This window comes from bacterium, assembly GCA_017744355.1.
Taxonomy (GTDB): domain Bacteria; phylum Cyanobacteriota; class Sericytochromatia; order S15B-MN24; family UBA4093; genus JAGIBK01.
In genome coordinates, this window is record JAGIBK010000004.1 from 346,029 (window position 1) to 401,661 (window position 55,633).

54 protein-coding genes and 1 tRNA gene (2 of these 55 only partly in view) are annotated in these 55,633 nt (G+C 68.1%); 34 read left to right on the forward strand and 21 right to left on the reverse strand.

Going from position 1 to position 55,633, the window contains the following annotated elements; translation table 11 throughout:
• On the forward strand, positions 1 to 514 hold the 3' portion of the coding sequence (locus J7643_12495; protein ID MBO9541400.1) for a carboxypeptidase regulatory-like domain-containing protein. It extends 1,748 nt beyond the left edge of the window; the window shows 514 of its 2,262 coding nt (coding positions 1,749-2,262); the start codon falls outside the window, past its left edge; it ends in the stop codon at positions 512 to 514.
• On the opposite strand, the gene J7643_12500 is transcribed toward J7643_12495, so the two are convergent.
• On the reverse strand, positions 504 to 695 hold the full coding sequence (locus tag J7643_12500; protein ID MBO9541401.1) for a ferredoxin: 192 nt from the start codon (positions 693 to 695) through the stop codon (positions 504 to 506). The genes J7643_12495 and J7643_12500 overlap by 11 nt on opposite strands.
• A 320-nt stretch (positions 696 to 1,015) precedes the next feature.
• On the opposite strand from J7643_12500, the gene J7643_12505 reads away from it, so the two are divergent.
• The 4 genes from J7643_12505 (at position 1,016) to J7643_12520 (ending at position 6,610) form a co-directional block, all read left to right on the forward strand.
• Entirely contained in the window at positions 1,016 to 2,377 is a 1,362-nt protein-coding gene (locus tag J7643_12505) for a hypothetical protein (GenBank protein ID MBO9541402.1), read from the forward strand.
• Positions 2,378 to 2,391: 14 nt separating this feature from the next.
• The gene (locus J7643_12510) at positions 2,392 to 2,799 is read left to right on the forward strand and encodes an Ig-like domain-containing protein (GenBank protein ID MBO9541403.1); all 408 of its coding nucleotides are present in this window, start codon (positions 2,392 to 2,394) and stop codon (positions 2,797 to 2,799) included.
• Positions 2,800 to 2,873: 74 nt separating this feature from the next.
• A complete protein-coding gene (locus J7643_12515; protein MBO9541404.1) occupies positions 2,874 to 5,093 on the forward strand; it encodes a carboxypeptidase regulatory-like domain-containing protein in 2,220 nt (739 codons plus the stop codon).
• Positions 5,090 to 6,610, forward strand: a complete 1,521-nt coding sequence (locus tag J7643_12520; protein MBO9541405.1) for a hypothetical protein — start codon at positions 5,090 to 5,092, stop codon at positions 6,608 to 6,610. Before J7643_12515 ends, J7643_12520 begins: the two co-directional genes overlap by 4 nt.
• Positions 6,611 to 6,653: 43 nt before the next feature.
• On the opposite strand, the gene J7643_12525 is transcribed toward J7643_12520, so the two are convergent.
• Both J7643_12525 and J7643_12530 read right to left on the reverse strand, forming a co-directional pair.
• Entirely contained in the window at positions 6,654 to 7,631 is a 978-nt protein-coding gene (locus tag J7643_12525; protein MBO9541406.1) for an acetyl-CoA carboxylase carboxyltransferase subunit alpha, read from the reverse strand.
• A gap of 5 nt (positions 7,632 to 7,636) precedes the next feature.
• Entirely contained in the window at positions 7,637 to 8,521 is an 885-nt protein-coding gene (locus tag J7643_12530; GenBank protein ID MBO9541407.1) for an acetyl-CoA carboxylase carboxyltransferase subunit beta, read from the reverse strand.
• Positions 8,522 to 8,749: 228 nt separating this feature from the next.
• On the opposite strand from J7643_12530, the gene J7643_12535 reads away from it, so the two are divergent.
• Complete coding sequence (locus J7643_12535; GenBank protein MBO9541408.1) at positions 8,750 to 10,441, forward strand: N-acetylmuramoyl-L-alanine amidase; 1,692 nt, start codon at positions 8,750 to 8,752, stop codon at positions 10,439 to 10,441.
• A 55-nt stretch (positions 10,442 to 10,496) separates the two neighbouring features.
• Here the strand turns inward: J7643_12535 and ugpC are convergent, their stop codons facing one another.
• Both ugpC and J7643_12545 read right to left on the reverse strand, forming a co-directional pair.
• Positions 10,497 to 11,570, reverse strand: a complete 1,074-nt coding sequence (gene ugpC, locus J7643_12540) for a sn-glycerol-3-phosphate ABC transporter ATP-binding protein UgpC (protein ID MBO9541409.1) — start codon at positions 11,568 to 11,570, stop codon at positions 10,497 to 10,499.
• A 142-nt stretch (positions 11,571 to 11,712) separates the two neighbouring features.
• The gene (locus tag J7643_12545) at positions 11,713 to 12,369 is read right to left on the reverse strand and encodes a hypothetical protein (GenBank protein ID MBO9541410.1); all 657 of its coding nucleotides are present in this window, start codon (positions 12,367 to 12,369) and stop codon (positions 11,713 to 11,715) included.
• A 217-nt stretch (positions 12,370 to 12,586) separates the two neighbouring features.
• On the opposite strand from J7643_12545, the gene J7643_12550 reads away from it, so the two are divergent.
• Positions 12,587 to 12,658, forward strand: a tRNA-Gln gene (locus J7643_12550).
• A 62-nt stretch (positions 12,659 to 12,720) separates the two neighbouring features.
• Here the strand turns inward: J7643_12550 and J7643_12555 are convergent.
• Together J7643_12555 and J7643_12560 are read right to left on the reverse strand one after the other, a co-directional pair.
• Positions 12,721 to 13,101 carry a cytidine deaminase gene (locus J7643_12555; GenBank protein MBO9541411.1) on the reverse strand — a complete coding sequence of 127 codons (381 nt, stop codon included), beginning with the start codon at positions 13,099 to 13,101 and terminating at the stop codon, positions 12,721 to 12,723.
• A 172-nt stretch (positions 13,102 to 13,273) separates the two neighbouring features.
• A complete protein-coding gene (locus J7643_12560; GenBank protein ID MBO9541412.1) occupies positions 13,274 to 13,825 on the reverse strand; it encodes a bacterioferritin in 552 nt (183 codons plus the stop codon).
• A gap of 218 nt (positions 13,826 to 14,043) precedes the next feature.
• Between J7643_12560 and J7643_12565 the strand changes: the two genes are divergently transcribed.
• The 3 genes from J7643_12565 to J7643_12575 all read left to right on the forward strand — a co-directional run bounded on the left by J7643_12565 (position 14,044) and on the right by J7643_12575 (position 16,842).
• Complete coding sequence (locus tag J7643_12565) at positions 14,044 to 14,871, forward strand: MBL fold metallo-hydrolase (protein ID MBO9541413.1); 828 nt, start codon at positions 14,044 to 14,046, stop codon at positions 14,869 to 14,871.
• 46 nt (positions 14,872 to 14,917) lie between these two features.
• Positions 14,918 to 15,811, forward strand: coding sequence for an NAD(P)-dependent oxidoreductase (locus J7643_12570; GenBank protein ID MBO9541414.1), 894 nt, complete (start codon positions 14,918 to 14,920; stop codon positions 15,809 to 15,811).
• A gap of 140 nt (positions 15,812 to 15,951) precedes the next feature.
• Positions 15,952 to 16,842: a bile acid:sodium symporter gene (locus J7643_12575; GenBank protein MBO9541415.1), complete on the forward strand. Its 891-nt coding sequence runs from the start codon at positions 15,952 to 15,954 to the stop codon at positions 16,840 to 16,842.
• Between the two features lie 5 nt (positions 16,843 to 16,847).
• On the opposite strand, the gene J7643_12580 is transcribed toward J7643_12575, so the two are convergent.
• Complete coding sequence (locus J7643_12580; GenBank protein ID MBO9541416.1) at positions 16,848 to 17,831, reverse strand: formylglycine-generating enzyme family protein; 984 nt, start codon at positions 17,829 to 17,831, stop codon at positions 16,848 to 16,850.
• A 239-nt stretch (positions 17,832 to 18,070) separates the two neighbouring features.
• On the opposite strand from J7643_12580, the gene J7643_12585 reads away from it, so the two are divergent.
• The 18 genes from J7643_12585 (at position 18,071) to J7643_12670 (ending at position 37,506) form a co-directional block, all read left to right on the forward strand.
• On the forward strand, positions 18,071 to 20,053 hold the full coding sequence (locus tag J7643_12585; GenBank protein MBO9541417.1) for a TonB-dependent receptor: 1,983 nt from the start codon (positions 18,071 to 18,073) through the stop codon (positions 20,051 to 20,053).
• 29 nt (positions 20,054 to 20,082) lie between these two features.
• The gene (locus tag J7643_12590; GenBank protein ID MBO9541418.1) at positions 20,083 to 21,678 is read left to right on the forward strand and encodes a hypothetical protein; all 1,596 of its coding nucleotides are present in this window, start codon (positions 20,083 to 20,085) and stop codon (positions 21,676 to 21,678) included.
• A 30-nt stretch (positions 21,679 to 21,708) separates the two neighbouring features.
• A complete protein-coding gene (locus J7643_12595; GenBank protein MBO9541419.1) occupies positions 21,709 to 22,473 on the forward strand; it encodes a TonB family protein in 765 nt (254 codons plus the stop codon).
• Positions 22,470 to 23,387 carry a hemin ABC transporter substrate-binding protein gene (locus J7643_12600; protein ID MBO9541420.1) on the forward strand — a complete coding sequence of 306 codons (918 nt, stop codon included), beginning with the start codon at positions 22,470 to 22,472 and terminating at the stop codon, positions 23,385 to 23,387. Before J7643_12595 ends, J7643_12600 begins: the two co-directional genes overlap by 4 nt.
• Complete coding sequence (locus tag J7643_12605) at positions 23,384 to 24,484, forward strand: iron ABC transporter permease (GenBank protein MBO9541421.1); 1,101 nt, start codon at positions 23,384 to 23,386, stop codon at positions 24,482 to 24,484. The genes J7643_12600 and J7643_12605 overlap by 4 nt, the downstream gene beginning before the upstream one ends.
• Entirely contained in the window at positions 24,481 to 25,326 is an 846-nt protein-coding gene (locus tag J7643_12610; GenBank protein ID MBO9541422.1) for a heme ABC transporter ATP-binding protein, read from the forward strand. The genes J7643_12605 and J7643_12610 overlap by 4 nt, the downstream gene beginning before the upstream one ends.
• Positions 25,286 to 26,344 (forward strand): hemin-degrading factor, encoded by a 1,059-nt coding sequence (locus J7643_12615; protein ID MBO9541423.1) that lies wholly within the window; start codon positions 25,286 to 25,288, stop codon positions 26,342 to 26,344. The genes J7643_12610 and J7643_12615 overlap by 41 nt, the downstream gene beginning before the upstream one ends.
• A 136-nt stretch (positions 26,345 to 26,480) precedes the next feature.
• On the forward strand, positions 26,481 to 26,708 hold the full coding sequence (locus tag J7643_12620) for a heavy-metal-associated domain-containing protein (protein ID MBO9541424.1): 228 nt from the start codon (positions 26,481 to 26,483) through the stop codon (positions 26,706 to 26,708).
• Between the two features lie 124 nt (positions 26,709 to 26,832).
• The gene (locus J7643_12625) at positions 26,833 to 27,324 is read left to right on the forward strand and encodes a hypothetical protein (protein ID MBO9541425.1); all 492 of its coding nucleotides are present in this window, start codon (positions 26,833 to 26,835) and stop codon (positions 27,322 to 27,324) included.
• 28 nt (positions 27,325 to 27,352) lie between these two features.
• Positions 27,353 to 29,101: an efflux RND transporter periplasmic adaptor subunit gene (locus tag J7643_12630; protein ID MBO9541426.1), complete on the forward strand. Its 1,749-nt coding sequence runs from the start codon at positions 27,353 to 27,355 to the stop codon at positions 29,099 to 29,101.
• Positions 29,098 to 32,283: an efflux RND transporter permease subunit gene (locus J7643_12635; GenBank protein ID MBO9541427.1), complete on the forward strand. Its 3,186-nt coding sequence runs from the start codon at positions 29,098 to 29,100 to the stop codon at positions 32,281 to 32,283. Before J7643_12630 ends, J7643_12635 begins: the two co-directional genes overlap by 4 nt.
• On the forward strand, positions 32,210 to 32,629 hold the full coding sequence (locus J7643_12640) for a hypothetical protein (GenBank protein ID MBO9541428.1): 420 nt from the start codon (positions 32,210 to 32,212) through the stop codon (positions 32,627 to 32,629). Before J7643_12635 ends, J7643_12640 begins: the two co-directional genes overlap by 74 nt.
• Positions 32,630 to 32,668: 39 nt before the next feature.
• Positions 32,669 to 33,892 (forward strand): TolC family protein, encoded by a 1,224-nt coding sequence (locus tag J7643_12645; protein ID MBO9541429.1) that lies wholly within the window; start codon positions 32,669 to 32,671, stop codon positions 33,890 to 33,892.
• Between the two features lie 21 nt (positions 33,893 to 33,913).
• Entirely contained in the window at positions 33,914 to 34,297 is a 384-nt protein-coding gene (locus tag J7643_12650; GenBank protein MBO9541430.1) for a BlaI/MecI/CopY family transcriptional regulator, read from the forward strand.
• Positions 34,294 to 35,115 carry a M48 family metalloprotease gene (locus J7643_12655; protein ID MBO9541431.1) on the forward strand — a complete coding sequence of 274 codons (822 nt, stop codon included), beginning with the start codon at positions 34,294 to 34,296 and terminating at the stop codon, positions 35,113 to 35,115. The genes J7643_12650 and J7643_12655 overlap by 4 nt, the downstream gene beginning before the upstream one ends.
• Positions 35,116 to 35,265: 150 nt before the next feature.
• On the forward strand, positions 35,266 to 35,880 hold the full coding sequence (locus J7643_12660; GenBank protein ID MBO9541432.1) for a DUF2239 family protein: 615 nt from the start codon (positions 35,266 to 35,268) through the stop codon (positions 35,878 to 35,880).
• Positions 35,870 to 36,235 (forward strand): GIY-YIG nuclease family protein, encoded by a 366-nt coding sequence (locus J7643_12665; protein ID MBO9541433.1) that lies wholly within the window; start codon positions 35,870 to 35,872, stop codon positions 36,233 to 36,235. The genes J7643_12660 and J7643_12665 overlap by 11 nt, the downstream gene beginning before the upstream one ends.
• A 50-nt stretch (positions 36,236 to 36,285) precedes the next feature.
• Entirely contained in the window at positions 36,286 to 37,506 is a 1,221-nt protein-coding gene (locus J7643_12670; protein ID MBO9541434.1) for a TCR/Tet family MFS transporter, read from the forward strand.
• A 6-nt stretch (positions 37,507 to 37,512) separates the two neighbouring features.
• Here the strand turns inward: J7643_12670 and J7643_12675 are convergent, their stop codons facing one another.
• Positions 37,513 to 37,947: an EamA family transporter gene (locus J7643_12675; GenBank protein MBO9541435.1), complete on the reverse strand. Its 435-nt coding sequence runs from the start codon at positions 37,945 to 37,947 to the stop codon at positions 37,513 to 37,515.
• Between the two features lie 155 nt (positions 37,948 to 38,102).
• On the opposite strand from J7643_12675, the gene J7643_12680 reads away from it, so the two are divergent.
• Genes J7643_12680 through J7643_12695 form a run of 4 tightly spaced genes read left to right on the forward strand, consistent with a single transcriptional unit; the run spans position 38,103 to position 40,398 of the window.
• Positions 38,103 to 38,834 carry a hemerythrin domain-containing protein gene (locus J7643_12680; protein ID MBO9541436.1) on the forward strand — a complete coding sequence of 244 codons (732 nt, stop codon included), beginning with the start codon at positions 38,103 to 38,105 and terminating at the stop codon, positions 38,832 to 38,834.
• Entirely contained in the window at positions 38,831 to 39,559 is a 729-nt protein-coding gene (locus J7643_12685; protein ID MBO9541437.1) for a sulfite exporter TauE/SafE family protein, read from the forward strand. Before J7643_12680 ends, J7643_12685 begins: the two co-directional genes overlap by 4 nt.
• Before the next feature lie 49 nt (positions 39,560 to 39,608).
• On the forward strand, positions 39,609 to 40,043 hold the full coding sequence (gene crcB / locus J7643_12690) for a fluoride efflux transporter CrcB (protein ID MBO9541438.1): 435 nt from the start codon (positions 39,609 to 39,611) through the stop codon (positions 40,041 to 40,043).
• 16 nt (positions 40,044 to 40,059) lie between these two features.
• Positions 40,060 to 40,398 (forward strand): DUF190 domain-containing protein, encoded by a 339-nt coding sequence (locus J7643_12695; GenBank protein ID MBO9541439.1) that lies wholly within the window; start codon positions 40,060 to 40,062, stop codon positions 40,396 to 40,398.
• 2 nt (positions 40,399 to 40,400) lie between these two features.
• Here the strand turns inward: J7643_12695 and chrA are convergent, their stop codons facing one another.
• From chrA to J7643_12740, 9 genes are all read right to left on the reverse strand, one after another.
• Positions 40,401 to 41,558: a chromate efflux transporter gene (gene chrA / locus J7643_12700; protein MBO9541440.1), complete on the reverse strand. Its 1,158-nt coding sequence runs from the start codon at positions 41,556 to 41,558 to the stop codon at positions 40,401 to 40,403.
• Complete coding sequence (locus tag J7643_12705; protein ID MBO9541441.1) at positions 41,555 to 41,992, reverse strand: DoxX family protein; 438 nt, start codon at positions 41,990 to 41,992, stop codon at positions 41,555 to 41,557. The genes chrA and J7643_12705 overlap by 4 nt, the downstream gene beginning before the upstream one ends.
• Positions 41,993 to 42,067: 75 nt before the next feature.
• Positions 42,068 to 42,880 carry a hypothetical protein gene (locus tag J7643_12710; GenBank protein MBO9541442.1) on the reverse strand — a complete coding sequence of 271 codons (813 nt, stop codon included), beginning with the start codon at positions 42,878 to 42,880 and terminating at the stop codon, positions 42,068 to 42,070.
• Between the two features lie 176 nt (positions 42,881 to 43,056).
• A complete protein-coding gene (locus J7643_12715) occupies positions 43,057 to 43,992 on the reverse strand; it encodes an IPT/TIG domain-containing protein (protein MBO9541443.1) in 936 nt (311 codons plus the stop codon).
• A gap of 56 nt (positions 43,993 to 44,048) precedes the next feature.
• Complete coding sequence (locus tag J7643_12720; protein ID MBO9541444.1) at positions 44,049 to 44,876, reverse strand: hypothetical protein; 828 nt, start codon at positions 44,874 to 44,876, stop codon at positions 44,049 to 44,051.
• 139 nt (positions 44,877 to 45,015) lie between these two features.
• Entirely contained in the window at positions 45,016 to 47,754 is a 2,739-nt protein-coding gene (locus J7643_12725) for an IPT/TIG domain-containing protein (GenBank protein MBO9541445.1), read from the reverse strand.
• A gap of 3 nt (positions 47,755 to 47,757) precedes the next feature.
• Complete coding sequence (locus tag J7643_12730; protein ID MBO9541446.1) at positions 47,758 to 48,060, reverse strand: Ig-like domain-containing protein; 303 nt, start codon at positions 48,058 to 48,060, stop codon at positions 47,758 to 47,760.
• Positions 48,061 to 48,094: 34 nt separating this feature from the next.
• Positions 48,095 to 48,286 (reverse strand): hypothetical protein, encoded by a 192-nt coding sequence (locus J7643_12735; GenBank protein ID MBO9541447.1) that lies wholly within the window; start codon positions 48,284 to 48,286, stop codon positions 48,095 to 48,097.
• A 232-nt stretch (positions 48,287 to 48,518) separates the two neighbouring features.
• Positions 48,519 to 48,974 carry a heavy metal-responsive transcriptional regulator gene (locus J7643_12740; GenBank protein MBO9541448.1) on the reverse strand — a complete coding sequence of 152 codons (456 nt, stop codon included), beginning with the start codon at positions 48,972 to 48,974 and terminating at the stop codon, positions 48,519 to 48,521.
• A 122-nt stretch (positions 48,975 to 49,096) separates the two neighbouring features.
• Between J7643_12740 and J7643_12745 the strand changes: the two genes are divergently transcribed.
• Positions 49,097 to 51,544, forward strand: a complete 2,448-nt coding sequence (locus tag J7643_12745; GenBank protein MBO9541449.1) for a copper-translocating P-type ATPase — start codon at positions 49,097 to 49,099, stop codon at positions 51,542 to 51,544.
• Here the strand turns inward: J7643_12745 and J7643_12750 are convergent.
• A complete protein-coding gene (locus tag J7643_12750; protein MBO9541450.1) occupies positions 51,541 to 54,180 on the reverse strand; it encodes a cation-transporting P-type ATPase in 2,640 nt (879 codons plus the stop codon). The two genes, J7643_12745 and J7643_12750, sit on opposite strands and share 4 nt — an antisense overlap.
• A gap of 49 nt (positions 54,181 to 54,229) precedes the next feature.
• Positions 54,230 to 54,709, reverse strand: coding sequence for a hypothetical protein (locus tag J7643_12755; GenBank protein MBO9541451.1), 480 nt, complete (start codon positions 54,707 to 54,709; stop codon positions 54,230 to 54,232).
• 133 nt (positions 54,710 to 54,842) lie between these two features.
• Between J7643_12755 and J7643_12760 the strand changes: the two genes are divergently transcribed.
• Positions 54,843 to 55,337 carry an LEA type 2 family protein gene (locus J7643_12760; protein ID MBO9541452.1) on the forward strand — a complete coding sequence of 165 codons (495 nt, stop codon included), beginning with the start codon at positions 54,843 to 54,845 and terminating at the stop codon, positions 55,335 to 55,337.
• A 3-nt stretch (positions 55,338 to 55,340) separates the two neighbouring features.
• Here J7643_12760 and J7643_12765 read toward each other — a convergent pair whose 3' ends face one another.
• Positions 55,341 to 55,633 carry the 3' portion of a MarR family transcriptional regulator gene (locus J7643_12765; protein ID MBO9541453.1) on the reverse strand. It continues 145 nt past the right edge of the window, so the window shows 293 of its 438 coding nt (coding positions 146-438); its start codon lies beyond the right edge, outside the window — the gene reads right to left on this strand; its stop codon occupies positions 55,341 to 55,343.

Genomic DNA, 55,633 nt, shown 5'->3' on the forward strand with positions numbered 1-55,633 from the left:
CTTCACCCAGGCTCCGTCTACGAGCGCCCCCATCGGCAGCGTCTACACATTGGCGATCGATACACTCGGGAACCTCGTCATCGGGGGCTGGAGCCGGATCTACTTCGACTGCCGGGAGCCCGGCACCTACTTCGGGATCCCCATGGCGAGCGGCTCGCTCTACCCCCTGATCGGGGGCCTGAGCCCTGGGGACGGCCCGGACGGCAAGGATCTCGCCAACCTTCGCGTCTCTCAGGTCAGAGGTCTAGCCTTCGACGCGGAAAACCATCTGTGGTTCACCGACGACAACCATGTGATCCGGCGCCTGTCGCCTGATGGCACCTGCGTCACGGTCGCCGGAGCCCGCCGGGAACAAGGGATCGGCGGCGCGCCCGGCCATGGCGTCAACGCCGGAGCAGGCTTCCTAACACTTCCGGCCTCGGTTCTCCCGAGGCCGGACGGTCGCGTGCTGTTCGTGGACGGTTCGAACCAGCGAGTCGCTCTACTGATCCCGCGACACTCGCTTACGAAATAGTGATGGCACCGATACAGCAGTTCGCCTGCGCATTGTAGACATTGAAATCGGTCGTCGGGGTCTGGATGACGATCGCCTTGCCGTCGCCCCCTTGCGCAAAGACCGTCGGGCAGCCGTTCGAGCCGGTCCCATAGCAAACCCCTTTTCTGGTGCACTTGGCCGCATTCACGCTGACGTTCATGGCTGAAACTCCCTCTCTAACCCTTGCTTGGATGCCTGCACATCCTCTACCCCGCGATTTGACAAAATTAACACCCTACTAACACCCTGAAACGCGCTTAACGACCCAACTTTAGCACCATCTCAATATCGAAATCTAATCACAGCAACCAATCATTCAAATAACCCTTGATCGACCGATCGATTTTCGTTAATGTCAACAAGTGCTAAGCAGCTATTCAGCAAGGGCTGTCTTGTTTTCAGCGATGTGGTCGAGGTAATAAATTGAAGCGGGCGTCCTGCATCATTACAGTTCTTTGCGCACTGGCGTCAGCCGGCTGCATGACCGCCCCTCTCCTCCATCCGGTCGAGCGCCCCTCAATGGCCCCTGCCGAGCTTGGTGACGTGAAATTGACCGTTCGCTGGCCTGCATCCCGCCTGACCCAGGCCCTTCCCTTCGCAACGAGCAAGCTCACGCTCACGGTCGAGAACGCCTCGGGCGAGGCGGTGGCGCACCGCTCCCTTTCACAGGGCGAATCCACGGTCTCGATTTCCCTGATCCCCGGCACGGGCTACAAGTTGCGCGTCCAGGCCGACTCGGCCGCTCAAGTCAACATCGCGGGCGCCGAGGCGACATTCTCAGTCCTGCGCAACCGCAGCACCGATCTTGCCGTCGAGTTGTCTCCCATCATCAAGCGCTTCGCGGGGTCGCCCCTCGCGGCCGGGGCAGGCCTGGCCGATCGCATCGCCCTGCTCAACCAGCCCGACGGCATCTGGTGGGACGGCCGTGACCTCCTCGTCGCGAACAACTACAACGCCACCATCGTCCGCATCGACCCGGCAGGCACCATCAGCATCGTCGCGGGTGGGGGCGCCGCCAGTCTCGATTCCGAGCCGCAGGCAACGCAAGCCCTGCTCGCGAACCCTTACAACGTCCTCGCCGACAAGGACGGCAACATCTGGCTCCAGACCGACGACACCCGGCTGTGCGTCATCCCGAAGCAGGACGGCGAGATGTACGGCCGTAATCGCCAGGCCGGCCGCATCTACCCCGTCCTCACCGGCAACGGCAGCGACCCCGAAGCCTACTTCATCGGCTACAGCATGGCCCTGGATTCGGATGGCCACATCCTGCTGAGCAGCGACGGCGAAGGCCTCGTCTACCGCCTCTCGGCCGTATCCTCGGCGACCGCGAGCCTGACCCCGATCATCGGCGGGGGCGGCCAGGCGCCTGGCCCCGAGGGCAGCGATCCGCTCGCCTCCTATCTCGGCTCACCGGCAGGACTTGCCGTCGATCACGATGGCAACATCGCCGCGGCGAGCGAGTACCCCGCCCAGGTCACCGTGCTCTGCAAGAAAGCCGGCCGAATCTTCGGCAAGGACATGCAAGCCGGCAAGGCCTATCGCCTCGACGCGAGCGCCTTCGGCGGCGCTCGCCCCAAGCGTTTGGCATTTGACCGTGACGGTCACCTCTACTTCGTCTCGAACGCCGATCACACCCTCCGGCGCTTCGATCGCACGACCGGCGCTCTCTCGCTGGCCTCGGGCCAACCCGGCGCAACCTCCGAGCTCAAGCCCCTCGGCAATGACGGCCCCGCGGCATCCGCGAGCTTCAACTATCCCGCGGGCCTCGCCATCTCGCCGGACAACCGCCTCTTCATCTCCGATACCAGCAACCATCAGATCCGCCTGCTCCACCTCTGAACCCAAAGGCAGCCATGACTCTTTTTCGCCTCTCTTCGACCCTCCTCGCCCTGCTGCTCGTCGCCGGCTGCGACTTCAACACCACGAACTCGCCCCCCGGCGGCGAGCCCCCTGTCTCAAAGGTCGCGGCCCTCGCGCTGAGCCCCGGCGACCTGGTCCTGCATCTGGCCGGCGAAGGCGCAGGAACCGACGTCTTCCCCTCGCGCGGACAGTTGCAGGTGGCCCTTTCCCCCGCGACGGCGACGGCGCACCTTACCTGGAGTTCGGCGGACCCTGCCATCGCAACCGTGGATTCGGCGGGAATGGTCGTGGCGGTTGCGACGGGCTCGACCGAGATCAAGGCCCTCGTCGGCGGAGGCCCCTTCGCGACCGCTTCGGTCACGGTGCTGGATCGCGGACAGACGAACATCACCCTCCACTGAACATTCAGCGGCGAATTGTCTCAGCATCGGATGTTGGGTAGATTAGAGGAAAGCCACCGAGCATCCGAGGTGAGATGATTCGCACAACCCCCACCCGCAAGCTATTGCTGCTCCTGGTCTCGCTGCTGGCATTCCCTGGCTGCTCGATACGCCCATCCGACGTGTCGCTCCCGCCACGCGCAGCTCAGGACGGCGTCTCCCAGACCATCCCGCTGATCTCGGGACGCCTCCTGGACCCTCAAGGCAAGCCGGTCGTCGGGGCCACCGTCCGGGCCTACTCGGCCCCCTACCGGATCGCGGGCGCCGCCGTGCCGAGCCAGCCTCCGGTCGTCGCCAGGACCGGAGACGACGGCAGCTTCGTATTGAGCGGCCCGCCCCTGGGCAGCGTCGCGGTCGAGGCCTCGGACGCGGCGGGTCTCAAGGCCCTCAGGACCGGGGTCGCCATCGCGCAAGGCGCGCGGATCGCGCTCGGCACTCTCACCCTGCGCCAAACCGGCACCGTCCGCGGTCGGGTGACGATCGCCGATGGCGGCTCCCTGCTCGGCATCGACGTCTTCATCCCCGGCACCGACTACCTGGCCCGGACCGACGCCTCCGGGCGTTACGCCTTCACCGGGGTCCCCGAGGGCTCTTTCGCGCTCGCGGCCATGCGCCCGCGCTACCGGCCTCGGGTCCTCGAAGGCCTGCGGGTGGCCCCCGGTGCCGAGGTGGAGGCGCCGCTCCTGGAGCTGAGCCTCGATGCGCCCGTCCTGGCGGCGGTCACCCCCGATCACGGGGGGCCCGGAAGCACCGTGCGGCTGACGGGCGAGAACTTCGGGGAAAGCGCGCAGCGCGTCCTGCAAGTGACCTTCGACGACACGCTCGCCGTCACCGTCCGGCGCATCAGCGACACCGTCATCGAGGCGGTGGTCCCCGCCGGATCGACCACCGGGCAGGTGGTGGTCCGCGCGGATGGGATCGCGAGCGAGGGCCGCCCCTTCCGGGTCCTCCAGAGCATCACCATGGAGCCGCCTTATGCCGGGATCCACGTCGGCGCGCGCCAGGCGCTTCGCGCCGTCGCCCGGGACACCACGGGCGTCGTCGTGCCCGAGGCGCAGCTCGACTGGGGCGTCGGCACCGCAAACGTCGTCTCGCGAGATGCCGACCACACGCACACCGGCCTGAGCGCCGGTTGGAGCGAGGTGTACGCCCGCAGCGGCACGGTGACGGGCGTTTCCGCCATCGGCGTCAGTCCCTACCGGCAGGTGCTCGCTCGCAGCCTGGCTGATCCGCCGAACGGCGTCTGGGTCGATCTCGCCCAAGGCTCGGATGGCAGCCTCTACCTCTCGGACTGGCGCGGAAGCCGCATCCTGCGCCTGGACGAGCGTCCCGCCGCACTGAACGTCGTAGGGACAGGCCAAACCGGCAGCAGCCCGGACGGCACCCTGGCCGCAGAAGCCCTCCTGAACCACCCCCACGGGATCGTCCTGGACGCCGAGGGCACCCTGTTCGTCGCCGAGAACGAGGGGCACCGGGTGCTGGCGATCCCCGCCCGGGACACCACCCTGTTCGGCGTTCCCATGCAGGCCGGACGCCTCTACGCGATCGCAGGCACCGGCATCAAAGGCTACAACGGCGACGGCCCCGACGCCCGCACCCGGCAACTCAACAATCCGGGCGACCTCCTGCTGGAGCCGGACGGTTCCTTGCTGATCGCCGACACGGCAAACGGGCGAATCCGGCGCCTGACCCCCTCAGGCGCCCTGGAGACGCTGATGGGCGGCGGGGCACGCCTGGTCTCGACCGACGGCCTCGATGCCGCCAGCTACGGAGAGGCCCTGCGCGTCGGGCTGGCGCGGGACGGCGCGGGGAACGTCGCCTTCTCCAACGGCCCTCACCTGCTGATGCTCTGCCGCACTCCCGGCCGCTACCTGGGTCGCGACATGGCCAGCGGGATGGTCTATCCCGTCACCGGTCAAAGGACGACCGGCTTCAACGGCGACGGGCCGGGCCTCTCGACTATGGTCTCCAACCCGACGGGCCTGCAGTTCACCCCGCAAGGCGACCTGCTCTTCTGCGACGGCGGGGGAACCCTCCTGCGCACCCTGCGCACCGACGGGCAGGTTCGCACCCTCGCGGGCCAGCGCTACCCGGAAGGCCTCGGCATCCTCAACCGCACCGACCTGTTGCCCCTCCCCGCTCCGGCGAGCGCGCGCCGCTTCGGCTCGAACGCGCTCGTGCTCCAGGCGGACGGCTCCCTTCTCGTCATCCCTTCCCTTACGTTCGAATTGCACCGATTGGAACCTTCCCCATGATCCGCGCCCCGCGTCTCGCCCTGAGCCTGCTGACGCTCCTCGCCCTCACCGCCTGCCGTCACCTCCCCATCACCCCCCATGCCTCTCGGCCCCTCGCCCCAGAAGGCCCCCCTGGCCAGCTCCTGGTCACGATCCGCTGGCCCCAGGCGAGCGCTTATTCCGCTCAGGCCATCCCGGAGGCAGGGACTCGCGCCGAGCTGTCCGTCACGCGCGAGGGGGAACGCCCCGTGGCGACCGCCACGCTCAGCCGGGGTGAAGACGGCGCGATCGCAAGCGCCTCCCTCGCCTTGCCGCCGGGCGAGGGGTACATGCTCTCGGCGGTCCTGGTGAACCAGCAGGCGCAAACTGTCGCCCTCGGCAAAAGCGCGCCCTTCGCCATCCTGCGCAATCGCTCGGCGGCGGTCTCGCTCCAACTGGCACCCGTGATCGGGACCATCGCCGGGACAGGCACCATCCTGTACGACGCGACGGCCTCCACAGCGTTCGAGACGGCCCTCTATGTGCCGTCGGGGATGGGGCTCGACGCCGAGGGCAACCTCTACGTGGCCGTCATGAGCCACCACGCCATCCGCAAGATCACCCCCGACGGCCGGATCGCCACCGTTGCGGGCACCGGCACGGCCACCGGCGCCGGCACCGGTCCCGTGGACGGCCTGCCGGCGCGCGAGACGACGCTCCACACCCCGCAGGGCGTGACGGTATCGCCAGGGGGCGATCTGGTCATCGCGGATTCGGGCAACAAGCGCCTGCGCTTCGTCCCGGCAAGCGACGGGCGGCGCTTCGGCAAGGATGTGACGGCGGGGAATCTCTACACCCTCGCAACCACCAGCTTCACCCCGATCGCCGTGACCATGGGGCCGGACGGCAGCGTCTACTACTCCGAGGGGTCCAGCCCGAATCACCCGCCCCGCGTCGGGCGCCTCGACGGCGAGGGACGGTTCAGCGTCGTGGCGGGGAGCGAATCAGGGCTCATCAACGGCGACGTGCTCTCCGACACGAGCACGGCGCTCAAACTGCCTGATGGTCTCGTCGTGGACGCCCGCGGCAACCTGATGATCTCGGACCGCAACGACCACCGGATCCGCATGGTCTGTCGCGAGCCGGGGACCTACTTCGGCATCCCGATGCAGGCGGAGCGCATCTACACCATCGCGGGCACTGGCAAGCCGACCGCCGACAACGTCTCGCCCCTCGGCGACGGGGGGCAAGGGCTCGCGGCGAGCTTCAAGAGCCCGCGCGGCTTGAGCCTGGATGCCAGGGGCAACCTCTACATCACCGACTCCAGCAACTGCCGGATTCGCCGCCTCTCCCCAAACGGGATCATCTCGACGGTCGCAGGCAACGCGCTCCCCGACGCCAAGCAGAAGCCGGCCACCTGGCCCAACGCGAAGCTGGGCGACGGGGGCTCGGCGCTCGAGGCCCTGCTCAACTTCCCCGCCGCCACCCTCGTCGGGCCGGGCGGATCGCTTTACATCGCCGACACGCTCAACTACCGCATCCGCCGGCTCTGGCTCTGAGCCAAAAAGAAGCCCCTCACCGGTTTCGGTGAGGGGCTTTTGCCTAGAAGACCTCGGTGAACTGGCCCATCTGGCGGTACTTCTGGTACCGGTTCTCGACCAGTTGCCAGGTGGGAACCTTCACCAGCTCCGTCAGGTGCTCCGAGAGGGCCGTGGCCAGGTGCTGCGCGCTCAGGACCGGGTCCTTGTGGCAGCCGCCCAGGGGCTCGGGGATGATGGCGTCGATCACGCCGAACTCCATCAGGTCGTTGGAGGTGAGCTTGAGGATCTCGGCCGCGCGCGGGGCCATGCCGGCGTCCTTCCAGAGGATCGCGGCGCAGCCCTCGGGCGAGATGACGCCGTAGTAGGCGTGCTCGAACATCAAGACGCGATCGCCCATGCCGATGCCGATGGCGCCGCCGCTCGAACCTTCGCCGATCACCACCGAGATGATGGGGGTCTCGAGGGTGGCCATCTGGGCGAGGCTCTCGGCGATGGCGATGGACTGGCCGCGCTCCTCGGCGGCGATGCCGGGATAGGCGCCCTGGGTATCGATCAGGGTGATGATCGGCAGGCCGAACTTGGCTGCGTGGGCCATCAGGCGCTGGGACTTGCGGTAGCCCTCCGGGTGGGCCATGCCGAAGTTGCGGAGGATGTTCTCCTTGGTGTCACGGCCCTTCTGGTGGGCGATGAACATGACGCTCTGGCCCTCGAAGCGGCCGATGCCGCCCACGATGGCCCGGTCGTCGTAACCCATGCGATCGCCGTGCATCTCGAAGAATTCCTCGGAGATGGACTGGATGTAGTCCAGCGCGGTGGGCCGCGACGGGTGACGGGCGATCTGGATCCGCTGGAGCGGGGTCAAGCCATCGTAGATGGCCCGCCGGATGTTCTGGGCGCGCTCTTCGAGGCGGCGAACCTCTTCGGAGAGGTCCACCTCGCCGGTGTTCGCGAGCTTCTTGAACTCGGAGATCTTGTCTTCGAGCTCGAGCAGGGGCTGCTCGAACTCCAGGGAAATCGTGCGCTTCTTGATCTGCGACATGCTGCCTAGTTCCTCACCGCTTCGAGCTTGCGAACGTGATGCAGGGAGATGAGCTGGCCGAGGGTGTCGCGCAGACGGGGGCGCGGCACGATCTGGTCGATCTGCCCGTGCTTGAAGACCCATTCGGCCGTCTGGAAGTCCGCGGGGGCCTTCTGACGGATCGTCGCCTCGATGACGCGGCGGCCGGCGAAGCCGATGATGGCGCCGGGCTCGGCCAGGATGATGTCCGCCTGGTTGGCGAAGCTCGCGCTCACCCCGCCCGTGGTCGGGTTGGAGAGGACGCTGATGTACAGCAGCCCTTCCTTGGCGAAGCGCGCCAGCGCCGCGCTGGTCTTGGCCATCTGCATCAGCGAGAGGGTGCCCTCCTGCATGCGGGCGCCGCCCGAGGCAGCCACCAGCACCAGGGGCAGGCGCTTCTCCATGCTCTCCTCGACGGCGCGGGTGAGCTTCTCGCCCATCACCGAGCCCATGGAGCCGCCCATGAAGGCGAAGTCCATGCAGGCGATGGTCAGGCCGTGGCCGTTGATCGTCCCCTGGCCCGTGATGACGCTGTCCCCGTCGCCGGCCTTGGCGCGGCTCTCGATCAGGCGCTGGGCGTAGGGCTTGCTATCCACGAACGCGAGCGGGTCCACCGAGCGCAGCTGGGCGTGGGTCTCGCGGAACGAACCGGGATCGAGCAGCTGCAAGATGCGCTCACGCCCGCCGACCCGAAAGTGGTGACCGCACTTGGGGCAGACGTTGAGGTTGGCGCTCAGATCCTTGGTGAACAGGGCTTCCGTGCAGGCATCGCACTTGGTCCAGAGGCCGTCGGCCACTTCGCGCTTCTCGCGTTCGGTGTCGACCAGCTGGCCCTTGCGGCGCGCGGCGAACCAGTCCCTTAGTGACGTCATGGATACTCCTTACGTATGTTTTCCCCGCACCGACGTCGGCCGCCAGGGCTTCGGCGACCGGCCAGCAGGGCGAGACGCCTCATTATACGCGGGTGCCAGAGGCTTGTACACTCGAACGACAAGCAAGCTTAATGCAGGGGCTACGAAAGCTTTACTCGCACTTTACCGAATCTCGGGGCCTCGCGCCGATAACTGGGATACCATCGCTCGTTCTTGGAGGGTGATCCCATGGCCGTTCGTCTCGATTCGATCCAGTCCTTCCGCCGGCCCAGCGTGCTGGCTGGCGGCGGCCTGCAGAAGCCCGCGGTCACCCAGGTGCCCTCGCCCAACCACAACGATCGTCCCGGCGGCAGCAAGGACATCACGGCGGTCGTCCTCCACCACACGTCGGGCGGCACCCTCGAGAGCAACGCCAACTACTTCAAGAACCCCTCGGCCCAGGTCAGCTCGCACTACATCGTGGGCAAGGATGGCCGCATCGTGCAGTCGGTCCAGGACGGCAAGCGCTCGTGGCACGCCGGCACCAGCGAGTTCAAGGGCCGCAACGACGTCAACGACTTCAGCCTCGGCATCGAGATCGTCAACGCCGGCACCGGCAGCGATCCCTTCCCCGACTCTCAGTACAAGTCGGTCATCGACCTGGTCGCCTGGATGTGCCAGACCTACAACATCCCGGTCGATCGCATCACCGGCCACAAGGACATCGCCCTGCCCCGGGGCCGCAAGAACGATCCCGCCCCCAACTTCGACTGGAACCGCGTCCGCTCGGGCGTCCAGGCCAAGCTGCAGGGCGGCTCGGCCCCTGCCGCCAAGCCCGCGGCTCCCGCTCAGCCCGTCGCGAAGGTCGCCTCGGCCGACCAGGGCCTCTACTCGGTCAAGGACGGCGACACCCTCTGGGGCATCGCCAAGAAGCACCTGGGCAACGGCAGCCGCTGGCCCGAGATCTACGACCTGAACAAGGACAAGATCAAGGACCCGAACGTCATCGGCCCCGGCATGGTCCTGCGCATGCCCGGCGGCAGCAAGCCCGTCACCAGCGCCCAGGGCACCTACACCGTCAAGGACGGCGACACCCTCTACGGGATCGCCAAGAAGCTCCTGGGCGACGGCACCCGCTGGCCCGAGCTCTACAACCTGAACAAGGACAAGATCAAGGACCCCAACGTGATCTACCCCGGCCTGGTCCTGCGCCTGTCGGCCGAGAGCCCCAAGGCCGAAGCGCCCAAGCCCGAGGCCCCCAAGCAGGAGACCAAGCCCGCTCCCGCTCCCGAGAAGAAGCCCGAGGCTCCCAAGGCCCCGGACCTGAGCACCTGCCCCATCGGCACGCTCCCCACCGTGCCGGGCACCCAGCCCACCAAGCCCGCTCAGCCCCCCGTCTCGCAGCCCAAGCCCCCCGTCACCCAGCCCACCAAGCCCGTTCAGCCTCCCGTCGCGCAGCCCAAGCCCCCCATCACCAAGCCCGCGCCCCAGCCCGTGGCGCCCGGCGAAGTCGGCCTCGCCGGCGGCCTGCGCATCGGCGGCAGCGTGGCCCAGACTTACCTCAACTCGGCCATCTCGAGCGGCGGGATCGCCACCGGCGTGATGAACGGCGGCTTCCTCTACAGCATCCCCGGCCTGCTCAAGAGCAACGTCGCGGTCGCCGCCGTCGTCTCGGGCGTCACCAACGCGCTGGACTTCATCAAGGGTCGCGTCACCGGCAAGCAGGCTGCCGCCGGCTTCGCAGCGGACACCGTCGCCTACACCGGCATCGGCGCCACCTCGACCGCCATCGGCGCGGCCGTGGGCAGCGTGCTCGGCCCGGTGGGCACCGTCGGCGGCTTCCTGGTCGGCAGCGCGGTCGGCATGGGCCTCAGCTGGGCCTACGAGAAGTTCGGCCGCAGCAAGATCGTCGGCGCGCTCACCGGCCTCTTCGGCAAGTAAGACGCAAACAGGAAGCGGGGGGGGCCTTTCGGCTCCCCCCGCTTCCTGTTGTTGCTTAGCCCAGCCGCAGCTCGGTCTGGGGGTCGAAGACGTGGATCTTGGCAGGCTCCACGTTGAAGGCGACCGCCTGACCGATGCGCGGGGTCTGCTCTTCGGAGACGCGGGCGATGATCGCGCCGCGCGCACCCGGCAGGTAGACGTAGCTCTCGAAGCCCATGGGCTCGGTGACCTCGACCTGGCCCTTGAGGCCGACCTCGCCCTCGGGGACGAGGGTCATGTGCTCGGGGCGGATCCCCACCACCACCGCGCCGTCACGGAAGCCCGCGCGCTTGGGCAGCACGAACTTGAAGCCCTGGCCCTCGATCACGGCCTCGTCGCCCTGCAGGCGCATGGTGCCGTCCAAGAGGTTCATCTGGGGCGAGCCGATGAAGGTCGCCACGAACAGGTTGGCCGGACGGTTGTAGACCTCGTGCGGGGTGTCGCACTGCTGGAGGTCGCCCGCCTTCATGATCGCGATGCGATCGCCGAGGGTCATGGCCTCGGTCTGGTCGTGGGTCACGTAGACGAAGGTGGTCTGGAGGCGCTGGTGCAGCTTCTTGATCTCGGCGCGCATGGAGACGCGGAGCTTGGCGTCCAGGTTGGAGAGGGGCTCGTCCATGAGGAAGACCTTGGGCTCGCGGACGATGGCGCGGCCGATGGCCACGCGCTGGCGCTGGCCGCCCGAGAGAGCCTTGGGCTTGCGCTCCAGCAGGTGCTCGATCTCGAGGGACTTGGCCGCATCCATCACCCGGCGGCGGATCTCGTCCTTGGAGACCTTGCGCAGCTTCAGGGCGAAGGCCATGTTCTCGTAGCAGGTCATGTGGGGATAGAGCGCGTAGTTCTGGAAGACCATCGCGATGTCGCGGTTCTTGGGGTGGACGTCGTTCACGACGTGGTCCCCGATCGACAAAAAGCCGCCCGAGATGTCCTCGAGGCCCGCGATCATGCGAAGCGCGGTGGACTTGCCGCAGCCCGAGGGCCCGACGAGCACGAGGAACTCCTTGTCCTCGACGCGCAGATTCAGATCCTTGATGACCGGGGTGCTGTCACCGTACTGCTTCTTGACGTGGTCGAATACGACGTTCGCCATACCGCGCTGGTTCTCCTTCATCCACTTGCGCCGAGACCTCTAGATTCTGGCACATCGGGCCCATTAGAGCAAAACCCCCCGGCATACGCCGGGGGGTCCTGGTGAAGGAGCGGTACCGACCGCTGGGGGAAAGGAGAGAGCGTTAGGCCGTGGGCGGGACGCTCGTCGACTGGGCGCCCATGTTCTGAGCGGAAGCCATCAGGCTCTGGATGCCCTGCTGGACCTGGCCCGAGAAGCTGGTGCGGACCTTGTCCTCGTAGAATTTGCCGAGCAGGAGGCCGACGCCGGCGCCTGCCGCGATGCCCAGGGCCGTGCCCAGGAAGGGGATGGGGATGAGGCTGCCGATCATCCCGCCGACGGTGGTGGCGGCGGCGCCGATGCCCGTGTAGGCGGCAGTGTCGGCGACGAAGTTGCCGGCGGCCTGCATCGGCTTGACCTTGCCGGTCATCAGTTCATAGAGGTTGCTGACGCCCGAGAGCAGGGCCGAGATGGCGAAGTTGGACTTGAGGGCGCCGACGAAGCTCTTGAAACCACCGGTGACGGTGCCCCAGACACGGCTGCCGACGCCGCTCGAGAAGGACATGCCACCCGCGGCGTTGGCGACGGTGCTGGCGCCGACGGCTTCCATCCGAGCGCCTTCCATCACGTTCCGGGCGATCTTGAGCTGGTCGAAGCTCTTGACCACGGGGGCCGCCATCCGCATGCCGGCCATGTTGTCGGTGTTGGCCGAGGGCAGGAAAGTGCGGGCCTTGGCAGCCATCGTGCTGGTCAGGTTCGGGTTGTTGCTCTGAATCGCCATCGGGGGCCTCCTTGGTCAGTGACCAACCACAGGGTGGATTTCCTTCACACCCCTCTTATCGGGGAGCTGCGACCGCAATCGGTAAAGAAGAGCCTAAGACATGCGTAAGTTGGGCCTAAGGTTTTAAATCCAGATCAAATCCGCGTTCCGAATCGGCGCTCGCGACGTTGCTTGACACTCCGTTTCGAATTCCGGTATCATCAGCGTCACGAGCCGTTGGGGAGTAGCCAAGTGGTAAGGCATCGCTCTTTGGAAGCGACTACCGTAGGTTCGATTCCTACCTCCCCAGCCTCAAAACAAACCCCCGAGCCGAAATCGGCTCGGGGGTTTGTTTTGGAAGAAACGCACGACTCAGCGGGCGTACTTATTAGGCAGCAAAGCGGCGATGGAAACGAGCTCTGGCCCAAGTTCTCCCGGTACGATCACCCGCGCATCAGGGGCATAATCCGAAATCAACTCGCGGCACATGCCGCACGGTGCGACCACATCGCCTGCGCAGTTGACCGCAACGATGGCCTCAATCTCGGTATCACCCTCGGCTGCGCCCATGCCGAGCGCCACTGCCTCCGCACAGACCGCGATGCGACCGACGAAGGCCTCGAGGTGCACCGCCTGGAAGACGCGCCCCGAGCGCGTACGCAATGCACAGCCGACCTGATGCCAATCTGGCTTTTGTCGCCGGCCAATGATGTCCCGCGCTGCAGCTACCAGCTCCTGGTCCAATGAAGTCATCATCACAATTTCCTCTTCTTCGAGCATGCGCCATTCCGTCCTTTGGATGAGCGCGCGTACGGCTCAACAAAGCAAGCATCAAGCCGGGAGTATCGCCACTTTGTAGTGATGGAGTCAAGAACCGGTCCCCAGGCATAAGGGCACGCCTCTGGCGCCCGCGTCGCCTTACCCGTCAGGCTTCACCCTCTTCTTCCATATTCGAGCGCTGGGCGAGCAGGTCGCGCATCTCCGAGGCGTGTAGCTCGGTCTCCTGGAGGATCACCTCCAGGATCCGGCGGGTGGTGGGGTCGTCGAAAGCGAGCTCGCGGATCAAGGCGGTGTAGGCCTTGATCTGCTCCCGCTCGATCACGAGGTCCTCCCGGATCATGCCGGCCAGGGTGGGCGCTTCCTCCGCGTGGACGTGCTCGCGATCGGCCTGCTCGGCGATCTCGGTCGGCTTGAAGACCGGGACGCCCCCCAGTTGCTGGATCCTACTGGCGAGCATGTCCGCGTGGCGCTCCTCGGCCGCCGCATGCTCGAGGAATTCCTGCTTGACCCCCGGCAAGAGCATGCTGACGGCCATGTAGGCGTGATGCTTGTACTGGAGGTGCGCCACGAGCTCGGTGCTGCGCAAGAGGTTCAGCTTCTTGACGAGGTCGGCCGTGCTTCCCCGGTATTCGTCCGTGATGGGCCCCATCATCATGATCCGGAGCTGCTCCTGCTGCTCCCGCTTCATCTTGGCCATCGGTCCCCCCCTTTCGCGCCCGGCGAATGGCTCGCCTCTCTCTTTTTTCGCGGAGACAGGCATGGTGTACGCCGCACCATCCGGAAAGACAAGGAGCGACGGAGGTCTCCGCGGCGGCCGAAAAAAACCGGCCGCCGCTTCTGCTCAACCTGCGCTATCATCACCGGAAGCCTGAAGGGGATCGTTCCCAAGCGGGCCGCATGCGCAAGGAGCAACCAATGCCCCCCATCCCCCTCGAAGACAACTTCAACGACATCCTCGGCAAGGCGATCCGCGGCCGCAAGCACGACCGCGACGCCCTCGCGGCGCAGGCAGGCCTCGCCCCCGCATCCCTCCTGCGGCTCCTCGACGGGGAATTCGACGAGCCTGGCGTCAGGCAACTCGCCCCGCTGCTCGATCTAGGGACCGAAACGCTCGTGGCGATCGGGAAAGAGGCGTACCACCCTGGAATCGGAGCGCCCGAGGGCTTGCTCGGCTTCAACACGCCCTATGCCGACTTCTTCGTCAACGCTTACCTCGTCTGGGACCCCGCGACGCGCAAGGCGGTGGTCTTCGACACGGGCAGCGACTTGACGCCCCTCCTCGAGGAGGCCAAGGCGCGCGGGCTCGACATCGTGCTGATCCTGGTGACCCACACCCACCAGGACCACATCATGTGCCTCGATGCGCTGATCGAAGCCACCGGGGCCCCGGCCTACGCCTCGGAGCTCGAGCCCGCCAAGGGCGCCGCCACGCTCACGGCAGGCCAGCGCTTCCAGGTCGGCGGGCTCACGATCGAGGCCCGCAAGACCACGGGCCACTCGCGCGGGGGCACCTCGTACGTGGTCACGGGCCTCGAAAAGCCCTTGGTGGTCGTGGGCGACGCCCTCTTCGCGGGCTCCATGGGGGGCGGGGTCGTCTCCTACGAGGACGCGCTCGCCAACAACCGGCGCGAGGTCTTCACCCTGCCGGACGAAACGATCATCTGTCCCGGTCACGGCCCCCTGACGACCATCGGGCTCGAAAAGCAGCACAACCCCTTCTATCCGGAGTTCAATCCGGCCTGATCGGCGAGCCCCACCCTTCCCCCTCGGGGGCCTCGGGAGGTAACGCATGGCGACCAGTATCGGCTTTGTCGGAGTCGGGCGGATGGGGGCCAACATGGCGCGCCGCCTCAAGGATTGCGGGTATGCGATCGCGGCGGTCCACGACCTCCACCATGACGCCGTCCGGGCCCTGGCCGCCGAGCTCGGGGCCAAGGCCTGCGAGCGGCTCGCCGAGGTCACGGCGAACGCCGAGATCGTCTTCACGGTGATCTCCGACGACGACGCCATGCGGGCGATCTTCCTCCAGCCGCAGGACAACCTGCTCATCGCCGCCCAGGGACGCCTGTTCATCAACTGCGCGACCCTGACCCCTTCCCTACACCAGGAGATCGAAGCGCACGCGCGCGACGCGGGAGCCAGGACGCTCGAAGCCTGCCTGGCCTCGAGCATCCCTCAGGCCCGCGAGGGCAAGCTCTACGTCATGTGCGGCGGCGAGCGAGAAGTCTTCGAGCAGGCCCGGCCGATCCTGGAAAGCCTGAGCACCTCGCTGCGCTACATCGGCGCCACGGGCGAGGCCTCCAAGGTCAAGGCCCTCGTGAACATGGTGATGAACATGAACACCGCGGCCCTGGCCGAGGGGCTGGGGCTCGGGGATGCGCTCGGGCTCGACCTCACCATGCTGCGCGAGGTCTTTGCGCAAACCGGGGCCAACTCGCGGGTGCTCGAGACCGACGGCGAGGACATGCAGCAGCGTGAGCACAGCTGCTTCTTCTCGGCGGCCCATGCGGCCAAGGACTCGTGCATCGCCGCCAAGCTCGGCAAGCAAGTGGGGCTCGACCTCCCGCTCGCCGAGGCGACCCTGAAGCAGTTCCAGCGCATGGTCGAGCTGGGGCTCGGCGAGCTGGACAAGTCCGGCGTCGCCGAGCTGACGTTCAAGGGGCGAGGAAGCTCAGCGTCCTGAGTGCTTCTTGGGCTTGGTCGCGATGCCCTTCTCCTGGATGGACGTCATGCCGCCGGTAGGGCCCACCATCTCCGGGCTGCCGCTTTGATCGCGGGAAGCCGCTCGTGTATGGTGGCGGCGCATCGCTTGAGGGGGCGCGAATGGCAGGCTTCGGCTTCGACGACGTGATCAAGCTGTTTCTGAGCATCGCCGTGCCGGTGATGATGATCAGCATCGGCATCCACCTGGGGCGCGGCGAAGTCATCGCGCTGTGGCGCAGACCCGGGCTGCTCGGACGATCGATCCTCGCGAGCCTCGTCCTCTGCCCGCTCGTCGCTTACCTGCTGACGGCCTGGCTCAAGGCCCCCTTACCCGTCGCGATCGGGCTGCTGCTCACCGCCGCCTCCCCCAGCGCGCCGCTCGGCTTCGTCCAGACCTTAAAGGCGCGCGGGGACACGAGCTACGCGGCTGGGATGGTCGCCACCCTCGCCGTCCTCACGATCGTGAGCATGCCGCTCACCGTCTGGGCCGCCATCGGAACACCCCGCCTCCCGCTCGAGAGCGTCTTTGTCGCCGTGGGCACCAAAATTCTCCTGCCCCTGGGCGTCGGCAAGGCGCTACGCGCCCTCTTTCCGCAGATCAGCGCCTCGATCGGGCGGTGGGCACCAGCCGTGATCCCACCCTTGCTCGCACTGGCCATCCTGGCGATTCTCTTCCGGCACCCGGAGCAACTCGCCATCGGATGGCCCACGGCGCTGACCATGCTCTTCGTGGCGCTCGCAAACATCGCGATCGGCTACGCCCTGGGAGGCCCCCCGCCCCACCTACGGCTCTCGTTGAGCCTGCTCTGCGGCTTTCGTAACGCGGCCGTCCCCATGATGCTCGTCGTCCCCTACGTGCCGCAGGCGCTCCTGCCCATCGCCATCTTCGGGGTCCTCTCGGCGTTCCTCTCCTTCGGCTTCGCGACCATCTGGCGCAAGAGGCATCCCCAGGCCCTAGGCATCACCCTGCTGCCCGAGAAGACCCGCAAGAAAACGCGCCCTCACCGCTGAGGGCCTCAGCGACGCGCTGGGGCGCCGGGCCGGACGATGCAGCGGAAGCCGATGTGGCTGCTGGCCGAGTCCACCATCTGCGGCGAGCGCGCCGCCGGCCGGTAGCGGAAGCAGTAGTTGGCCGCACAGAGGTGCGAGCCACCCTTGAGAACCTTGCGCGGGATGCGGATGTGCGGCTGGCAGCGGTCCATGCTGTGGTGCTTGGAGCCGCCGCGCGGGTTCTGCGGGATGCAGCAGGCCTTGACGGGCTTGTCCGGGTGGCGCTCGGAGAACCAGGTCTCGGTCCACTCCCAGACGTTGCCTGCCATGTCGAACAGACCGTAGCCGTTGGGGGGAAACATCCCCACCGGGGTGGTCCCCTCGAGGCCGAGGGGGCGATCGTGCTGCCACGGAAACTCGCCCACCCAGAAGTTGGCGAGCATCTTGCCCTCGGGTCGCAGCTCGTCGCCCCAGATGTAATCGGCCCCCTCGATCCCGCCGCGGGCGGCGCGCTCCCATTCGGCCTCGGTGGGCAGGGCCTTGCCCGCCCATCGCGCGTAGGCCTCGGCGTCCTCGTAGGCGACGTGCAGCACCGGGTGGGTATCCCCCGCGATCGCGGACCCGGGGCCGAAGGGATGACGCCATGAGGCCCCCGGCACGTAGGCCCACCAGTTGCGCCAGTCGGCGATGTTCACCTGGCCTGCGGGCTTGCGAAAGACCATCGAGCCTGGCACCAGCAGCTCCGGCTTGGCCCCCGGGTAGTGAGCCGGGTTGAGGGGGCGCTCGGCGACCGTCACGTAGCCCGTCTCCTCCACGAAGCGCGCGAAGGCGGCGTTGGTCACGGTGGTGGCGTCCATCCAGAAGCCGTCCACGTACACCGGCTGAGCGGGAGCCTCCTCGGGGTAGTGGCGATCGGACCCCATCGTGAAAGTACCGGCCGGCACCCAGACCATCCCGGCGTCGGGAGGATCGCCATGCGAAGGGCGTGAGTTCGGCGTGTTGACCTGCATAGCCCCTCCTCGGGGAATCGCGAAAGATGGCGCGCTCAGGCGCTCCTGCGCCCGTTCCCATCCATGGGGCAAAGGGGGCGAAAGGGCCTCGTACACACTCGACGAATCGCTTCGCGGGGGCGCACGAAGGCCCTCTTTTATTACTATTGCAAATGAGAATGACTTGCATTATCATGAGCGCGCTTGCCCGGTTCGGGCTCACGCCGCCCCTTTCGAGCCCCTTCGGAGATGGACCCACGATGCCCCGCACACCTGAGACGCACCGCACTGAACGCCTGAACGCGACCATCCGGCACCTGCCCTCGCTCCTCGCGCTCGGGGCCGTGCTTGCGAGCGCCCCCGTCCTCGCCAAGCCCGCGAGCGCAGCCCCCGAAGACGACGTGCACCGCCTGAACGAGATCGTCGTGACCGGCACCCGCACCGAGCGCCGGGTGGGCGATGCCCCGGTCGCCACCGAGGTGATCCGCCGGTCCGAGATCGAAGCCTCGGGCGCCCGGACCGCCGCCGAACTCCTGAGCGCCCATGTGGGCCTCGACGTGACCAGCTCGCAGTTCGGCCAGGGGATCCGCATCCAGGGCCTCGACCCCGAGCACGTCCTGGTCTTCGTGGACGGCAAGCGCGTCAGCGGCCGCAGCAACGGGGTGGTCGACCTCAGCCGCTTCTCGGCCGCCGAGCTCGAGCGCATCGAGATCGTGCGGGGCGCCTCGTCGGCCCTCTACGGCTCGGAGGCCATGGGCGGGGTCATCAACCTCATCACCCGGCAGGCCAAGCAGCCCCTCTCCTTCGAGACCCGCGCCATGTATGGCGGCCTCAACACCGTCGATTTGAGCGGCAACCTGGGCACCCGTCAGGGCGCCTGGGATCACCTCATCACGACCCGCTTCCAGCGCCGGGACGCCTTCGACCTGCGGCCCGAGACAATCGGCACCACCGGCAACGCGTTCCAAGAGATCAACCTGGGCGATCGCCTGGACCTGCGCCTCTCGGAGACCCTCTCGCTCAAGGGCCAGCTCAGCTACCTCAACCGCGAGCAGCACGGGGTCGACTCCAACGACGCGGGGGCCGTCTTCGACCGCACCACCCGCACCGAGAACTTCTCGGGCTCGCTCGAACCCGAGTGGATCCTGAGCGACACCTCCAAGCTGCGCGTGACGGGCTACTACAACCTGTTCCGCGACCAGTTCCTGCAGGACCAGCGCAACGCGACCGCCCTCGACCAGTACCAGGAGACCCGCGACCAGCTCTTCCAGCTCGGCACCCAGCACGAGGCGCTCCTCGGCGATCGCCACCGCCTGACCACCGGCGCAGAGATCGCCTACGAGCAGCTCGACACCGAGCGCCTTGCGAGCGGCACCGGCAACCGCGTGCGCGGCGCCCTCTACGCCCAGGACGAGTGGACGCTGCTCGACGCCCCGCGCCTGATCCTGGTGCCCGGCCTGCGCGCCGACCAGGACTCGCGCTACGGCAATACCCTCAACCCCAAGATCTCGGCGCGCCTGGACCCGCTCGACACCCTCACCCTGCGCGCGAGCCACGGCTACGGCTTCAGGGCCCCCGACTTCAAAGAGCTCGCCATGCGCTTCCAGAACCCCTCGGTGGGCTACGAGGTCGTCGGCAACCCGGCCCTCAAGCCCGAGCACGCGCGCAGCTACAACGTGGGCCTGGAGTACCGCCCCGCGAGCTGGTCGGCCTTCTCGCTGAACCTGTTCCGCAACGAGCTCACCGACATGATCCAGACCCAGCTCCAGAGCGCCAACACCGCAGGCAGCCTCTCGCAGCACCTCTACGTCAACATCGCCTCGGCCACGACCCAGGGCGTGGAGGCCTCGTGGCGCCTGCGGCCGCTAAGCGGCCTGACGCTCGAGCCCGGCTACACCTTCACCGACGCCCAGGACCTCCAGAAAGAGCGCCCCCTCTCGGGCCGCGCCCAGCACCTCGGCAGCCTGGTCGTCCAGTACCAGCACGATCCGCTGGGCCTGACCGCCTTCAGCCGGGCGACCTTCTCCGGTCGGCGCCCCTTCTATACCGACGGCAACGGCAACGTCGTCGAGCAAGCCATCTGGACGCCCCAGTACGCGACGCTCGATCTGCGCGTGTCGAAGACCGTCACCTCCCAGGTGAGCCTCTTCGTCCAGGGCCAGAACCTGCTCGACGCCTGGGACCCGCTCTACTTGCCCCTCCAACCCCGCACCATCCTGGGTGGCGTCTCGGCGCGCTTCTAGCGCCCGCCCCCTTTTCTGGAGACAGCACGATGATCCGATCCGCCCTACTGCCTTCGCGCGCCGTGGCCCTCGCCTCGGCCCTCTTGCTCAGCCTCGCCGGCTGTGCCCCCAGCCTCGCGCCCAACCAGACCGGCCAGAACACGGCCGGCAACAACGCCGGCGGCACCGACCAAGACAAGAGCAGCACCCAGACCGACGCCAACGGGCTCTCGACGACGCGGATCAACGCGCCGTCGGACACGGAGTGGACCTACTACGACTTCGACGCCAAGCGCGTGGTCGAAGCCTCGAGCCCCAGCTGGGACCTGGCCTTCCAGACCACCAACATCAAGAGCAACGGCGGCATCAACGGCACCGGCGGCGTGAAGGTCGCGCGGCTGAGCGCCGACTTCGACGGCCTCAAGGACGCGCCGGCGAGCGGCTACAAGACGGACGCCGAGGACTCGGACGATGCCGACACCAAGCCGGACTACGCCTTTGCGACTGACGGCGGGTGGTACGACTACAACAGCACGACGCACGTCGTCACGCCCAAGAACGTCGTCTACGTCGTTCGCACCACCGAGGGGCGGTACGTCAAGCTCCAGATGACGAAGTACTACGACGACGCCGGTACTTCGCGCTTCCCCACCTTCAAGTGGGCCCAGGTGAACGCCCCCGAAGAGATCCCCGCCAACACCACGGTGGTGGATGCTTCGGCCGGCTACGCCTACGTCAGCCTCGCGAACGGCGTGGTCTCGGTGTCGGCCTCGGCGAGCAGCAACGCCTGGGACCTGGCGTTCAAGGGGATGAACATCCTGACCAACAGCGGCACCAGCGGCGGCGGCCAGGGCGGTGCGGTCGTCGGGCCGACCACTTCGAGCTTCGACGCGCTCACCCAGGCGAACTCCTTCGGCTACGGCGCCGACACGGTGCTGCCCGCGAGCGGCGCGCCCGGCTCGGTGCCGAGCACGGGGAACGCCGTCCTGAGCGCCTGGTGGAACTACAACAGCGCGAACCACACCGTCAGCCCCAAGGACCGGGTCTACTTCGTCCGCACCGCGACCGGTGGCTACGCCAAGCTCAAGATCGAGGCTTATCTCAACAAGAGCGGCCGGTACGCCATCAAGTTCCTGCCCCTCGCCTCGACGGCGACGGTGCAGACGACCAACCTCACCGTCGACACCGCCCAGGTTTCGAGTCAGCCCCAGGCCTGGAGCTACTTCCACTTCCGCTCGGGGACCAAGACCCTCGAAGTCGCCACCGCCTCGACGCCTCCTGCTCAGTGGGACATCGCCTTCAACCGGCTCACCATCAAGACCAACAGCGGCGTCAACGCAACGAACGGCGGCAAGGCCGGAGCCGTCGAGCTCAACACCGCCGTGCTCGCGGACGTGACGAGCATCCCCGCGGGTCCCTTCCTGGCCGATGCTCCGACCGACTATTTCGTGTCGGCGAGCAGCACCGTCTCCGTGAACTTCAACCCCGCCTTCCAGCACGCCTTCCTGCACACCGGCGCCCCCGCGGTGGACCCCGGCAAGACCTTCGTTTTCCGGACGGCGGACGGCGAGTACGTGAAGCTCAAGCTTACGACCTACTCCTATAACCCCACCCCTCGTAACCTCACCTTCGACTGGTCCTTCTAGGGCCCGATCGCGACCGGGAGAGACGCTCAAATGGCGGTGATGACCCTGCATCGAACCGACACGAGGCCCAAGGCTCGCCCCTTCGGGGGAGCCGTGGCGCTCTCGGTCACGGTCCATGCAATCTTGCTCGGGGTGGCGGCGCTTGGAAATGGCCACCACGCCACTCCCCGGCCCGAGCTGGTCCCCATCGCCGTCACCCTCGCCGATCTCCCGGCCGCAAAGCCGGTCATCCCCCAGGTGAAGCCTCGGCAAGCCCCGGCACCCGCCAAGGCCCTCGCGGCCCCGCAACGGGCTGTGGCGGCCAAGGCCGCGCCGAAGCCGGTCGCGGATGCCCTCGCACCGGCAACCCCCACAGCCTCGGCCTCAACGGCGCTGCCCGTCGCCGTGGCGCTTTCGAGCGCCACGGAAGCCGCGCCCGCAAGCGATGCGTCCGCCCCCTTCAGCGACGCGATCGGGGCCTCCGGCGCGAGCGATGCGGCAGGCGAGCAGGCGAGCAGTCCCGATCTCGGATCGCTGCGCGATCGCTACCTCGCCACCCTGCGCGCGCGGCTCGAAGCCAAGAAGCGCACGCCGCGCAGCGAGCTCGAAGGTACGGTCTACGTGCGCTTCCAGGTCGCCCGCGACGGGGCGGCGACCGACATCACCCTCTTCGGCGGCTCCCGTGAGCCCGACCTGCGGGCCGCGGCCCTCGCATCCGTCAAGGCGGCCTCTCCCTTCAAGCCCTTGCCCACCGAGCTCTCGGAAGAGGCCCTGACGGTCGAGGTGCCCATCGTGTTCGAACTGGAGGACGAATGAAACCGTCAGCACTGAATCCCCGGCGCCTCGCGCGCATCCTCGCGGCGGGCCTGCTGCTCGCCGTCGCGGCCGGCCCCCTGAGCGCCACCCCCGCCCTGGCCGCCAACAAGGCCCAGGCGGCCACGACCGACAAGGCCCGCGTCGTCACGGTCGGCGGCGGCGTCACCGAGATCGCCTACGCCCTCGGCGCCGGCGCGCAGGTGGTGGGCGTCGATACCTCGAGCCTCTACCCCAAGGCGGCCACCAAGCTGCCCCAGGTCGGCTACCAGCGCATGCTCTCGACCGAAGGTGTCCTCGCCCTCAGGCCCACCCTCGCGCTCGTCAGCGAGGACGCGGGCCCTCCCGCCGCCATCGAGCAGCTCAAGGCCGCCGGCGTGAAGCTCGTCTCGGTCACCAACGATCACTCGCTCGAAGCCGCCCGCGCGCGGATCACGACCGTCGCCTCGGCTCTCGGCCGCGAGGCGGAGGGCAAGCGCCTGATCGCCACCCTGGACCGCGAGGCCCAGGCGGCCCTCGCCAAGGCCAAGGCCATGACCGCGCGCCCCAAGGTCCTCTTCATCTTCGCCCACGGCCAGAACGCGGTGAACGTCGGCGGCAAGGGCACCGCCGCCGACGAGATGATCCGCCTTGCGGGCGGCACCAACGCCCTGAACGAGTTCGGCGGCTACAAGCCCCTCACCGCCGAAGCCGTGGTCAAGGCGGCCCCCGACGTCATCCTCATCACCGCCATCGGCGCAGGCAGCCTGGGCGGGGTCGACGCCATCCTGCAACTGCCGGGCATCTCGCTGACGCCCGCCGGCAAGAACCAGCGCGTCGTGACCATGGACGACGTGGAGCTGCTCACCTTCGGCCCCCGCACGGGGCGCGCGATCGCCCAGCTCAACGCCGGCCTGATCGGGGGTAAGGCGAAATGATCTCGGCCGCCGCCTCGACGGCAAGCGTCCGCGCGATCGCCCCGGACCGTCACGGCCTGCGGGCCCGGGCCGCCCTCGTGGGCCTCACCGGGCTCCTGGTGGTCGCCGTCTTCGCGGCCATCGGGATCGGCGCACTCGCCATCTCGCCGGGACAGGCGATCGGCATCCTGGCCGAGCGCCTCGGCCTCGCGGCCTCAGGCAGCGCCGATCCGACGCTCGCAGGCGTCCTGTTCGGCATCCGCTTGCCCCGGGTCCTGCTCGCCGCCGTGATCGGCGCGGGGCTCGCTGCTGCAGGCGTCGCGATGCAGGGCATCTTCCGCAACCCCCTGGCCGACCCGGGCCTGGTCGGGGTGTCGAGCGGGGCAGCACTCGCCGCCACCGCGGCCATCGTGCTGGGGCAGGGCCTCGCCTCCCGGCTGCCCCATCCTCTCGGCCTGATGCTCACCCCCGTCGCGGCCTTCGTCGGCAGCGTGCTCACGACCTTCTTGGTCTGGCGCCTCGCCACGCGCAGCCGCCAGACGGCCCTCACCACCATGCTGCTCGCGGGCATCGCGATCAACGCCATCGCGGGAGCCGGCACCGGCATCCTCACCTACATGGCGAGCGACCCGCAGCTGCGTAACGTCACCTTCTGGTCCATGGGCAGCCTGAACGGGGCGACCTGGACCACCCTGGGCATCGTCACCCCCTTCGTGGGCCTCACGCTCATCGGGTTGCCCTGGGTCGCGCGGGCCCTCAACGTCATGGCGCTTGGCGAGGCCGACGCACGCCACCTGGGTATCGCCGTCGAGCGCATCAAGCGCCTGACGATCGTGCTCGCGGCCCTCGCCGTGGGCGCAAGCGTCGCCATGGTCGGCATGATCGGCTTCATCGGCCTGGTCGCACCTCACCTGGTCCGCCTGATGCTCGGGCCCGACCACCGCGTCCTCTTGCCCGGCGCAAGCCTCGTCGGCGCCACCCTCCTGGTGCTCGCCGATTTGGCCTCGCGCGTGGTGGTGGCCCCCGCCGAGCTGCCCATCGGGATCCTCACGGCGTTCCTCGGCGGCCCCTTCTTCCTCTGGCTCCTCTTGAGGGCGCAGAACGGAGCGACCCGATGATCCAGGCCACCGGCATCACCGTCCGAGCGAAGCAGCGCTGCTTGCTCGAAAACGTCTCCCTCGAAGCGCAGCCCGGCGAGCTGCTCGTCATCCTCGGCGCCAACGGGGCGGGCAAGAGCACCCTGCTCAAGACCCTCTCGGGCGAGCGCCGTCCGGAAAACGGCGAGATCCGCATGGCGGGCAAGATGCTCGACGCCTGGAGCATCGGCGAGCAAGCGCGCATGCGCGCCTTCGTCGCCCAGGAGTCCCCGCTCGACTTCCCCTACCGCGTGCTGGAGGTCGTGCTCATGGGTCGGACCCCGCACGTCGTTCGCCGCGAAGGCGAAAGCGACCGGGTCATCGCGACCCGGGCCCTCGAAGCCGTTGGCCTCGAAGGCTTCGAGGACCGCCGCTACCCTTCCCTCTCGGGAGGCGAGCGCCAGCGCGTGCACCTGGCCCGGGCCCTGGCTCAGGTCTGGGAGCCCTCGCAGGAGCGCTACCTCCTGCTCGACGAGCCCACCTCGTGGCTCGATCTGGCCCACCAGCACCAGGCCCTCCAGCTGGCCCGGCGCTTCACCCGCGAGGGCGGCGTCGCCGTCGCGGTCCTCCACGACCTCAACCTGGCCGCGCAGTACGCCGACCGGATCCTGCTGCTCAAGGCAGGGCGGCTCCTGGCCTGCGGCGCGGTGCGCGAGGTCCTCACCCCCGAAAACATCCGCGGCACGTACGGTGTCGAAGCCGCCGTGATCCCGCATCCTCACCTTGACGTTCCCCTCATCGTGCCGCTTGCCGGACACGACCTCCACGAAAGCGAGAACCCCCATGTCAAGCCAACTGACCCTCGACCCCTCCAATCTGCTTGAGCGCTGGGCGGCCCTGCGTGAGGCCGAGCCCCGCCTGCGCCAGCGCGACGCCGCGAAGCGCCTCGGCGTGAGCGAGGCGGAAATCATCGCCGCACAGCTCGGCGCTGCCGCCGTGCGCCTTACGACCGACTGGCCCGCCATCTTCGAGGGGATCGCAACCCTCGGCCCCGTGATGGCCCTGACCCGCAACGACCACGCCGTGATCGAGAAGACCGGCCCCTACGCCGTGGCCCAGTTCCATGGCCGGGTCGGCACCGTCCTCGGTGAAGAGATCGATCTGCGCATCTTCCTCTCGCGCTGGCACGTGGGCTTCGCCCTGGTCGAGGAGACCCCCCGCGGCACCCGCCGCAGCCTCCAGTTCTTCAACCAGCAGGGCGAGGCCGTCCACAAGGTCTTCCAGACCGGCGAGACCGAGATCGAAGCCTTCGACGCGCTGATCGCGCGCTTCAAGAGCGCCGAGCAGCACCACGATCTCGCCCTCTCGCCCAAGGCCGCCCCGAAGGCCGAGAAGCCGGACGCCGAGGTAGACGTCGAGGCCCTGCGCAAGGGCTGGGAAGGCCTCCAGGACACCCACGACTTCGTGAACCTCCTCAAGGAGACCGGCGTGTCGCGCACCCAGGCCATGCGCCTGGTCGGCCACGAGTGGGCCCGGCCCGTGGGCGTGATGAGCCAGCGCCAGGCCTGCGAGACCGCCGTCGCCACCCAGCTGCCCATCATGGTCTTCGTCGGCAACCCCGGCATGATCGAGATCCACACCGGCCCCATCAACAAGCTGGTGCAGATGGAGACCTGGTTCAACATCCTCGATCCCGGCTTCAACCTGCACCTCGACGAGGCCGGCGTGACCCACGCCTGGGTGGTCCGCAAGCCCACCCGCGACGGCATCGTCACCAGCCTCGAGCTGTTCGACGCCGAGGGCGAGGTGGTCGCGCTCTTCTTCGGCAAGCGCAAGCCCGGCAACCCCGAGCTCGAAGCCTGGCGCGAGGTGGCCGCGAGCCTGCCGACCCTCGTCGAATAAGCGCATCTCCTGCCTGTGCCCCCGGAGCGATCGCTCCGGGGGCCTTTTCATTGGCAAGCAACCCTTGACCTTCCCCCCAGCAGGAAGGTTTAGGCTGAGGGCGCTCCCAAGCGCTGTACGAAAGGAAGCCCTCATTATGGAACGCTCAAGCGCCTCTGCCACCCTCGCCATCGAGGGGATGAGCTGCAAAAACTGCGTGGCCCACGTCGAGGAAGCCCTGGCCGAGTTGCCCGGCCTCGAAACCGCCACCGTGGACCTCGCGAGCAAGCAAGCCCATGTCCGCTTCGATCCCGCCGCCCTCTCGGTCGAGCGGATCGTGGAAGCGATCGAAGCCCTCGACTACCAGGCGACCCCCCTCGCGTAAGCGCGATCGCCAGTTCGTTTCGCGCGACCAACGATTTGGTCGGGAACAAACCAGGCGCTTTGACGGTCAACCTACTAAGCTCTATAGTAGGTCGCACGACCGCCTCATTTCAGGAGAGAAACCGATGCCGATCCAGAATGTGCCTCGCCTCATGTTTTCCGCCCTGTTCGCCGGGGCCGTGATCGCCTCGCTCGGCGCGCTGCCGGCGAGCGCTCACACGCATGGCGACGGCCACGCCGCCCACCAAGCCCCCCAACGCGCGGCGCTTGCACCCAAGGCCATCGCCACCACCACGCTCAAGGTCGATTCGCAGCAGCTCCGCCTCCAGTTGCTCGACGCGCGGGCCTACTTCAAGAAGATGCATGAGGCCCACCCCGATCACCCGGGCATCCCCACCCACCAGCTGAGGGCCCAGGGCCTCGCCAAGGGTTCCAAGGCCGACATCAAGGCCCTTCACGTCGTCGCCCCGAACGGCCAGAAGGTCGAGGCCTACCTGCGGACCGAGAGCGGTCGCCAGGTGGCGGATCTCGAACTCACGACGAAGGGTCGCTATACCTTCGAGCTTTCGGCGCCAAATGGTACGATCAGCCGCTGGAGCCACACCCTCGAAAAGTAAAACCCATCGCTCACGATAAGGAACCACCATGAGGCCCAGGAACTTTGCATGGTTATTCTTGCTCGGCTTGCTGAGCATGACGGCGCCGGCGCTGGCGCACGGGGGCGAGGCTCACGACGAGCCGCCCGCCGCCCCGGCAAGCGCCACCACGCAAGCGACCGTGGCCTCCTACGCGGAGTCGGAGAGCTTCGAGCTGACGCTCAAGTCGCCGCCGCTCGCGGCGAAGCGACACGAGACGATCAAGCTCTTGCTCGCCGACTATCAGACGAACCAGCCTATCGAAGGGGCGACGCTCGAACTGGAGTTCTCGGGCCCCTCGACGGTGACGACCAATGCCACCCCCACCGCCGAGAAGGGGATCTACCTCGCCTCCTTGGAGCTGCCCGAACCCGGCTCCTACCAGCTGGTCGCGAGCATCACCCACGGGGATCAGGCCGACCTCCTGACGGTGGACGAAATCCAGGTGGCGAGCGCCGCAAGCGGCACGGGCGCGCCGAGCCGAACGCCGCTCCTCGCCGGGCTGGGGGCCTTGGCCGTGCTCGGTGCGGGCGGCTTGCTGCTCGCGCGGCGCCGCTTCGGCCCCACCGCCGTCGCGGGCCTGCTCACCATCACTCTTCCGCTCGGCATGGCGAACGAAGTGCGGGCCCACGCCGGTCATGACCATGAGGAGGCGATGGCTGCCCCCGTGGCGGTGGGAGCGCCGATCCCGCTGGCCAAGGAAAGCCAGTTCCTCCTCGGCATCCGGACCGTCCCAGCCGCCGAGCGACAGGTCGCCCAGCGCACGACCCTGCTGGGCCGACTGGAGCCGCCCACCCGCCAGATCGTTGCCCTCCATGCACCGCAGGCAGGCCGCATCGCGACCCGCGAGGTGGCCGACGTGGGCGATCGCGTCCGCAAGGGCCAGGTCCTGGCGGTGGTCGAGCAGGTCCTCTCGACGAGCGAGCAGATCCAGCTTGCGAGCGAGCGCCTGAAGTACCAGAGCGAGCTCACCCAGCTCGAAGCGAGCATCTCCCAGGCCGAGCAGGACGTCGCCAAGACCCGAGCGGACCACCAGCGGGCCCTCAAACTGCGCGACATCGTCGCGGGCAAGTCCCTGGTGGACGCCGAGATTTCCCTGCGCAAGGCCGAAGACGCCCTCAAGGGGCTCAAGGGCCAGCGCGATCGCTACGCGCGCCTCGCGCCGCCGTCGCTGGAGGCGGCCCGCCGCTTCCCGATCGTTGCCCCCTTCGACGGCGTGGTCGCCGAGGCGCACGCAACCTTCGGAGAGCAGGTCGAGCCCAGCAAGCTGCTCTACCGGGTGGTGGATCCCCGCACCCTCTGGATGGTCGCGGACGTCTACGAGCGCGATCTCGCCAAGGTGAGCCGCGCCAAGCGCGGGGTCCTCACGGTCGAAGCCCTACCCGGCGAGAAGTTCCAGGCCCGCCTCTCCAGCATGGGGACCCTGCTCGACGAGCAGACCCGGACCCTGAAGGCGCGCTTTCTGGTCGACAACGCCCAGGACAAGCTCAAGGGCGGAATGTTCGGCCGCCTCGCGGTGGAGGTCGGCGGCAACGCCCGCGTGACCGCCGTGCCGGCCTCGGCCCTCGCCGAACTGAACGGCAAATCGGTGGTCTTCGTCCGCGTCTCCCCCGAAACCTTCGCCGCGCGCGAGGTCGTCCCGGGCAGCAGCGACGGGGGCTGGGTGGCACTCGAAGGCGTGAAAGCCGGTGAGCGGGTGGTGACCGAGGGCGTCTACCAGCTCAAGTCCACCGCCGAGAAGGGGCCGGCCCGCAGATGATCAACGCCATCCTGCGCTTCTCCCTCAAAAATCGCTTCCTGGTCATCGCCCTGGCTGCACTGGTGCTGGTCTACGGCACCATGACCCTGCTCAAGCTACCCGTCGACGTCTTCCCCGACCTCAACCGGCCGACCGTCACCATCATGACGGAGGCTCCCGGCCTCGCGCCGGAAGAGGTCGAAACCCTGGTGACCATGCCCCTCGAGACCGCCATGAACGGGGCCCCCGGGGTCAACCGGGTGCGCTCGAGCTCGGGCATCGGGCTCTCGGTCATCTACGTGGAGTTCGACTGGGGCACCGACATCTACAAGGACCGCCAGATCGTCTCCGAGAAGCTCCAGATCGCCAAGGAGCGCCTCCCCGACACCGTCACCCCGGCCATGGGCCCCATCGCCTCGATCATGGGCGAGATCATGCTGATCGGGATGAGCTCGGAGACCATGGACCCGATGGAGGTGCGGACCTGGGCGGACTGGGTGGTGCGCCAGCGCCTGTTGACCATTCCCGGCGTCGCCCAGGTCGTCAACATCGGGGGCGGGGTGCGGCAGTACCAGGTGCAGGTGAGCCCCGCGCGCCTCAAGCAGTACGGCTTCAGCCTCGAAGAGGTCGAGAAGGCCGTCTCGGGGAGCAACCAGAACACCACCGGCGGCTTCGTCGAGCGGCGAGGCCAGGAGTTCATGATCCGGAATATGGGCCGTGCCGCCTCCCCGGCCGATATCGAGGCGACGGTGGTCGGGGTGCGAAACGGGGTGCCCGTCACCCTGGCGCAGGTGGCCGAAGTGCGCTTCGCCCCCATGATCAAGCGCGGGGACGCGTCGGTGAACGGCCGGCCCGCCGTGATCCTGAGCGTGCAAAAGCAGCCGGGCGCCAACACCGTCGCGCTCACCGAGCAGATCGATCACGTGCTCGCCGACCTCAAACGGACCCTCCCCTCGGAGATCGCCCTCAACGGCGACCTGTTCCGCCAGGCCCGCTTCATCGAGGCGTCGGTGGCCAACGTCGAGGAAGCCCTGCGCGATGGGGCGATCCTCGTGCTCATCGTGCTCTTCCTCTTCCTCTTGAACTTCCGGACGACCTTCATCACCCTGACGGCCATCCCCCTCTCGTTCGTCGTGACCTTCCTGTTCATGAAGGCCTTCGGGATCTCGGTCAACACCATGACCCTCGGGGGCCTTGCGATCGCCATCGGCGAGCTGGTGGACGACGCCATCGTGGACGTGGAGAACATCTTCCGTCGATTGCGCGAGAACCGTCAGCTTCCCGACCCGAAACCCGCGCTGCAAGTCGTCTACGAGGCCTCCAGCGAGATCCGCAACTCGATCGTCTTCGCCACCGTCATCGTGGTGCTGGTCTTCGTGCCGCTGTTCGCCATGGGCGGCATTGAGGGGCGCATGTTCGTGCCCCTCGGGATCGCCTACATCGTCTCCATCCTGGCGTCCCTGTTCGTCTCCATCACCGTCACCCCCGCGCTCGCCTCCTACCTCCTGCCCAACATGAAGGCGACCGGGCAGCACCAGGACGGCTGGCTGGTCCGCCAGCTGAAGCGCGTCAACGCCTGGATCCTCGAACGTACCCTGCGGCACCCCAAGCCGGTGCTCGTGGTCGCAGGCACGCTGGTGGTCATCGCCGGTGCGACCGTTCCCTTCTTCGGGCGCGAGTTCCTGCCCCCCTTCAACGAGGGGACGGCGACCGTGAGCGTCATGGCCCTGCCCGGGACCTCCCTGAGCGAGTCCAACCGCATGGGGGGCATCGCCGAGCGCGAGATCTTGAAGGTCCCGGAGGTCCTCTCAGTCGGTCGCCGGACCGGCCGCGCCGAGATGGACGAGCACGCCGAGGGGGTCCACTCCTCCGAGATCGACGTGGACCTCAAGGCGTCCGGGCGCTCGCGCCAGGCCGTGCTGGACGACATCCGCGATCGGGTCAAGGCCATTCCGGGCGTCTCGGTCAGCGTCGGGCAACCCATCGCCCACCGGCTGGATCACCTGCTCTCGGGCATCCGCGCCCAGATCGCCGTCAAACTCTTCGGCCCAGACCTCGACGTGCTCAGGGCCAAGGCAATGGAGATCGAGGAGGCCATGGCCCACGTGCCGGGCGCCGTGGACGTCCAGACCGAAAAGCAGGTCCTCGTGCCTCAGCTCAAGATCGAGGCCGACCGCGAAGCGGCCGCGCGCTATGGCATCCAGCCCGGCGCCCTGACCGAGATCCTCGAGACCGCCCTCAACGGCCGCGTCGTCTCGCAGGTGCTGGAGGGCCAGCGCACGTTCGATCTGCTCGTACGGTTCGACCAGTCGGCGCACGACAGTCCCCAGGCCATCGAGGAGGCCCTGATCGACACGCCGAGCGGTCAGAAGATCCCGCTCGCCGCCGTGGCACGGGTCGTCGAGACCAAGGGCCCGAACCTCATCAACCGGGAGAACGTGCAGCGCCGGATCGTCGTCCAGGCCAACACCTCGGGGCGCGACCTGGGAGCGGTGGTCAAGGACATCCAGCAGGCGATCGCCTCCAAGGTCGAGCTGCCCCAGGGCTACTTCATCACCTACGGCGGTCAGTTCGAGAGTCAGCAAGAGGCCTCACGCCTCATCGGCGTGCTGGGCATCGCCTCCTTGCTCGGGATCTTCATGGCCCTCTTCCTGCACCTGCGCTCCGCCAACCTGGTCCTCCAGATCATGCTGAGCATCCCCATGGCGCTCATCGGGTCGGTGGCGGCCATCCTCCTGACCGGCCGGGTCATGTCGGTGGCCTCGCTGGTGGGGTTCGTGACCCTGGCGGGCATCGCGAGCCGCAATGGGATCATGATGATCTCCCACTACCTGCACCTGATGCGGGAAGAGGGCGAGGACTTCACCCGCCAGATGATCGTGCGCGGCTCGCAAGAGCGCCTGGTGCCCGTGCTCATGACCGCCTCGACGGCCATGCTGGCGCTGATCCCCATCGCCCTCTCCGCGGGCGAGCCGGGCAAGGAGATCCTCCAGCCGGTGGCCGTCGTCATCCTGGGCGGGTTGCTCTCTTCGACCCTCTTGAACTTCATCGTCGTTCCCCCCGTCTTCTACCTGTTCGGGCGCAAGGCCGCCGCGCGCGTCCTCGCCCACGAAGCAAAGGAGCCCTTCCATGATCAAGCTGCCCCTCGCCCTGGCCACGGCCCTGACGTTCAGCCTGGCGGTGCTGCCGGCCTCGGCGCATAGCGGCCACGAGCACCAGGCCGTCGAAGCCGGCGATCACGCGCACCACGCCCCGCACGGCGGCGCGGTGAGGACGGTCGGCAAGTACCACTACGAGCTACTCGCCAAGACAGATAAGCTCCAGGTCTTCCTGCTGGATGACACCCTGAAGCCCCTGCCGACGGCAGGGATCACCGGGCAGGCCATCGTGCAGGTGCCCGGCAAGGGCAAGCAAACGGTGACGCTCTCGCCGAAGGGCGATCGCTTCGAGGGCGCCGCCACCCTCGCCGGGACCAAGACCTTCGTCGCGATCGTGAGCCTCAAGCTGGACGGCAAGAACCAGAGCGCCCGCTTCAAGTACCAGCTGTAACAGCGCGCCGTGCCAAGACGCCGCTGCGAGAGGTCCTTCATGCTTCGCCCCACCGCCGCTTTGCTCGCCCTCGCCCTGGCCTTTTCGGCGACGCCCGCTCGGGCGCTCGCTCCGATCGGCCTGGACGAAGCCGTGAAGCAGGCCCTTGCCCAAAACCCCCAGCTCATGGCCGCCGAGCGCCAGGTCGAAGCGGCCCAGGCGCGCGAAGTCCAGGCCGCGGCCCTGCCGAACCCCAACCTCAAGCTCTCGGCCGACTCCATCCGGCTCGGCAGCAGCGGCGGCGATTACAAGGCAGGGCTCAGCCAGCCCCTCTTGCTCGGCGGGCAACGCGCGGCGCGCACCGAAGTGGCCAAGCTCGACAAGGCGCTCGCCGAGTTCGAGCGCGCGGTCCTGCGCCAGGACCTCGAAGCCCGGGTCAAGGAGGCCTACGCCCGCGTCCTCTTCGAGCAAGAGGGCCTGGCGTTCGCCAAGGGCAACGCCGACGCGGCGCAGGCCCACCTGCGGGCGAGCCAGATCCTCGTCAAGGCGGGTGAGGTGCCCCAGGTCGAGGCGTTGCGCGCCGAGCTGGACCTCAGCCGTGCGCAGCGAGCGGTCGCCTCAAGCGAGGGCCGGGTCGCCGACGCCCTGGGACGCCTCAACGTCCTCTTGGGGCGCAAGGCCGAAGAGCCCCTCGCGATCCAGGCGCTGCCCATCCCCAAGCTCACGAGCCTGCCGCCCGTCGCGCAGCTCGTCGCGACCAGCCTCGAACGACGCCCTGAGCTGAGCCAGGCGGAGGCGAACGTTCAGCGCGAGACCCTCCTGCGCCGGGTCGCCCTCTCGGGTATGTGGACCGGCGCCGAGATCGAGGTCGGAGGCGGGCTCTCGGACGGATCGCCCGCCATCGGCGCCTCGCTCACCCTGCCCATGCCCTTCTACCGGCAGCAAGGCGAAGTCGCCGAGGCGGAGGCCAACCGGGCCCGCGCCGAGGCCCAGCGGGACCAGCTGCGCAACGAGATCTCGCTCGAAGTGGCGCGCGCCCACCGCGAGGCGACCTTGGCAGCAGACCAGGCGGGACGCTACCAGCAGGCCTATCTCCCGCAGGCCGAGCGCCTTCTGGACAACGCCCAGCGCCGCTTCAGGGCCGGCGAGGGCAGCGGGCTCGAAGTCATCGAGGCCCGGCGGGCGCTCTTCGAAACCCAGACGGGCTACCAGCAGGCGCTGCTCGACTTTCGCCTTGCGATCGCAAGCCTCGAACGGGCGACGGGAAGCGAGCTTACGCGCTGAACGCGGTAGGATGGAGGCACCATGGCACCGAACGATTTTGACGGCGGATCCTTTCATCCAGGCAAACCGGGGCTGAAGAAGCTGCTCGGCGAGCTGGAGGCCGACATCATGCAGCTCGTCTGGGCGCATGAGGCGGACGCGGTGACGGTCCGCGAGATCCACGAGCGCCTCCAGGAGACGCGCCGCATCGCCTACACGACCGTCATGACCGTCATGGGCAACCTGGCAAAGAAGGGCCTGCTCAGCGTCGAACCGGTGGGCAAGGCCTACGCCTACCGCCCGACCCAGTCGTACGAGCAGTTCACCGAGGGGGCCGTCTCGCGGATCGTCGAGGAGCTGCTCAAGGACTTCACCAACCCGGCGATCGCAAGCTTCACCCGGGCCATGGACCAGCAGCGTCCATGACGGTGGCATCTTCTCGCCAAGAGCTCACGGCGCGCGGGGGCATGGCCTTGGCGGCGCTCGGCCTGCCCGCCTCTCTCATCCTCGCCGCCGGCTTCGGGCTCGTCCTGATGGCGGTCGCCGGCTGCCGGCACATGTCCCTGGAGCTCGGGGTCACAGGCGGCAGTCTCGCACTGCTCGCGGTGGGGGGCCTGGCTTCGAGCTTCCTCGGCAACCTCGTCCGCGCCCGAAGGGCCCGAAACCTCGCCGACCAGGTCTCGATCGAGGTCGAGGACGAGGAGCGGCTGCGCGTCGTAACGCGCCTCGCGGCCCGGCTGGGGGTTCCTGCCCCCTCGCTGCGAGCCGTCGTCTCGGATGCCCCCTACGCCTTCGGGGTCCTCGATCGCCCGCCGTGCATCGTCGTCTCGACCTGGGTCTTCGACCACCTGACGGATCCCGAGTGGGAGGCCCTCGTCGCACACGAGCTGGCCCACATGCGCCGAGAAGATCGCCTGTTCCGCTGGCTCGGCTCCCTGTTCTGGCGCAGCCTCAAGGGGATGCCGGGGGCGCACCGAACCTGGCAGCAGCTCGACACCGCCATGGAGGATGCCGCCGATCGCGCTGCGGGCGAGCTCCTGGGCGATGAGGCGGCACTCGCCTCTGCGCGTCGGAAGTTCCTCGCGGCAGAGGGCACGGGGACTCCGCCCGCCCAACTCCTCAAGGCCCTCGCACCCGCCCCCCTTCCGGTCCAGCTCGCGCTGGCGAGCCTCGGAGTGGTGGCCACCCTGCCGCTGCTGCCCCTCGTGGTCGTCCCGCTCTGCATGAGCTTTTGCGGGGTCTAGGAAGCCAACCGAAACCCAAGTCGCCCCGCCGGTTCACGACCACCTCGCGAACCTTCGCGCTCCGACTTTTGAAAATATTACCCGGGTAATATTGACTTCAAGAATATTACCCGGGTAATATCATGCCAGCTCATCGGAAAGGAGCATGGCATGGACACGCAACCGCACACCTACACGGCCTTCGCCGAGACGCGCCTCGTCGCCGCGGGAAGCATCGAGGACGTGGCCCTCAGGACCAAGGAATGGCTCGAAGAGGGCGGAGCCTCGGTGCTCGTCTTCGAGGACCAGACGGGCCAGCAAATCGACCTCGACCTCCGGGGCACGCACGACGAGGCCTTGGCGCGCCTTCAAGCGCATCCCTGGCTCCAGCGTCACCAAGCACCCGAGGAGAAGCGCCAGGGCCCCGGCCGTCCCAAGCTCGGCGTCACCTCGCGCGAGGTCTCGCTCCTGCCCAGGCACTGGGATTGGCTCAACGAGCAATCGGGCGGCGCCTCGGTGACCCTTCGCAAGCTCGTCGAAGAGAAGATGAAGCAGAGCCAGGGTGCGGACCGCGCCCGCAAGGCCCGCGACGCCGCCTCCAAGTTCATGTGGAGCATGGGCGGCAACCTGCCCGACTTCGAAGAGGCCTCGCGCGCCTTCACCCGCAAGGAATACGCGCGCTTCGACCAGCTGATCGAGGCGTGGCCCGAGGATATCCGGGCGTACATGCGAAAGCTCGTCTCCACGGCCGCTCACGCCGAAGAGGAGGTGGCAGGTGAACGCTAAGGAAACCCTCAAGGCCGACTACCGACACAACTGGCCCAAGCTCCGCAAGATGGGCGTGTACCAGATCAAGAACCAGGTGAACGGCAAGGTCTTCCTCGCGGCGAGCCTGAACCTGGAAGGCACGGTCGAACGCGATCGCGCCTGGCTGCCCCGAGGCGGCCACACCAACCACAAGCTCCAGCAGGACTGGAAGGCGTTCGGCGCGGACGCCTTCACCTTCGAGATCCTGGAGACCCTGACCCCGACGGACGAGCCGCGCGATTACGCGGCCGAGGCCGCGCTCTTGCTCGAAGCATGGAAGGCGCAGCTCGAACCCTACGGCGACAAGGGCTACCTTCCGCCGCCCCGGCGATAGCCCCACCTCACAGGAGATTCCTCATGTCGAAATCCCCCAAGAGCCCCGGCATGCTCTTCATCTTCATCACGGTACTGCTGGACATCATCGGGATCGGGATCGTCATTCCCATCACCCCGCAGCTCGTCTCCCAGTTCGTGGGCGGCGACCTCTCGGACGCCTCGCGCTACTATGGGCCCGCGATCGCGCTCTACACCGCGATGCAGTTCCTCTGCGCCCCGACACTCGGTGCGCTCTCCGATCGCTTCGGGCGCAAGCCGATCCTCTTGCTCTCGCTCGTGGGCACGAGCCTCGCCTATCTCATGACGGCCTTCGCGCCCAACCTCGCTTGGCTGTACGCCGCCCGCATGCTGGGCGGCGTGGCAGGGGCCAGCATGACGGTCGCCTCCGCCTACATCGCGGACGTCAGCGCGCCGGAGCGCCGTGCGCAGAACTTCGGGATGCTCGGAGCCGCCTTCGGGATCGGCTTCATCATTGGGCCGGCGCTCGGCGGCGCCTTGGGGCATTTCAGCCTCCACCTCCCCTTCTTCGTCTCGGCGGCGGTGTCGCTGATCAACTTCGTTTACGGCCTCGTCGCGCTCCCCGAGTCGCACCGTTTGGAGAACCGGCGCGCCTTCACCTGGGCCAAGGCGAACCCTCTCTCCTTCGTGCCGCTGCTGCGCAAGTACCCCCAGATCATGGGGATGGCGACGTCCCTCCTCTTGGTGGGCCTCGCCCAGCAGTGCCAGCAGAGCAACTGGGTGCTCTTCACCAGCCTGCGCTTCAAGTGGTCACCGGCAGAGAGCGGCGTCTCGCTCGCGCTGGCGGGCCTCTGCATGGTCCTGGTCCAGGGCGGCCTGATCCGGCTGGTCCTGCCCAAGCTCGGCGAACGGCGGGCGATCCTGTACGGGCTCGTGCTCTTCGGCGGGTCGATGGTGCTCTTCGGCCTCGCGAGCAAGGGTTGGATGATGTACGCGGTCACGGTGGTGTCGAGCCTGTCGGCGATCGCAGGCCCTGCGACCCAGGGCCTCATCTCTCGCCAGATCGGCCCGGACGAGCAGGGTGCCGTCCAAGGGGCGCTGACCAGCCTCACGAGTCTTACGGGCATCGTCGGCCCCGTCGTGGCCAATCAGCTCTTCGCCACCTTCACGGCGGCCTCGGCTCCGGTCAAGATCCCGGGCATCGCCTTCTTCTTGGGTGCTCTTCTCATCGGGCTCGCGTTCCTGAACATGCTGCGCGTCTTCGCGAAGCACCCGGTGCCTGCCACAGCGGCGCAGCCCGCCCAGGTGTGAGGTGATCTAAAGCAAGAACAACCCACCCACCACGACCAGCGCAACGCCAACGATTTGCTTGGCGCTGAGCGTCTCCTTGAGGCCGAAGACGCCGATCAGCATCGTGACGACCGGTGCCGCGCTGAACAGGAAGGGGAAGACCCGCGACACGTCGGCGCGCTGCAAGAGCAGGTAGTAGCAATACTGCGCCAACAGCATCGAGGTGACGCCGCTCGCCAGGAACAGACCGATGGCGAGCGGCGGCAGCTCGCGGATCAGGCGGGTGCCCTTGCCGATGGTCAGCGCGAGCGGGATGGCGATCGCCGAGACCCCCACCGTCCGGATGGCGATCCCGACGAGGGGCGAGGCCGAGAAATGCGTGAGCGCCAGCTTGTCGAAGATGGGGATGAGGCCCCACAGGAAGATGGTGACGAGCGTCAGGGCGATGGTGGGAAGGCTCATGGGGACTCCGGGCGATGAGGGGACCATGGGATACGGTACGCTCCCAAGCACGCAACGATCAATCCCGCATCAAGCTTTTGGCGCCTTCGTGCCTGGAAACTCCCCGCGCGATCGCTATGCTGATCGGGCGAACCCTCATAACAAGGGAGGAAGGCATGGACCACGAAGCGCCCACCACGCGCCGCGACTTCTTCCGGCTGGCGAGCGTCCTCGGCGCGGGGCTCGCCCTCTCGGCCTGCATGCCCAAGGAGGGCGTCGGCGGCGCCAAGGCCCTGGCGGCGAGCGAGGCCCCGGTGAAAGCGGACGTCGAAGAGGTCCTGCCGGTCGAGGACCTCATGCGCGAGCACGGCATCCTGCGCCGGATCCTGCTCATCTACCGCGAGGCCGAAAAGCGCCTGTTCGCAAGCCAAGACGTCGATCCCAAGATCCTCACCGGCTCCGCCGAGATCATCCGGCGCTTCATCGAGGAGTACCACGAGAAGCTCGAAGAGGATTACCTCTTCCCCCACTTCGAGCGCGCCGGCAAGCTCACCGACCTGGTCAAGGTCCTGAAGCAGCAGCACGAGGGCGGACGCCGCCTGACCGCCGAGATCCTCGCCCAGGCGACGAAGGCGGCGCGCGTCTCGGAGGCCCGCCGCTCGCTGGCTGATGCCCTGCATGCGTTCGTGCGCATGTACGAGCCCCACGCCGCCCGGGAGGACACCGTCCTCTTCCCCGCCTTCCGCAGCGTGGTGACGCCCAAGGAGTACGACCAGTACGGCGACATCTTCGAGGACAAGGAGAAGGCGCTCTTCGGCACCAACGGCTTCGAGAACATGGTGTCGCAGGTGGCGGACCTCGAGAAGGCCATGGGGCTGTACGAGCTCTCGCAGTTCACCCCGCGATGACCTTCGACCTCTGGGTGTTGCTGGTCGCCGTGCTGGCCGGCGGCGTCGCCGCCATCTCGGGCTTCGGCATCGGCAGCCTGCTCACCCCCTTGCTGGTCCTCCAATTGGACACCAAGCTCGCGGTCGCCGTGGTGGCGATCCCCCACGCCGCGGCGACCGCCTACCGCTTCTGGCTCCTGCGCGCGCACCTGGACCGCGGGGTGCTCGCAGGCTTTGGCGTCAGCAGCGCCATCGGGGGGCTTCTCGGCGCGGTGCTCCACGCCTACGCGCCGGTGCGGGCCCTCACGCTGGTCTTCGGGCTCCTGCTCGTCTTCGTGGGGGCGAGCGGCCTGAGCGGCCTCGCCGAGCACCTGCGCTTCCGGGGGCCCTGGGCCTGGGGGGCCGGTGCCCTCTCGGGCCTGCTCGGCGGCCTGGTCGGAAACCAGGGCGGCATCCGCTCGGCGGCCCTCTTGGGCTTCGACGTGAGCAAGGAAGCCTTCGTCGCCACCGCGACCGCCGTGGGGCTCTTGGTGGACGCGGCACGCTTGCCCGTCTACCTCGCCACCCAGGGGGCGGCGATCGCCGGCCAGTGGTCGCTGGTGGCGATCGCCACCGTCGGGGTCCTGGTCGGGACCGTCGCGGGCAGCCGGGTGCTGAGGCGGATTCCCGACGCCGTCTACCGCCCCATGGTCTCGGGGATCATCCTCGCGCTCGGGCTGGCCATGCTCGCGCGGGCCCTGCTTTGACTTTCACGCTTCGAGCCGCTACGATGGCGCCCGCTTGGCCGCTAGGCCGATGGTGGCAGCCCTCAGGGGATGGGGGCTTTTTCGTTTCTCGAGGAATCGGATCGTGTGGGAACTGCTCTGGGTCGGAAGCGGCGGATTCTTCGGGGCCATCAGCCGCTATGCCCTCGGGAACTGGGTCACCTCAAAGCTCGGAGCCACCTTCCCCTTCGGGACGCTCGTCATCAACCTCTCGGGCTGCTTCATCCTCGGCTTCTTCGGGACCCTCGCCCTCCAGCGCGCCACCCTCATCCCGCCTGAAGCGCGCTTGCTCATCGCCGTCGGGTTCGTGGGCGCCTACACCACCTTCTCGACCTTCAGCTTCGAGATCATCCGCCTGCTCGAAGAGAACAACCTCGTCCTGGCCCTGGCCTACGTCCTGGGCAGCGTCCTCTTCGGGCTGCTGCTGACCTACCTCGGCGTCATCGCGGCCCGCGCCCTCGGTTGAATCGGGAGGTTTCCCCATGCCCCTCCAAGGCCCCGGCAAGCTCCTCAGCGTCTACCTCGGCGAAAGCGACAAGTGGCACCACCAGCCCCTCTACATGGCCATCGTCGAGCGGGCGCGCCGCGAAGGCCTCGCCGGCGCCACCGTCATCCGGGGCGACGCGGGCTTCGGCGCCCACAGCCGGGTCCACACGGCCAACCTCCTGGCGCTCTCGGCCGATCTGCCCATCGTGATCCAGCTGGTCGACACCGCCGAGCGAATCGAGGCCTTCCGCCCGATCCTCGACGAGATGGTCCAAGAGGGCCTGGTCACCTTGCAAGACGTCGAGATCGTCTCCTACCGGCACCGCAAGGGCTGAGGCTAGCCCCCCCGGAGCGCGAGCAGGATCCCGAGCGCAGCACCGCAGGCCATCAGCCAGACCGAGCTCCATTTGAAGCGCACCAAAAGCAGGAGGCTCATAAGCGCCAGGCCGATGCTCAGCGGATCGACCAGGCTCGAACGCGCGAGCTGCCAGGTGACCGCCGCCATCAACGCGAGCGAGGCCACGTTGAGGCCATCCAGGAAGGACCCCATCGTCGGCGAGGAGCGCAGGCGCGGGATCAAGGGCGCGCTCAGGGCCACGAAGCAGAAGGCGGGCAAGAAGATGCCCAAGGTCGCGATCGCTGCCCCCGGCCCCCCGCCCAGCAAGTACCCGATGAAGGTCGCGGTGGTAAAGACCGGCCCCGGCGTCACCTGGCCCACGGCGATCGCATCGAGCAATTGCGCGTCCGTCAGCCACCCCCACCGCTGGACCAGATCGGCGCGCAAGAAGGCGAGCAGCACGTAGCCGCTGCCGAAGAGCACCGAGCCCACCTTCACGAAGAAGGCGAAGAGAGGCCACAGGCCGACCGGGGCCGCCACCGGCGCCGCTGGGACGAGGCCCGAGAAGAAGGGCAGCAGCGCGAGCTCGGCGCGCGGCAAGTCCGCTCGGCGTTCGCGCAGGCGGCACGCCAGGGCGAACGCGCCCCCCGTGCCGAAGAGGATCGCCAGCTCGTTGACGCCAAGCAGGCACAAGACCAGGGCCCCCAGGGCCGCCACCGCGAGCAGGCGCGACTTGAGGGCCGTGCGCCCCAGCCCCCACAGGGCCTGCGCGACCACGGCGATGACGACCGGCTTGACCCCAACGAGCAGGCCCGCCATGGCGGGCAGCGCTCCGAAGCGGGTGTAGAGCCAGGCGATCGCCCCCACGATCAAGGTCGCAGGGAGGATGAAGCAGGCCCCCGCGATGAGCAAGCCCCGCCAGCCGGCCACGTGGTGGCCGACGTGGATGGCAAGCTCGGTCGAGTTGGGGCCGGGGATCAGGTTGGTCGCACCGAGCAGATCCAGGAAGCGCTCGCGGCTGAGCCACCCTCGACGCCGGACGACCTCGTCCTCCATCATCGCGATGTGGGCGGCGGGGCCGCCGAAGGCCGTGGTCCCGAGTTTCAGGAAAAGAAGGGCCACCTCCAAGAGCGCGACCCGAGGCCGAGCATCCCTCATTCCCGCTCCGCGAGCCGGGCGTCCAGCGACCAGGGACCGGCCCCGACCAGCAGCAGGAAGAGCAAGCCCATGAGCATGGAGAAATCGGTGCGGGCCTCGTGGGCCATGGCCCAGAAGCCCTGATGGAGCAAGATCGGAAGCTTGGTCGTGGCGAGGGCGACCAGGATGATGGTGAGGGTCGGCAGCACGGCAAGGCGGGTCAGCAGCCCCAGGAGGATGAGGATCCCACACCCCACCTCGAAGCTTCCGACCATCGGGGCCAGCACCTCGGGCGCCGGCAACCCGATCTTGGCGAAGCGCCCGACGCCCAGTGCCGCCGGGAAGAGGAACTTCTGGATCCCCTCCGAGAGGAAGACCGCACCGACCATGAACCGGATGAGCAGCGTTGCCGCGGGCGCCTGGGTCACAAGCAATCGCATGAGGGTGAGGGGCATCCGTCAGGCTCTCCGTGTGAGGGGCGGCGCGCTCCTCATCATACCGCGCGCTCGCCCACATGCGCCGCCAGGGGCCTACTCGCCGCCCCGGCGCCAGAAGGGGCGCCAGAACCGGCCGTCCCCCGTGATCTCGCTGGGCACCTCGGACGAGGCCCCGAGACGGTTGACGCGCAGGTTGGCCGGATCGAGATAGACCCGGATCCAGGAGGTGTTGTTGCTGGTGTTGCTCTCGATGAACTTGCGGTTCGGGTCGAGGATGATCAAGAGGTAGTACTCGCCCGGAGCCAGGCCCGCCACGTCCAGATCCTGCTCCGGAACCTCGGAGCCGTAGACGTCCGCCCAGCCGCTGGAGATGCCCTGCAGGTTGGGCTGGCAGTCGGCGTAGCGCCTGACCACGCCGCCGGTGCCGTAGGGGATCGTATCGGTCATGCAGAAGCTGACCTTCTCGGCCTGGCGCACGATGGGCCCGGTGGGGCTGCCCTGCCGCAATTCGTAGTTGCAGACCGAGTCCAGGTGGGTGTGCTGGTGGGTGGGGTGATAAGTGAACTCGCCGACCATCCGGCTCTGCACGAGCTGGCCGGCGTCGTCCATGATCTCCTGACTTGCGGAGGTTTTGGAGCCCCGAGGCACCGCCCGGATCTGGAGGTGACCGGGGCCCGCGTTGCCGATGGTGTTGCTGAAGCGGAACTCGACCTTGCGGCCGTTCTGCTTGAGGTAGATCGAAGCGGCAGGGGTTGCGACCAAGTCGGGATAGCGGGAGGAAACCTCCGCGCTGATCTTGAGCAAGCCGTTCTTGGAAGAGAAGAGATCGCCGCGCTCGGCCTTGCTACAGCCGCCCAGCAGGAGCCCGGCGCCCAGCAAGGACACCACGACCTTCGAGGTCCTCATCCATGATCTCCTTCTGACGAAAGGGAATCGTTCAGGGAACCCTTCTTCCGCATCATCTAAGCGCAGAACACCCAATCATCGGAAGGAGAGAAGTGCCGAAGAATCAAGCGGTGAGCTATCAACCGACGGAAAGACCCTGGCGGAGAGCTTCTTTTCAAGGTTCTCGCGCGATGCGCTCACTTCGCGCTGAAAGATCCTCCGATGTCGGACGAGGCAGTGGCAACGACAGTAAACGCCACGGGGGCGGTGGTGCCCTGCGGCGTCTGAACGGACACCGGGCCCGTGGTGGCGCCTGCGGGCACGCGCACCGTCAACTGGGTGGTCGTGGCGGACAGCACGGCTGAGGGTACGCCGTTGAACGACACCGAGCAGTCCGCTGCCGCGGGGGCGAAGTTCGTTCCATAGAGCGTCACGAGGGTGCCGACCATCCCCGAGGCCGGTACGACCGTGAGGAGCGAGGGAGGCGGTCCAAGGGGCACGTCATCGGACAGGGCGTAGGTGTCTGCCTTCTTGACGACCCCCGCGACCGGATCGCAGTCGTTCGACAAGAGGCGTTCGACGAGCCCGTAGACCAGATGGAACGCCGCATTCGTGGTGCCCGTCCCCGAGTCCTCAAAGGTGTCGGGGGTCGGTGGCTCCAAGGACGAGTCGACGCCCGCCGAAACCCTTCCCAAAAGGCCGGTCGGCGGGATCGAGGCGGTCCCCTCGAGACTGGCGAGCACCGACAGGGCGGTCGTCGAGAGGTTCACCCGGACGCCCACATTCGGCTGCAAGTTGGTGAGGGTGACCCACCCCCCGTTCTGAAACCGCGCGAGCGTCCGGAGGCGAACGGAGTCATGGCCTGCGAGGTTGTTCGACAGGCCTTTGGAGGCTTCGAGGTAGTAGACCTTGGTGCCCGGCTTGAAGCCGTTGCCGAAGGTGAGAACGAACTGACCGGATGCGCTGGTGACCGTGGTTTTGATGGTGGTATTGGTGCCGGTGTCGATCAAGGAGACCGTGGAGGCGTTGGCCACGTCGTCCAAGTCGGCCTGGACCTTGCGGGTCCCGAAGTCGACCTGCCCCAGCAGATCCTGGACCCGCTCGGGCGTGACACCAGGCGCCGCGCAGCCCATCAAGGTCAGGGCGATCGCCCCCCACAGTCGTCTCGGCATGGCACTCCTCCTCCGGCTCATGGGGTTTTCACCGAGGCGGTCGCCACGACCGTCCCCGAGTCGACGCGCACCACGAAAGTCCCCGTGGCCAGCGGGGTGAACGCGCCCTGATCCAGGGTGCTCTCGGGGTCTGGGCGATCGACCGACCAGCGGAGCACCGGATCCGCAATGAGTTGCCCACTGGCCGTGCGCGCCTCGGCCTGCAGATCGACGGTGGAGCCGATCGCCACTCCCGTGATCACATCCGAGGCCAGCGAGATCGTGCGAATGACCTGGAAGGACCGGGTCGCCTGCACCCCGTCCACATCGATGACCACCGGGCCGTCCACGGCATCGGGCGGGAGCGCGAACTCCAGTAAATCCCCCCGCAGGGTGACGAAATCATTGAGGCTCTGGCCGGCCAGGCTCACGTTGAGCGTGCCGATCTGGAAGTTGCCTCCCACCACCCGGAGCAGGCTGCCCGGTCCGCCGTTCGGGGTCATGCTGAAGATCACCGGGCCATCCGCTGGAATCAGCACGACATGGACGGCCGTCGAGGTGCTGGGCCAGACGGACACGCTCGTGCTGCTGCCCTCGGCCACCGGTGGCACTCCCGGCGCCGGCACCAGATCGCGGAAGGCCTGGATCAGGATGCTCCGCCCAGTCCCTGAAGGAAGGGAGAAGCTCGCAGTCGCGATCGCGCTTTCATCCCCCGAGCGCACGATCTCGGTGGTCGCCAGCGGGTCGCCGCTGGCATCCCGAACCTGGATCCTGAGCAGGTTGGCGCTGGTCGGGATGAGCTGCGTGCGGAAGGCGCCCCGCGCGGGCCACCGCACGGCGATGTTCAGGTTCCCTTTCGGGGACACCTTGGCATCACCGACCGCTGAACCGGGCGAACTCACCTCCGAGCCAAGCCCCGCCCCCCCGCGCAGGGCGGGGGCGGGGGCACAAGCCACCGTGCATGCGGCTGCTATCGCCATCACAAGGGCCAGACGTCTCATGGCCCTAGTAGTTGTAGATGAGCGATAGGCTGTTCAGCACCGCGTTGCCCGTCACGGTCGCCTTCCAGCGGATGTAACGCCTGGCGGGTACATTCGCGAACGTCCCGATCCACGGGCTCCAGGACACGCCATCCGGGCTGCTGGAGTACTGAAAGCTCAGCGTCCCGCCATTGAGGGTCTGGCTGGTATTGGGGCTCACATAGGTGGGCGCCAGGGTGCCGGTATCGTACGCCAGAGACTGGACCGTGCCCGAGGCGATCTGGTAGAGGGAAAGAGCCGTCGAGCTGTAGCGAGGCGTGCTCGCGCCCGTCGCCGTGGTCTCGGCCCCGGAGTTGGGATAGTTCACCCCGCCGAGCTTATCGTACGAAAGGCGGACCCGACCAAAACCGCCGGCCGTATAGTTTGAGCCCCAAGTCGAGCTATTCCCGCTCCCGCCCGTGACCGTCACGGAGTTGGCCGCAAGCGACATGGTCGAAGCGTTCAGGAAAATCGACCCGCCGCTCCCGCCGCCGCCGTAGGACACGCAGCTACCACCATTCGACGAGATCAGGCCGTTGTTGGTCAGGGTCGACGCGTTGATGAAGATGACTCCACCCCCATTTCCCCCACTACTGGTGCCGCTATTGTGCTCGGCGCCACCGCCTGCGCCCGGGAAGATCCGGCTGAGATCAGCGGTTCCACCCGCCGCACCACCGGTCGCATAACCACCGCTCCCCGAGACACCCTGTCCGGCCGTTCCGTAGCCCCCGCCAGCCCCGTTGTTGTTGCCGCCGCCGCCCCCGTTGCTCCCGATCCCGACGCCGCCGGGAACGCGCGAGCCATCGTTGGTAACCGTCCCGCCTTCGGCATAGCCACCGCCCCCTCGGCCATTATTGAGGCCCGAGCCACCGCCGTTGGTCGCGGAATTGCCGGCGCTCCCGTTCGGGACGCCCGCAGCCCCGTTGTACACCCCCCCCGTCGCTCCGAGGGAGTTCGCCTGGATGACGCCTCCGGGGTTCACGGTCAGGGTATCCGAGCGGAAGACGATGAAGCCTCCGCTCAGGCCCAGCGAGGAAACGCCCTGGGTCGTCAGGGTTCCGTTCACCGTGACCGTGCCGTAATGGGGGACCTTCTGACAGAGGGACTGCCCCTGGTTGTAGGTATGGGCCAGGGCATTGGTCATCGTCAGCACGCTGCCGTTGATCGACTTGATCGTATTGAACTCCCAGTAACCGGCCCCCGTGCCGAAGAGCTGGATGAGGAAGACCTCCTGCCCGGGCTGGAAGCCCTGGCTGTTACCCACGATGACGTTCTGCGCGCCCACGTTGCCGTCGGAGGCCAGGATGCTGCGGGGCGGGGCGAACGTCGTGGTACCCGCAGGAACCGTGAGGTCGCCGTCGTAGAGGATGCGGGGGCCGCCGGACCAGACGACATTCAGGCTGTTGTCGGAATCCCACAGGTTGTTGTCGAGGAAATTCTCGGTCACGCTCGTCGAGGCCGTGAAGGTCCCGAAGGGCTGGCTCAGGAGGCCCTGCCGGGTGCCCAGAAGGACCGGACCCGAGACACGGCCTGCCAGCGTGGGGCCAGGCACCTGGGCAACGGCTTGGGTCGTGGACCAGGACGAGAGGAAAGGCGCACTGATCTGGTTGAAGCGGACCAGGCTGGCAGTGCCGAAGGCGTCGAAATCGGTGCCCGTGACCGTGACCGGAGTGGTGGTGTCACCCGTCGTCCGCGACAGCCCGGTGATGACGGGGGAACTCCCCGCGCCACCGCCAGATCCCCCGGTTCCGCCCCCGGAGCCCGACACCGCGAAGGTCGGGCTCTCGGGGCTCGTGCCCAGGGAGGTCGTCACCTTCAGGACCCCGCTGCTCGGCGCGGCCGCCGGCACGTAAACCCCCAGCGACGTCGGCGAGGCGAAGAAGATGGAGGCCGTCGCCGTGCCGAACAGCACCGTGTTGGCGCTCGCGATGGGCGAGAACCCGCGTCCCTGCAACAGCATGGCCCCGTTGGCAGCGACGGTCGAGGGCTGCAGGGCGGTCACGCTGGGCACGATGGCCGGGACGCTGCCCACCGGGTCGAAGTCGTTGGTCAGGCACGCCGCGATCGAGGCCGCGAGCGTTGCGATCTCGCTGTCCGGGTGTCCCGTCAGCGCAGGGCTGGCGTTGATCGTCGTCCCGGACACCTTGCCGATGGTGCCACCGGGCGGAACGTTCACCGGATCGAGGCTGCTCTCGATGGCCACGGCGGTCGTCTGCGAGTTGATGGCGATCGTGGTGCCCGAGATGCTCGTCCAGGCGCTGCCCGTCCACTTGAGGATCGTGCGGAAGCGCGCCACGGTGTTGCCGGCCGCGTGATTGTTGAGACCACGGCTCGCCTCGAGCAGGAAGTAAGAGTTGGCGCTGGGGGTGAAGCCGTTGAGCGACAGCACGAACGTGCCGTCGGTGTTGGTCTTCCCGGTGACGACCGTGAGGTTGTCCGCAAGTCCGATCAGCGTCAGCGTGGCGTTGCTGGAAGCGTAGTCGGGCGCCGCCTGAACTCGCATGCCAGGAAATGAGACCGCGCCATGGATGGCCGTATTCGCTGCCTCGCCGGCCACCGTGACGGCATCCGAGAGACCGGGAAGGGGCCCGACCAGAGGATTGGGTGCCAGCTGGCACGCCGAAAGGACGGTGGCAAGCAGCACGATGGACCACCGGCTGCCGCGTCGCAGGAGAGGCGACGGCCCATTGGGTTTTGCGCAGGGTTTCACGGTTGGTGCTCGCATGCGTTACTCCACTATCAGGAAGACATCACCGACGGTCGTGACATGGATGAGGGCCTCGTCGAAGAATCCTCCGGCCTCCGCCCGGATCGTGACCTGTCCGGGGGTGGCCGTGCTGGGAACGGTCACGGTGCCGTCCGAGGCCACCGTCGCCCGGGCTGGGTTCGAGGAGGTCCAGGTCGCCGTGTGCCCGAGCGTGGCGTCGGAAAACGTGACGTCGACCGACAATCGCAGGGTCGACACGTAACCGGGCGCGTTCGTGCCGAAGGGGGACTGGGCGTTCAGCGTCGCCTCACGCGGCGTCACCACGAGGCGCTGGACGGTCGGCGGCGCGGGGGTCGGGCTAAGCGTCGGAGAGGGAGAAGGTGTCGGCGACTCCGTGGATGACGGGGCTGGAGTTGGCGTGGTCGTCGGCAGTGGCGTCGGGGTAGGCGTGGGCATCAGGGGAGAGGGCGACGCCGGAGAGCCCGACGAGCGAGGAGTCGGAGTACCAGGCAAGGCTCCGACACCACTCAGCTCCTCGGGCTCGGCGCATGCAGCCAGTAGCCATGCGCCAATCAAAACCAGCAGATAATGAGACCCAGAAAATCCAAATCGGAACCCCATCACCCTCTCCAACCATCGCTTGGTATGGCATTCCCTGCTTGCCAAAGAAGCTACGTAGGCAAATGGCTCACACTTCCCCTTCGGTGGGGAAGTGTGAGCCGAAAGAAGGGAGAGTTACCGCCGGGCGACAGCGCTCTTAGCCGCCGACCGATGAGCCGGCCCTACTTGTGGAAGAGGGTCGTAAGCTCCACGACCGGGGCTTGGAACTGACCGGCCGCCACCCCCGCGATGTGCTTGCAGGGGGTGTTCGGCGCGCGTTCGGTCCGGTCGACCTGCTCCTTGTAGGCGCGCAGGCTGTCGCGAAAGGCGACCAGCTCCGCGATGCGCCGGTCCAAATCCGCGAGGCGCGCGTCGAGCAGGTTGCTCACATGGTTGCAGGGTGCCTCGCCCGCTCCCCACGCCGTCACGATGTCCTTGACGTCCTGCAGCGAGAGGCCCAGGGCCTTGGCCCCCAGGATGAAGCGCATGCGCTCCGCGTCGTCCTCGGCGTAGAGGCGATAGCCCGACTCGGATCGCCTGGGCTCCGAGAGCAGGCCCAGCGACTCGTAGTAACGGATGGTCTTGGGGTTCACCCCCACTCGCTTGGCGAGATCTCCGATGAACAAGCCCTGTTCCACGCTTTTCCCTCCCCGAGCGGAATGATTGCATGAGACGGCGCAGCGCCCCTTGACCTTCCAGTTCACTGGAAACTGTACAGTGGGATCACGTTCCCTGCAAGCCGCCGCGAAAGGAGCCCGCCATGCGGAACCTCGAAAGCACTCCCACCCTGCCGCAGCCCGGCGCGCACCTCTCGCTTGAAATCCAGGGGATGACCTGCGCCGCGTGCGCCGCACGCATCGAGCGCGCCCTGAAAAAGGTGGAAGGCGTCCAGGAGGCGTCGGTCAACTTCGCCACCGAGCAGGCGCAAGTCACCTTCGACCCGAGCCGCGTGAAGCCCGAAGGGCTCGCCAAGGCCGTCGAGGACGCGGGCTACCACGCGACGCTGCCCCAGGCCGTCACCCTCTCGCGCGCGGACTTCGGGATCCGGGGCATGACCTGCGCCTCGTGCGCCGGCCGGGTGGAGCGGGCCCTCAAGAAGATGCCCGGCGTCCAGGAGGCCACGGTCAACCTCGGTGACGAGCACGCCACCGTCACCTACGCCCCCGGCAGCGTGACCCCCGAAGCGCTCGAAGCCGCCGTCCAGGCTGCGGGCTACGAGGCGAGCTACATCCCTGCGGCCGCCCCGGCCGCTGCCCTCACTACGCACGAGGAGGCGAAAGCCGCCGACCTCAAGAAGCTGCAGCAGCGCCTCTTGATCGCAGGCGCCCTGACCCTGCCGGTCTTCCTCCTCTCGATGGTGCCGGTCCTCCAGTTCCCGGGCTTCCAGTACCTGCTCTTGGCCCTCACCACTCCCGTCCAGTTCTGGGCGGGCGGGCCGTTCATGCGTAACGCCTACAAGGCCGTCAAGCACGGCTCGGCCAACATGGACGTGCTGGTGAGCCTGGGCACCCTCGCCGCCTTCGGCTTCAGCCTCTACCAAACCTTCTTCGTCCAGGACCACGGTCACGGCCACTACTACTACGAGACGGCAGCGGTGATCATCACCCTGATCCTCTTGGGCAAGTACCTGGAGGCCCGCGCCAAGGGCAGCGCCTCGGCGGCCATCAAGCGCCTGATGGGCCTCAAGCCCAAGACCGCGCGCCTCTTGGTGGGCGGCCTTGAGACCGACATCCCCGTCGACCAGATCAAGGTGGGCGACCAGCTCCTGGTACGTCCCGGCGAGCGGGTGCCCGCCGACGGCGTGATTTCGCATGGTCACTCGAGCCTCGACGAGTCGATGCTGACGGGCGAGAGCCTGCCGGTGCAGAAGGGCGAAGGGGATCCCGTCATCGGGGCGACCCTCAACAAGACCGGCGCCTTCGTCATGACCGCCCGCCACGTGGGTGCCGACACGGCGCTCGCGCAGATCATCCGCCTGGTGCAGGAGGCTCAGGGCGGCAAGGCCCCGATCCAGCGCCTGGTGGACAAGGTCTCGGCCGTCTTCGTGCCCATCGTGGTGGGGATCGCACTGGCCACCTTCTTCGGCTGGTTCTTCGTGGGGGCGCCCGGCGACTGGGCCGCCGCTCTCACCGCTGCGGTGGCGGTGCTCGTCATCGCCTGCCCCTGCGCCATGGGCCTCGCCACCCCCATGGCCATCATGGTGGGGACCGGCAAGGGCGCCGAGCACGGCCTGCTCATCAAGGGCGGCGAAGTCCTGGAGCGCGCCCGCGACCTCACGACCGTCGTCTTCGACAAGACCGGGACCCTCACCGAGGGCAAGCCGGCGCTCACCGACGTGATCCCCGCCCCCGGCCAGGATCCTGACGCGCTGGTGCGGCTCGCCGCGAGCGCCGAGCGAGGATCCGAGCACCCCCTGGGCGAGGCGATCGTCCGCGGCGCGCAGGAGCGAGGGCTCTCGCTCGCCGAGGTCAAGAGCTTCGAGGCGATCGCGGGCGGCGGCATCCAGGCCGTCGTCGAGGGTCACCCCATTCTGATCGGGACCCGGCGCCTGCTCGAAACCCACGGCATGGCCCTCCACGCCCTCGTCTACGAAGCCGAGCGCCTGGAAGGGCTGGCCAGGACCGCCATGTACGTTGCGATCGACGGCAAGGTGGCCGGGGTGCTCGCGGTGGCGGACGCCCTCAAGCCCCACGCCCGCGAGGCCGTCGAGGGCCTGAAGCGCCAGGGGCTCTCGGTCGTCATGATCACGGGTGACAACCAGCGCACGGCAGAGGCGATCGCCAAGAGCGCCGGCATTGACCGGGTGCTCGCCGAGGTGCTGCCCCAGGACAAGGCCCGCGAGGTCAAGCGCCTCCAGGAGGCGGGCCAGACGGTCGCCATGGTCGGCGACGGCATCAACGACGCGCCGGCACTCGCCCAGGCGGACGTGGGCATTGCCCTCGGCACCGGCACCGACGTGGCCATGGAGGCCTCGGACCTGACCCTGGTCTCGGGAGACGTGCGCGGGGTGAGCTCGGCCATCGGGCTGAGCCGCACGACCCTCGCCAACATCCGGCAGAACCTCTTCTGGGCCTTCTTCTACAACGTGATCGGCATCCCGGTGGCGGCCATCGGCCTCTTGAACCCCATGTTCGCAGCCGGGGCCATGGCCTTCAGCTCGCTCTTCGTGGTGGGCAACGCCCTGCGGCTGCGGCGCTTCGGGCGCTAGCGCGCCCGGTCGGGCGGAAAGGCCCACTTGCTCACCTCGACGGCCACCGCCGTCGAGGTGGCCGCCACCAGGCCCCCCACCCAGTCGTCAGGCGCGAGCGGGGTCATCTGGAGCAGGTCGCGCAGGGGGGCCCAGCCGAGCGCGAGCAGTTGCAGGGCGATCGCCCCGCCCACGAAGGAGAGGAGCGGCCAGCGAAGGCCCCGGACCCACCCCACGAAGGGCTTGGGCGAGCGATCGGCGAAGGTGTGGAGCATCAGCGAGGTCGCAAGGGTCGCGAAGACCAGGGTCCGGCCGTGGGCGGCCCCGCCGTGCATCCAGCCCCACGCCCCCATCGCGAGCGTGGCCGAGGCCATGACCACCCCGTGCCACAGGATGGAGCCCAGGCGCTCAGGCGGCAGCAGCAGGGCCTTGCGAGGCAATGGCGGCCGTGCCATCACCCCGGCGCTCGCAGGCTCCATGGCGAGCCCCAGCGCCGGGAAGGAGTGAGTCAGGATGTTCAGGTACAGGATCTGGAGGGGCAAGAGGGGCAGCGGGTAGCCAGCGGCGGTCGTCAGGAGGACGGCCAGCATGGTGGTGATCGAGCAGGTCAGGAGGAAGTCGACGGCCTTCTGGATGTTCAGGAAAGCACCGCGCCCCTCCCGGACGCCTTCGAGGAGGGTCTCGATGCGCTCGTCCACGAGAATCGCGGTCGCCGCGTCCCGCGCCACGTCGGTACCCTGCCCCATGGCGACTCCCACCGCCGCCGCGCGCAGGGCGGGAGCGTCGTTGACCCCGTCCCCGGTCATGACCACCAGCTGGCCGCTGGCTTGCAGGGCCTGGACCAGGGCGTACTTGCCCTCGGGGGTCGCGCGGGCGTAGACCGTCGCGTCGGGCTCGGGCGCCTGGGCCCCGACCACCACCCGGGGCTCCTGGCCCGCGGCCATGTCGAGCTTGCGGGCGATCGCAAGGGCCGTCGCCGGCTGGTCCCCCGTGATCATCACCGTGCGGATCCCGGCCCGGTGCGCCTGGGCCAGGGCCTCGTCGACCCCGGGCCGGGCGGGATCGGCCATGCCGACGAGCCCTAGCCACTCCCAACCCTCTTCGAGCGGCTGCTCGCGCCAGTCCGATCCTCGGCGACCAGTGGCGACCCCGAAGACCCGCAGGGCCCGATCGGCCATCGCCCGGTTCGCCTGGAGCCACGCCTTGCGGTCCGCCTCGTCGAGCGCGCGGCTCCCCGTCTCGGTCCGGATGGTGAGGCATCGCGAAAGCACCTGCTCGGGGGCCCCCTTCACGAAGAGGGCGATCCCGCCGTCCTCGGGGTAAACCACGAGCATCCATGGGTGGTCCCGGCCGGCCGGAATCGTCGCGAGGCGCTTGGCTTCCGCTCGGTCGTCCCGAAGCCCGGTCTTGGCGGCCGCCACCAATAGCGCCCCCTCGCTCGGGTCCCCGTGGATGTGCCAGCCGCCGTCGTGGGCTTCGAGGGTCGCATCGTTGCAGCGCTGGACCGCACGCAGCAGGTCCTGGAGCCGAGGCGTGAGGGGGGCGGACGCGCCGCTCTCCACGAAGGAACCCCGAGGCTCCCAGCCCTCGCCGATGACGCCGAGGACGTGGCCATCGAGGCGGATTTCCTGCACGGTCATGGCGTTGGCCGTGAGCGTCCCGGTCTTGTCGAGGCAGAGGGTGGTGACGCTGCCGAGGGCTTCGAGGGCCCCGATCTGGCGCAGGCGCAGGCCCTTCTTGGCCAGCCGCCCCGCCCCCGCAGCCAAGGCCAGGGTCGCCACCGTCGGCAGGCCTTCGGGGATGGCAGCGATCGCAAGGACCACGGAAGTTTCGAGCAGGGGCCAGAAGGGCTGCTGCTGCCAGAGGCCGAGCAGGACGATCACTCCAGCCACCGCCGCCACCGTCCAGACCAGGTAGCGCCCCAGGGCCTCAAGGCGCGCGGTGAGGGGAATGGCAGGCCGCTCGGTTTCGCTCAAGAGGCGGCCGATCTTGCCAACCTCCGAACGTGGGCCGGTGGCCGTGATCAAGAGGGTGGCGCTACCGATCGTGACCAGGGTCCCGGCGAACGCCTCGTTACGACGACTCGAGAGGGGCAAGGCCTCGCCCGGCAGCGGTTCGGAATGCTTGGTGACGGGCGCCGACTCGCCGGTCAGCAGCGACTCGTCGACCGAGAAGGCGCCCGCGAGGATCCGGCCGTCGGCGGGGATGCGATCGCCTGCTTCGAGCAGGACCACGTCCCCGGGCACCAGGACCTCGCTGTCGAGCTCAAGGACGTTGCCCCCGCGGCGCACCCGCGCCTTCGGGGCGGTGAGGCCCTGGATCGAGGCGATCTCCCGCTCGGCTTGGTAGTCCATGACGAAGCCGACCACCGCGTTGAGCAGCACGGCCGCCAGGAGCGCGAGCGCGTCGCCGCGCTCGCCCAGGAGCCACGAGATCACCGCCGCCGCCAAGAGCAGCAAGACGATGAAGTTCACGACCTGGCGCAGGGCCAAGGCGAGCAGCGAGGGCGGTTCCAGGCGAGGCAGGGCGTTGGGACCGAAGCGGCTCAGACGAGCTGCGGCCTCGGCCGGGTCCAGGCCGCACTCCGGCTTAACGTCGAGAAGGCGGGCCGCCTCTTCGGGGCGCAGGGGGTGCCAAGGCTGGGCGGTGGGCTCCATGCCGGCCTCCTTTCACCTCGCAGGGCCGGCTCCATTATCCCGCGGGCGACTAGCCCTGACGACGGGCGAGCACCCCAAGGGCCCCGAGCATCCCCAGGCCGCTCACGCTGAGGGGCGCAAGCGGGGGCAGGTGCTCTTCTTCGCCCTCTTCGGCGTCCTTCTTCGGTGCATCGGCCTCCGAAGCGTGCGCGATCGTCTGCGCCTCGGCCCAGCGCGCGAGGCGGGTCAAAGCGGCGTGCTCCTCTTCTTCCTCGCCGTGAGTGAGGTGGAAGTAGACCCCCAGCAGGCCGGTGAAGGCGACGGCCAAAAGGCCCGCCGCCAGGATGGCCCGCAGCTTCCCTTGGGCCTTGAGCCCCAAGAGGGCGAACAGTGCCCCAGCCGTGCAGCCGGCAAGGGCGATCAGCTGCTTGCCTTCGGTGTGGCGCATCAGCAAGAGCTCGATGACCACCATCGCGAAGCCGGCGACGACGCCGACGATCACCACTTCACGCAGATGGAGGCCCAGCCATTTCGACAATTTCTCGGTCATGATCCTGACTCCTTCGAAGGGGGATGATGCATCGAGGATAGGGCGCGCGCGTGAAAAAACTGCGAAAATGGAACCAAGGCAGCGCCGCCTCCGTCCAGACCATGAGCGGCCCGCGTCGAAAAGGAGCGCCCCGATGAGAATGGCTGTCCCCCTCTTGCTCAGTTGCCTGCTCGGAACCAGCGTCCTGGCGGGCTGTTCGGGCGTCCCCGACTTCATCGCCGAGCGGCAGGCGATCGCCAAGGCCGAGTTCTCGTTCGACCGCGTCGAGCTGCAGCACATGGACATCCCGGTCATCACGCCGAACGCCAAGGCCGATCTACGGGTGATCCTCAAGGTCAAGAACCCCAACGCCGTGACCGCGCGCCTGGATCGCCTCGACTACGAGGTCTTCATGGAGGGGCACTCGGTCGGGACGGGGGCCATGACCGAGGATTTCTCGGTCGAGCCCGGCGGCACCAAGGAGCTGTCCTTGCCGGTGGCCGTGCCCTACGCGAACCTGCCCCAGCCGGCCCTCCAGGCCCTTTTGGCGCGCCGGGCGCAGTTCAGGCTCAAGGGCATCTCCCACGTCTCGACGCCCCTCGGGCGCATCGACTACCCCTTCGAGGTCGAGCACACCGCCACGTTCTAGCGGCTACGCCTCGTCCATGACCCGGGCGAGGGCCTCGAAGCCCGCCACCACCGCCTGGCGCTCGGCGGCACTCAGGCGATCGAGCCGCTCGGCCAGGGCCTGGTGAATATCGGCGAGCATCTCCTTGAGCAGGGCCCGCCCCTCGTCGGTGATCGCAACCTGGACGGCACGCCGGTCCTCGGGGTCCATGCGTTTGTGCACCAGGCCACGCTTCTCGAGCTGGTCGCTCATCACGGTGCAGGCGCTGTTGGAGAGGGCGATGGCCGCGGCGACCTCGCTCATGCGGCGCTCGCCCC

Excerpts from the sequence above, each read along its gene's own strand:
- J7643_12615 (MBO9541423.1), top strand. The coding sequence starts at position 25,286 with ATGTCAAGCCAACTGACCCTCGACCCCTCCAATCTGCTTGAGCGCTGG.
- J7643_12630 (MBO9541426.1), top strand. The coding sequence starts at position 27,353 with ATGAGGCCCAGGAACTTTGCATGGTTATTCTTGCTCGGCTTGCTGAGC.
- crcB (MBO9541438.1), top strand. The coding sequence starts at position 39,609 with ATGGTGGCAGCCCTCAGGGGATGGGGGCTTTTTCGTTTCTCGAGGAAT.
- J7643_12655 (MBO9541431.1), top strand. The coding sequence starts at position 34,294 with ATGACGGTGGCATCTTCTCGCCAAGAGCTCACGGCGCGCGGGGGCATG.
- J7643_12725 (MBO9541445.1), bottom strand. The coding sequence starts at position 47,754 with ATGCGAGCACCAACCGTGAAACCCTGCGCAAAACCCAATGGGCCGTCG.
- J7643_12510 (MBO9541403.1), top strand. The coding sequence starts at position 2,392 with ATGACTCTTTTTCGCCTCTCTTCGACCCTCCTCGCCCTGCTGCTCGTC.
- J7643_12670 (MBO9541434.1), top strand. The coding sequence starts at position 36,286 with ATGCTCTTCATCTTCATCACGGTACTGCTGGACATCATCGGGATCGGG.
- J7643_12760 (MBO9541452.1), top strand. The coding sequence starts at position 54,843 with ATGAGAATGGCTGTCCCCCTCTTGCTCAGTTGCCTGCTCGGAACCAGC.
- J7643_12545 (MBO9541410.1), bottom strand. The coding sequence starts at position 12,369 with ATGGCGATTCAGAGCAACAACCCGAACCTGACCAGCACGATGGCTGCC.
- J7643_12635 (MBO9541427.1), top strand. The coding sequence starts at position 29,098 with ATGATCAACGCCATCCTGCGCTTCTCCCTCAAAAATCGCTTCCTGGTC.
- J7643_12580 (MBO9541416.1), bottom strand. The coding sequence starts at position 17,831 with ATGCAGGTCAACACGCCGAACTCACGCCCTTCGCATGGCGATCCTCCC.
- J7643_12750 (MBO9541450.1), bottom strand. The coding sequence starts at position 54,180 with ATGGAGCCCACCGCCCAGCCTTGGCACCCCCTGCGCCCCGAAGAGGCG.
- J7643_12620 (MBO9541424.1), top strand. The coding sequence starts at position 26,481 with ATGGAACGCTCAAGCGCCTCTGCCACCCTCGCCATCGAGGGGATGAGC.
- J7643_12755 (MBO9541451.1), bottom strand. The coding sequence starts at position 54,709 with ATGACCGAGAAATTGTCGAAATGGCTGGGCCTCCATCTGCGTGAAGTG.
- J7643_12530 (MBO9541407.1), bottom strand. The coding sequence starts at position 8,521 with ATGACGTCACTAAGGGACTGGTTCGCCGCGCGCCGCAAGGGCCAGCTG.
- J7643_12570 (MBO9541414.1), top strand. The coding sequence starts at position 14,918 with ATGGCGACCAGTATCGGCTTTGTCGGAGTCGGGCGGATGGGGGCCAAC.
- J7643_12675 (MBO9541435.1), bottom strand. The coding sequence starts at position 37,947 with ATGAGCCTTCCCACCATCGCCCTGACGCTCGTCACCATCTTCCTGTGG.
- J7643_12645 (MBO9541429.1), top strand. The coding sequence starts at position 32,669 with ATGCTTCGCCCCACCGCCGCTTTGCTCGCCCTCGCCCTGGCCTTTTCG.
- J7643_12525 (MBO9541406.1), bottom strand. The coding sequence starts at position 7,631 with ATGTCGCAGATCAAGAAGCGCACGATTTCCCTGGAGTTCGAGCAGCCC.
- J7643_12560 (MBO9541412.1), bottom strand. The coding sequence starts at position 13,825 with ATGGCCAAGATGAAGCGGGAGCAGCAGGAGCAGCTCCGGATCATGATG.
- J7643_12595 (MBO9541419.1), top strand. The coding sequence starts at position 21,709 with ATGGCGGTGATGACCCTGCATCGAACCGACACGAGGCCCAAGGCTCGC.
- J7643_12505 (MBO9541402.1), top strand. The coding sequence starts at position 1,016 with ATGACCGCCCCTCTCCTCCATCCGGTCGAGCGCCCCTCAATGGCCCCT.
- J7643_12640 (MBO9541428.1), top strand. The coding sequence starts at position 32,210 with ATGATCAAGCTGCCCCTCGCCCTGGCCACGGCCCTGACGTTCAGCCTG.
- J7643_12715 (MBO9541443.1), bottom strand. The coding sequence starts at position 43,992 with ATGGGCTGCGCGGCGCCTGGTGTCACGCCCGAGCGGGTCCAGGATCTG.
- J7643_12585 (MBO9541417.1), top strand. The coding sequence starts at position 18,071 with ATGCCCCGCACACCTGAGACGCACCGCACTGAACGCCTGAACGCGACC.
- J7643_12565 (MBO9541413.1), top strand. The coding sequence starts at position 14,044 with ATGCCCCCCATCCCCCTCGAAGACAACTTCAACGACATCCTCGGCAAG.
- J7643_12625 (MBO9541425.1), top strand. The coding sequence starts at position 26,833 with ATGCCGATCCAGAATGTGCCTCGCCTCATGTTTTCCGCCCTGTTCGCC.
- J7643_12685 (MBO9541437.1), top strand. The coding sequence starts at position 38,831 with ATGACCTTCGACCTCTGGGTGTTGCTGGTCGCCGTGCTGGCCGGCGGC.
- J7643_12680 (MBO9541436.1), top strand. The coding sequence starts at position 38,103 with ATGGACCACGAAGCGCCCACCACGCGCCGCGACTTCTTCCGGCTGGCG.
- J7643_12555 (MBO9541411.1), bottom strand. The coding sequence starts at position 13,101 with ATGACTTCATTGGACCAGGAGCTGGTAGCTGCAGCGCGGGACATCATT.
- chrA (MBO9541440.1), bottom strand. The coding sequence starts at position 41,558 with ATGAGGGATGCTCGGCCTCGGGTCGCGCTCTTGGAGGTGGCCCTTCTT.
- J7643_12735 (MBO9541447.1), bottom strand. The coding sequence starts at position 48,286 with ATGCGCCGAGCCCGAGGAGCTGAGTGGTGTCGGAGCCTTGCCTGGTAC.
- J7643_12515 (MBO9541404.1), top strand. The coding sequence starts at position 2,874 with ATGATTCGCACAACCCCCACCCGCAAGCTATTGCTGCTCCTGGTCTCG.
- J7643_12650 (MBO9541430.1), top strand. The coding sequence starts at position 33,914 with ATGGCACCGAACGATTTTGACGGCGGATCCTTTCATCCAGGCAAACCG.
- J7643_12705 (MBO9541441.1), bottom strand. The coding sequence starts at position 41,992 with ATGCCCCTCACCCTCATGCGATTGCTTGTGACCCAGGCGCCCGCGGCA.
- J7643_12575 (MBO9541415.1), top strand. The coding sequence starts at position 15,952 with ATGGCAGGCTTCGGCTTCGACGACGTGATCAAGCTGTTTCTGAGCATC.
- J7643_12535 (MBO9541408.1), top strand. The coding sequence starts at position 8,750 with ATGGCCGTTCGTCTCGATTCGATCCAGTCCTTCCGCCGGCCCAGCGTG.
- J7643_12745 (MBO9541449.1), top strand. The coding sequence starts at position 49,097 with ATGCGGAACCTCGAAAGCACTCCCACCCTGCCGCAGCCCGGCGCGCAC.
- J7643_12710 (MBO9541442.1), bottom strand. The coding sequence starts at position 42,880 with ATGAGGACCTCGAAGGTCGTGGTGTCCTTGCTGGGCGCCGGGCTCCTG.
- J7643_12660 (MBO9541432.1), top strand. The coding sequence starts at position 35,266 with ATGGACACGCAACCGCACACCTACACGGCCTTCGCCGAGACGCGCCTC.
- ugpC (MBO9541409.1), bottom strand. The coding sequence starts at position 11,570 with ATGGCGAACGTCGTATTCGACCACGTCAAGAAGCAGTACGGTGACAGC.
- J7643_12605 (MBO9541421.1), top strand. The coding sequence starts at position 23,384 with ATGATCTCGGCCGCCGCCTCGACGGCAAGCGTCCGCGCGATCGCCCCG.
- J7643_12500 (MBO9541401.1), bottom strand. The coding sequence starts at position 695 with ATGAACGTCAGCGTGAATGCGGCCAAGTGCACCAGAAAAGGGGTTTGC.
- J7643_12590 (MBO9541418.1), top strand. The coding sequence starts at position 20,083 with ATGATCCGATCCGCCCTACTGCCTTCGCGCGCCGTGGCCCTCGCCTCG.
- J7643_12520 (MBO9541405.1), top strand. The coding sequence starts at position 5,090 with ATGATCCGCGCCCCGCGTCTCGCCCTGAGCCTGCTGACGCTCCTCGCC.
- J7643_12610 (MBO9541422.1), top strand. The coding sequence starts at position 24,481 with ATGATCCAGGCCACCGGCATCACCGTCCGAGCGAAGCAGCGCTGCTTG.
- J7643_12695 (MBO9541439.1), top strand. The coding sequence starts at position 40,060 with ATGCCCCTCCAAGGCCCCGGCAAGCTCCTCAGCGTCTACCTCGGCGAA.
- J7643_12600 (MBO9541420.1), top strand. The coding sequence starts at position 22,470 with ATGAAACCGTCAGCACTGAATCCCCGGCGCCTCGCGCGCATCCTCGCG.